At 72.8% G+C, this 56,392-nt stretch carries 53 protein-coding genes (2 of these 53 cut by a window edge); 30 read left to right on the top strand and 23 right to left on the bottom strand.

Annotated features, from left to right (window positions below; all coding sequences use genetic code 11):
* Positions 1-289, top strand: partial view of a GMC family oxidoreductase gene (locus DFJ67_RS31740; RefSeq protein WP_116071824.1) — the 3' end only. 1,130 nt of this gene lie to the left of the window's left edge; the window shows 289 of its 1,419 coding nt (coding positions 1,131-1,419); its start codon lies beyond the left edge, outside the window; it ends in the stop codon at positions 287-289.
* Positions 286-2,538: an FUSC family protein gene (locus DFJ67_RS31735; RefSeq protein ID WP_147315676.1), complete on the top strand. Its 2,253-nt coding sequence runs from the start codon at positions 286-288 to the stop codon at positions 2,536-2,538. The genes DFJ67_RS31740 and DFJ67_RS31735 overlap by 4 nt, the downstream gene beginning before the upstream one ends.
* 35 nt (positions 2,539-2,573) lie before the next feature.
* On the opposite strand, the gene DFJ67_RS31730 is transcribed toward DFJ67_RS31735, so the two are convergent.
* The 3 genes from DFJ67_RS31730 to DFJ67_RS31720 form a co-directional block, all read right to left on the bottom strand.
* Entirely contained in the window at positions 2,574-3,797 is a 1,224-nt protein-coding gene (locus tag DFJ67_RS31730; protein ID WP_116071820.1) for an FAD-binding protein, read from the bottom strand.
* Between the two features lie 18 nt (positions 3,798-3,815).
* Entirely contained in the window at positions 3,816-4,601 is a 786-nt protein-coding gene (locus DFJ67_RS31725; protein WP_308442576.1) for an MHYT domain-containing protein, read from the bottom strand.
* A 163-nt stretch (positions 4,602-4,764) separates the two neighbouring features.
* A complete protein-coding gene (locus tag DFJ67_RS31720) occupies positions 4,765-5,682 on the bottom strand; it encodes a GbsR/MarR family transcriptional regulator (RefSeq protein ID WP_116076872.1) in 918 nt (305 codons plus the stop codon).
* A 145-nt stretch (positions 5,683-5,827) separates the two neighbouring features.
* Here DFJ67_RS31720 and DFJ67_RS31715 point away from each other — a divergent pair, with 145 nt between their 5' ends.
* From DFJ67_RS31715 to DFJ67_RS31700, 4 genes are read left to right on the top strand one after another with little or no spacing between them, the layout of a single operon-like run.
* On the top strand, positions 5,828-6,670 hold the full coding sequence (locus DFJ67_RS31715; RefSeq protein ID WP_116071816.1) for an ABC transporter ATP-binding protein: 843 nt from the start codon (positions 5,828-5,830) through the stop codon (positions 6,668-6,670).
* On the top strand, positions 6,667-7,497 hold the full coding sequence (locus DFJ67_RS31710; protein WP_116071814.1) for an ABC transporter permease: 831 nt from the start codon (positions 6,667-6,669) through the stop codon (positions 7,495-7,497). Before DFJ67_RS31715 ends, DFJ67_RS31710 begins: the two co-directional genes overlap by 4 nt.
* Positions 7,498-7,543: 46 nt before the next feature.
* Positions 7,544-8,101 carry a GNAT family N-acetyltransferase gene (locus DFJ67_RS31705; protein WP_116071812.1) on the top strand — a complete coding sequence of 186 codons (558 nt, stop codon included), beginning with the start codon at positions 7,544-7,546 and terminating at the stop codon, positions 8,099-8,101.
* Positions 8,098-8,436 (top strand): DUF952 domain-containing protein, encoded by a 339-nt coding sequence (locus tag DFJ67_RS31700; protein ID WP_116071810.1) that lies wholly within the window; start codon positions 8,098-8,100, stop codon positions 8,434-8,436. The genes DFJ67_RS31705 and DFJ67_RS31700 overlap by 4 nt, the downstream gene beginning before the upstream one ends.
* A gap of 19 nt (positions 8,437-8,455) precedes the next feature.
* Here the strand turns inward: DFJ67_RS31700 and DFJ67_RS31695 are convergent, their stop codons facing one another.
* Both DFJ67_RS31695 and DFJ67_RS31690 read right to left on the bottom strand, forming a co-directional pair.
* Positions 8,456-11,395 (bottom strand): glycosyl hydrolase, encoded by a 2,940-nt coding sequence (locus DFJ67_RS31695; protein ID WP_116071808.1) that lies wholly within the window; start codon positions 11,393-11,395, stop codon positions 8,456-8,458.
* A gap of 97 nt (positions 11,396-11,492) precedes the next feature.
* The gene (locus DFJ67_RS31690; RefSeq protein WP_147315675.1) at positions 11,493-12,059 is read right to left on the bottom strand and encodes a TIGR03086 family metal-binding protein; all 567 of its coding nucleotides are present in this window, start codon (positions 12,057-12,059) and stop codon (positions 11,493-11,495) included.
* A 63-nt stretch (positions 12,060-12,122) separates the two neighbouring features.
* On the opposite strand from DFJ67_RS31690, the gene DFJ67_RS31685 reads away from it, so the two are divergent.
* Together DFJ67_RS31685 and DFJ67_RS31680 are read left to right on the top strand one after the other, a co-directional pair.
* The gene (locus tag DFJ67_RS31685) at positions 12,123-12,914 is read left to right on the top strand and encodes an AraC family transcriptional regulator (protein WP_116071804.1); all 792 of its coding nucleotides are present in this window, start codon (positions 12,123-12,125) and stop codon (positions 12,912-12,914) included.
* A 10-nt stretch (positions 12,915-12,924) separates the two neighbouring features.
* On the top strand, positions 12,925-13,572 hold the full coding sequence (locus DFJ67_RS31680; RefSeq protein ID WP_116071802.1) for an NAD(P)H-binding protein: 648 nt from the start codon (positions 12,925-12,927) through the stop codon (positions 13,570-13,572).
* On the opposite strand, the gene DFJ67_RS31675 is transcribed toward DFJ67_RS31680, so the two are convergent.
* Positions 13,569-14,951, bottom strand: a complete 1,383-nt coding sequence (locus tag DFJ67_RS31675; RefSeq protein ID WP_116071800.1) for an AI-2E family transporter — start codon at positions 14,949-14,951, stop codon at positions 13,569-13,571. The two genes, DFJ67_RS31680 and DFJ67_RS31675, sit on opposite strands and share 4 nt — an antisense overlap.
* Positions 14,952-14,997: 46 nt before the next feature.
* Positions 14,998-16,020: a non-homologous end joining protein Ku gene (ku, locus tag DFJ67_RS31670; RefSeq protein WP_116071798.1), complete on the bottom strand. Its 1,023-nt coding sequence runs from the start codon at positions 16,018-16,020 to the stop codon at positions 14,998-15,000.
* Between the two features lie 121 nt (positions 16,021-16,141).
* Here ku and DFJ67_RS31665 point away from each other — a divergent pair, with 121 nt between their 5' ends.
* From DFJ67_RS31665 to DFJ67_RS31645, 5 genes are all read left to right on the top strand, one after another.
* Positions 16,142-17,311 (top strand): FAD-dependent monooxygenase, encoded by a 1,170-nt coding sequence (locus DFJ67_RS31665; protein WP_116071796.1) that lies wholly within the window; start codon positions 16,142-16,144, stop codon positions 17,309-17,311.
* 63 nt (positions 17,312-17,374) lie between these two features.
* Positions 17,375-17,899, top strand: coding sequence for a type II toxin-antitoxin system HicB family antitoxin (locus tag DFJ67_RS31660; protein WP_116071794.1), 525 nt, complete (start codon positions 17,375-17,377; stop codon positions 17,897-17,899).
* Between the two features lie 26 nt (positions 17,900-17,925).
* Positions 17,926-18,768, top strand: coding sequence for a DUF4097 family beta strand repeat-containing protein (locus tag DFJ67_RS31655; protein ID WP_116071792.1), 843 nt, complete (start codon positions 17,926-17,928; stop codon positions 18,766-18,768).
* An 86-nt stretch (positions 18,769-18,854) separates the two neighbouring features.
* Complete coding sequence (locus tag DFJ67_RS31650; protein WP_170216074.1) at positions 18,855-19,808, top strand: ATP-binding cassette domain-containing protein; 954 nt, start codon at positions 18,855-18,857, stop codon at positions 19,806-19,808.
* Positions 19,805-20,578 (top strand): ABC transporter permease, encoded by a 774-nt coding sequence (locus DFJ67_RS31645; RefSeq protein ID WP_116071788.1) that lies wholly within the window; start codon positions 19,805-19,807, stop codon positions 20,576-20,578. Before DFJ67_RS31650 ends, DFJ67_RS31645 begins: the two co-directional genes overlap by 4 nt.
* Here DFJ67_RS31645 and DFJ67_RS31640 read toward each other — a convergent pair.
* On the bottom strand, positions 20,554-21,204 hold the full coding sequence (locus DFJ67_RS31640; RefSeq protein WP_116071786.1) for a TetR/AcrR family transcriptional regulator C-terminal domain-containing protein: 651 nt from the start codon (positions 21,202-21,204) through the stop codon (positions 20,554-20,556). The genes DFJ67_RS31645 and DFJ67_RS31640 overlap by 25 nt on opposite strands.
* A 29-nt stretch (positions 21,205-21,233) precedes the next feature.
* Here DFJ67_RS31640 and DFJ67_RS31635 point away from each other — a divergent pair, with 29 nt between their 5' ends.
* From DFJ67_RS31635 to DFJ67_RS31610, 6 genes are all read left to right on the top strand, one after another.
* Positions 21,234-22,475: a beta-ketoacyl-[acyl-carrier-protein] synthase family protein gene (locus tag DFJ67_RS31635; protein ID WP_116076871.1), complete on the top strand. Its 1,242-nt coding sequence runs from the start codon at positions 21,234-21,236 to the stop codon at positions 22,473-22,475.
* Between the two features lie 169 nt (positions 22,476-22,644).
* On the top strand, positions 22,645-23,109 hold the full coding sequence (locus tag DFJ67_RS31630; protein ID WP_116071784.1) for a hypothetical protein: 465 nt from the start codon (positions 22,645-22,647) through the stop codon (positions 23,107-23,109).
* Positions 23,110-23,158: 49 nt separating this feature from the next.
* Complete coding sequence (locus DFJ67_RS44780) at positions 23,159-23,527, top strand: UBP-type zinc finger domain-containing protein (RefSeq protein WP_409362967.1); 369 nt, start codon at positions 23,159-23,161, stop codon at positions 23,525-23,527.
* Positions 23,528-23,588: 61 nt separating this feature from the next.
* Positions 23,589-26,150, top strand: a complete 2,562-nt coding sequence (locus DFJ67_RS31620) for a DUF3376 domain-containing protein (RefSeq protein WP_116071782.1) — start codon at positions 23,589-23,591, stop codon at positions 26,148-26,150.
* Between the two features lie 82 nt (positions 26,151-26,232).
* Positions 26,233-27,252 (top strand): LacI family DNA-binding transcriptional regulator, encoded by a 1,020-nt coding sequence (locus tag DFJ67_RS31615; RefSeq protein WP_116071780.1) that lies wholly within the window; start codon positions 26,233-26,235, stop codon positions 27,250-27,252.
* Between the two features lie 30 nt (positions 27,253-27,282).
* Positions 27,283-29,256: an ABC1 kinase family protein gene (locus DFJ67_RS31610; protein WP_239097498.1), complete on the top strand. Its 1,974-nt coding sequence runs from the start codon at positions 27,283-27,285 to the stop codon at positions 29,254-29,256.
* A gap of 4 nt (positions 29,257-29,260) precedes the next feature.
* On the opposite strand, the gene DFJ67_RS31605 is transcribed toward DFJ67_RS31610, so the two are convergent.
* The 5 genes from DFJ67_RS31605 to hrpB form a co-directional block, all read right to left on the bottom strand.
* On the bottom strand, positions 29,261-29,815 hold the full coding sequence (locus DFJ67_RS31605) for a GNAT family N-acetyltransferase (protein ID WP_170216073.1): 555 nt from the start codon (positions 29,813-29,815) through the stop codon (positions 29,261-29,263).
* Positions 29,816-29,865: 50 nt separating this feature from the next.
* Complete coding sequence (locus DFJ67_RS31600) at positions 29,866-30,813, bottom strand: serine/threonine-protein kinase (RefSeq protein ID WP_239097499.1); 948 nt, start codon at positions 30,811-30,813, stop codon at positions 29,866-29,868.
* A 262-nt stretch (positions 30,814-31,075) separates the two neighbouring features.
* Positions 31,076-32,098, bottom strand: a complete 1,023-nt coding sequence (locus DFJ67_RS31595) for an NAD(P)H-dependent flavin oxidoreductase (protein ID WP_239097500.1) — start codon at positions 32,096-32,098, stop codon at positions 31,076-31,078.
* On the bottom strand, positions 32,095-33,492 hold the full coding sequence (locus DFJ67_RS31590) for a M1 family metallopeptidase (RefSeq protein ID WP_116071774.1): 1,398 nt from the start codon (positions 33,490-33,492) through the stop codon (positions 32,095-32,097). Before DFJ67_RS31590 ends, DFJ67_RS31595 begins: the two co-directional genes overlap by 4 nt.
* Positions 33,493-33,565: 73 nt before the next feature.
* Complete coding sequence (hrpB, locus tag DFJ67_RS31585; RefSeq protein WP_116071772.1) at positions 33,566-35,974, bottom strand: ATP-dependent helicase HrpB; 2,409 nt, start codon at positions 35,972-35,974, stop codon at positions 33,566-33,568.
* Between the two features lie 59 nt (positions 35,975-36,033).
* Here hrpB and DFJ67_RS31580 point away from each other — a divergent pair, with 59 nt between their 5' ends.
* Entirely contained in the window at positions 36,034-38,739 is a 2,706-nt protein-coding gene (locus DFJ67_RS31580; RefSeq protein WP_147315674.1) for a caspase family protein, read from the top strand.
* On the opposite strand, the gene DFJ67_RS31575 is transcribed toward DFJ67_RS31580, so the two are convergent.
* Complete coding sequence (locus DFJ67_RS31575; RefSeq protein WP_170216072.1) at positions 38,736-39,812, bottom strand: Kelch repeat-containing protein; 1,077 nt, start codon at positions 39,810-39,812, stop codon at positions 38,736-38,738. The genes DFJ67_RS31580 and DFJ67_RS31575 overlap by 4 nt on opposite strands.
* A gap of 86 nt (positions 39,813-39,898) precedes the next feature.
* Here DFJ67_RS31575 and DFJ67_RS31570 point away from each other — a divergent pair, with 86 nt between their 5' ends.
* The 4 genes from DFJ67_RS31570 to DFJ67_RS31555 all read left to right on the top strand — a co-directional run bounded on the left by DFJ67_RS31570 (position 39,899) and on the right by DFJ67_RS31555 (position 42,746).
* The gene (locus DFJ67_RS31570) at positions 39,899-40,279 is read left to right on the top strand and encodes a hypothetical protein (RefSeq protein ID WP_116071766.1); all 381 of its coding nucleotides are present in this window, start codon (positions 39,899-39,901) and stop codon (positions 40,277-40,279) included.
* A gap of 43 nt (positions 40,280-40,322) precedes the next feature.
* The gene (smpB, locus tag DFJ67_RS31565) at positions 40,323-40,811 is read left to right on the top strand and encodes an SsrA-binding protein SmpB (protein WP_116071764.1); all 489 of its coding nucleotides are present in this window, start codon (positions 40,323-40,325) and stop codon (positions 40,809-40,811) included.
* A gap of 364 nt (positions 40,812-41,175) precedes the next feature.
* A complete protein-coding gene (locus DFJ67_RS31560) occupies positions 41,176-42,141 on the top strand; it encodes an MFS transporter (protein ID WP_409362968.1) in 966 nt (321 codons plus the stop codon).
* 29 nt (positions 42,142-42,170) lie between these two features.
* Entirely contained in the window at positions 42,171-42,746 is a 576-nt protein-coding gene (locus tag DFJ67_RS31555) for a TetR/AcrR family transcriptional regulator (protein WP_116071761.1), read from the top strand.
* On the opposite strand, the gene DFJ67_RS31550 is transcribed toward DFJ67_RS31555, so the two are convergent.
* Positions 42,736-43,206, bottom strand: a complete 471-nt coding sequence (locus tag DFJ67_RS31550; RefSeq protein ID WP_116071759.1) for a GNAT family N-acetyltransferase — start codon at positions 43,204-43,206, stop codon at positions 42,736-42,738. The two genes, DFJ67_RS31555 and DFJ67_RS31550, sit on opposite strands and share 11 nt — an antisense overlap.
* 68 nt (positions 43,207-43,274) lie before the next feature.
* On the opposite strand from DFJ67_RS31550, the gene DFJ67_RS31545 reads away from it, so the two are divergent.
* Both DFJ67_RS31545 and DFJ67_RS31540 read left to right on the top strand, forming a co-directional pair.
* Entirely contained in the window at positions 43,275-43,622 is a 348-nt protein-coding gene (locus tag DFJ67_RS31545; protein WP_116071757.1) for a hypothetical protein, read from the top strand.
* A 32-nt stretch (positions 43,623-43,654) separates the two neighbouring features.
* A complete protein-coding gene (locus tag DFJ67_RS31540; RefSeq protein WP_116076863.1) occupies positions 43,655-44,083 on the top strand; it encodes a DUF1810 domain-containing protein in 429 nt (142 codons plus the stop codon).
* Between the two features lie 4 nt (positions 44,084-44,087).
* Here the strand turns inward: DFJ67_RS31540 and pgm are convergent, their stop codons facing one another.
* The 4 genes from pgm to DFJ67_RS31520 form a co-directional block, all read right to left on the bottom strand.
* Entirely contained in the window at positions 44,088-45,740 is a 1,653-nt protein-coding gene (gene pgm / locus DFJ67_RS31535) for a phosphoglucomutase (alpha-D-glucose-1,6-bisphosphate-dependent) (protein ID WP_116071755.1), read from the bottom strand.
* A 31-nt stretch (positions 45,741-45,771) separates the two neighbouring features.
* The gene (locus DFJ67_RS31530; RefSeq protein WP_203784159.1) at positions 45,772-46,305 is read right to left on the bottom strand and encodes a DinB family protein; all 534 of its coding nucleotides are present in this window, start codon (positions 46,303-46,305) and stop codon (positions 45,772-45,774) included.
* A gap of 178 nt (positions 46,306-46,483) precedes the next feature.
* Complete coding sequence (locus DFJ67_RS31525) at positions 46,484-47,836, bottom strand: ABC transporter permease (protein WP_116071751.1); 1,353 nt, start codon at positions 47,834-47,836, stop codon at positions 46,484-46,486.
* Between the two features lie 3 nt (positions 47,837-47,839).
* Positions 47,840-48,610, bottom strand: a complete 771-nt coding sequence (locus tag DFJ67_RS31520; protein ID WP_116071749.1) for an ABC transporter ATP-binding protein — start codon at positions 48,608-48,610, stop codon at positions 47,840-47,842.
* A 101-nt stretch (positions 48,611-48,711) separates the two neighbouring features.
* Between DFJ67_RS31520 and DFJ67_RS31515 the strand changes: the two genes are divergently transcribed.
* Complete coding sequence (locus DFJ67_RS31515; RefSeq protein ID WP_239097502.1) at positions 48,712-49,500, top strand: endonuclease/exonuclease/phosphatase family protein; 789 nt, start codon at positions 48,712-48,714, stop codon at positions 49,498-49,500.
* 1,400 nt (positions 49,501-50,900) lie between these two features.
* Here DFJ67_RS31515 and DFJ67_RS31505 read toward each other — a convergent pair.
* Entirely contained in the window at positions 50,901-51,350 is a 450-nt protein-coding gene (locus DFJ67_RS31505) for a MarR family winged helix-turn-helix transcriptional regulator (RefSeq protein ID WP_116071745.1), read from the bottom strand.
* An 85-nt stretch (positions 51,351-51,435) separates the two neighbouring features.
* Between DFJ67_RS31505 and DFJ67_RS31500 the strand changes: the two genes are divergently transcribed.
* Both DFJ67_RS31500 and DFJ67_RS42990 read left to right on the top strand, forming a co-directional pair.
* Complete coding sequence (locus DFJ67_RS31500) at positions 51,436-53,352, top strand: MFS transporter (RefSeq protein WP_244940445.1); 1,917 nt, start codon at positions 51,436-51,438, stop codon at positions 53,350-53,352.
* Between the two features lie 13 nt (positions 53,353-53,365).
* A complete protein-coding gene (locus DFJ67_RS42990; RefSeq protein WP_170216071.1) occupies positions 53,366-53,506 on the top strand; it encodes a hypothetical protein in 141 nt (46 codons plus the stop codon).
* A gap of 45 nt (positions 53,507-53,551) precedes the next feature.
* On the opposite strand, the gene DFJ67_RS31495 is transcribed toward DFJ67_RS42990, so the two are convergent.
* Positions 53,552-54,385, bottom strand: coding sequence for an NAD-dependent epimerase/dehydratase family protein (locus tag DFJ67_RS31495; protein ID WP_211333977.1), 834 nt, complete (start codon positions 54,383-54,385; stop codon positions 53,552-53,554).
* 89 nt (positions 54,386-54,474) lie between these two features.
* Between DFJ67_RS31495 and DFJ67_RS31490 the strand changes: the two genes are divergently transcribed.
* Complete coding sequence (locus DFJ67_RS31490) at positions 54,475-54,888, top strand: MarR family winged helix-turn-helix transcriptional regulator (protein WP_116071741.1); 414 nt, start codon at positions 54,475-54,477, stop codon at positions 54,886-54,888.
* Here the strand turns inward: DFJ67_RS31490 and DFJ67_RS31485 are convergent.
* Both DFJ67_RS31485 and DFJ67_RS31480 read right to left on the bottom strand, forming a co-directional pair.
* Positions 54,885-55,745, bottom strand: coding sequence for a fumarylacetoacetate hydrolase family protein (locus DFJ67_RS31485; protein ID WP_116071740.1), 861 nt, complete (start codon positions 55,743-55,745; stop codon positions 54,885-54,887). The two genes, DFJ67_RS31490 and DFJ67_RS31485, sit on opposite strands and share 4 nt — an antisense overlap.
* A 16-nt stretch (positions 55,746-55,761) precedes the next feature.
* Positions 55,762-56,392, bottom strand: partial view of an SDR family NAD(P)-dependent oxidoreductase gene (locus DFJ67_RS31480; protein ID WP_116071738.1) — the 3' portion only. Its footprint extends 254 nt past the window's final position; the window shows 631 of its 885 coding nt (coding positions 255-885); its start codon lies beyond the right edge, outside the window; its stop codon occupies positions 55,762-55,764.

The raw sequence follows: 56,392 nt of genomic DNA, 5'->3' as shown, positions 1-56,392 counted from the left end.
GGCCGGGGTTCGCGACGAGGAGGAGTTCCCCGGGGTGGGCGCGGCCAGCAGCACGGTGCTCGCGCAGTACGTGCGGGACACCGTCACGCCCTATTTCCACCCCGTCGGCACGTGCCGGATGGGCATCGACGGCGCCGCGGTGGTCGACCCGGAGCTACGGGTCCACGCGATCGCCGGGCTGCGGGTGGCCGACTCCTCGGTCATGCCGTCGATCGTCAGCGGCAACACCCACGCACCCACGGTGGCCATCGCCGAGCGGGCCGCGAGCCTGGTCAGCGGGTCCGGGTGAGGACGCGGGCCGCTACCCGGATCAAAGGCTTTGCCAAGGGGCTCCTGGTCGACGGTGCTGTCCGCCGCGGGGCGCGGGCCGGTGTCGTGTCGCCGGCCCTCTTCGCGATCGGGCTGCTGGTCATCGGGAACGTCGCGATCGGCACGTTCGCCGCCATCGGGGCCTTCTGCCTGCTGCTGCTCGTCGAGTTCGGCGGGACGATGCGGGAGCGGATCCAGGCCGAGCTGGGCCTGATCGGCGCGGGCGCCGTGCTGCTCGCGATCGGCACGCTGATCTCGCCACACGTCGCGGTGGCCGCCCCGGTCATCCTGGTGATCGCGTTCGCGATCCTGTTCTCCGGCGTGGTCAGTTCGGTGCTCGCCAGCGCCAGCATCTCGCTGCTGCTGGCGGTGATCCTGGCGGTCTCGTTACCGGCCGGCCCGGCGGCGGTCGGCCCGCGCCTGGCCGGCTGGGCCCTGGCCGCGGGCGGGTCGCTGCTGGCGATCCGGTTCCTCTGGCCGGCGCCGGTGACCGATCCCCTGCGCGCGCCGACGGTGGCCGCCTGCCGGGCGTTGGCCGCCGCGCTGCACGCCGGCGCGGCCCGGTGGCGGGGCGCGCCTGAAGACGTTGACGCCCTCGACGCCGCCGCTGAGAAGGCGGTCAGCGCGTTGCACCGGGCCTTTCTCAGCGCGCCGTCGCGGCCCACCGGCCTGACCACCGCGGCCCGCGCCCGGGTCCGCCTGATCGACGAGCTGGCCTGGATCCGCGACGTGCTGGAGCGGCCGGCCACCAAGGGCGCCGGCGGCGGGCCGGTCGACGCGGTCAAGGACGCGGCCGCCGACCTGCTCGACGAGGCCGCGACCCTGCTCGAACGCCCGGACACGCCGCCCGACGCCCTGCACGCGGCACAGGGCCGGCTCGACGCGGCGCTGGCGCGAATGGCGCGCGAGGCGACCGTCACGTTGCCGCTGGAGCTGACCGGAAACGGTCACGTCAACGAGTTCGTCGGGGCGCTGGCGCCGAGTTTCCGGGTCCAGGAACTGGCGTACGCCGTCCGCCTGGTCGCGGGCAATGTCGAGCTGAGCGTGGCGGCCGAGCGGCGCACCTGGGGACAGCGCCTGCTCGGCCAGCAGCCGGGTGGCCTGGCCGGGCCGTGGCGGACGGCCCGCGAGCGCGCCATGGCCCACCTCGAGCCACACTCCACCTGGCTGCACAACAGCCTGCGCGGCGCGCTCGGGATCGCCGCCGCGGTGGTGGTCGTGCACTACACCGGCGTGCAGCACTCCTTCTGGGTGATCTTCGGGACGCTCGCCGTCCTGCGTTCGAACGCCCTCGCCACCGGGCAGAACGCGATCCGGGCGATCCTCGGCACGGTGGTCGGCTTCGTGATCGGTGCGGTGATCCTGATCGGCGTCGGCACCGACATCAACGTGCTGTGGGCGCTGCTCCCCGTGGCCGTGCTGATGGCCGGCATCGCGCCCGCGCGGATCTCGTTCGCGGCCGGCCAGGCCGCGTTCACCGTGGCGCTGCTGATCCTCTTCAACATCATCCAGCCCGCGGGCTGGCAGCTCGGCCTGATCCGGGTCGAAGACGTGGCGATCGGCGTCGGGATCAGCATCCTGGTCGGGCTGCTGCTCTGGCCGCGCGGGGCGCGCAAGGAACTGCGCCGGGCGTTGGCCGACTCCTACGCCGACAGCGCGCACTACCTGCACGCCGCGGTCGCGTACGCGGCGCACTGCTGCGACGACGGGGGTCGGCCCCAGGCACCGACGGCCGAGGCGCAGCGGGCCGCGGCGTCGGCCCGCCGGCTCGACGACACCTTCCGCACCTACCTCAACGAGCGGGGCGCCAAGCCGATGCCGCTCGCCGAGATCACCAGCCTGGTCAACGGCGTGGCCGCGCTGCGGATCACCGCCGACGCGGTGCTCGACCTGTGGCAGCGGGACAACCCGGCGGCGGGCGACCGGGCCGCCGCCCGCACGCTGCTGTTGAGCAGCAGCGAGGACGTCGAGCGCTGGTACACCGAACTGGCCGCGACCCTCGCCGGCGACGGCGCGGCGCCGACACCCGCGCCCGACCCACCCGATCTGACCGCCGGCGACCGGCTGATCGCGGCTGTCCGCCGGGATCTGGACAGCGGCGACAGCAACGCGACGTCGGCCGCGGTTCGGGTGATCTGGACGGCCGACCACCTCGACGCCGCCCGCCGGCTGGAGGTGACACTGACCGGGCCGGCCCGGGTGGCCGAGACACACCCGGTGACCGGTTAGGCCGTGCCCGGCCGCCACGCAGGGCCGGACCCGGCCTAGCCCAGGAGCGTGTCGACCAGGTCGTTGCCGAACTTGCCGGTCGGGTCGACCCGGGCCCGCAGGGCACGGAAGTCGGCCATCCGCGGATAGCTGGCGGCCACCTCGGTGGCGGCGAAGCACTTGCCCCAGTGGGGCCGGGCACCGAGCGGCAGCAGCGCCGCCTCGATGTCGGGCAGCAGCGCGAACACCCGCTCGATGTCCTTGACCCAGGTGAAGTGCACGCCGACCACGTCGGTGCCGTAGGCGGGGCTGAGCCACAGGTCGTCGGCCGCGACCGTGCGGATCTCGGAGATCTGGAGCACCGACGCGATCCGCGGCGCGAGCGGGCGGAGCGCGGCGAACGCCTCGTGCACGGCCGCGCGCGGCAGCAGGTATTCGCTCTGGAGTTCCTCGCCGCGGCTCGGCGTGAACGCCAGCTTGAAGTGCGGCAGCCGCTCGTGCCAGGGGCCGGAGACGCCCTGCTGGCCCGTCACCGCGGCGGTCGGCGCGCCGGCCAGCATGTGCACCGGCTCGTCGGCGGCCACGACGCCGAAGAGGTCGGCCGGCAGGTCGGTGCGGCTCTTCAGCCAGACCTGCGCGATCCGGTCACCGGCCCAATCGACGAACAGGCTCACGCTGTAGGCCGCGCCGGTGAGAGCGTCGAAGTCGGTGTCGACCAGCGACCAGGGCAGGTCGCGGTAGACCGCCTGGCGCACCACATAGGACGGTTCGGTGTCTAAGGTGACCCGGGTCACCACGCCGAGCGTGCCGAGGGCGACCACGCTGCCGGCGAAGTCGGGTTCGCCCCGGCGCACCGTGCGCAGCGTGCCGTCGGGACCGATCACCTCGACCGCGCGTACGCCGGCCGCCAGTGACCCGGTGCGGTCGCCCGAGCCGTGCGTGCCGGTCGCCACCGCGCCCGCGACCGAGATGTGCGGCAGCGACGCCATGGTCGCCAGCGCCCGGCCGTGGCCGTCGAGGGCCACCGCCACATCGCCGTAGCGGGCGCCGCCGCCGACCGTGACGCTGCCGTCTGCCTCGTCGACGGCGAGGTCGACCGGCAGGTCAGCGGTGGACAGCAGCAGGCCCGGCGTGTCGGCGATGCCGCTGAACGAGTGCCGGGTGCCCAGCGCCCGCACCCGGTCGGCGGACGCGACCAGGTCCTGCGCCTCGCCGACCGAGGTCGGCCGGGCCACTCGTGCGGCGGCGTAGCGGTGGTTGCCTGCCCAGTTCCATTCCATGGGCGCAACCGTATTGCGTCAGCGCCGGCTCTGGAACCGGGCCGCCAGGCCGTGCGGGTCGGGTGCCGGCGCGGCCGGGGCGGGCGGGTTGTCCTCCCGGTCGGCGATCCGGTTCTGGAGGTAGGCCATGCCGGCGCGGTCGTCGGCGTTGGGTGCGGCCAGCACCGCGTAGACCAGGCCGATGACCACCAGGATCACCGCGAGGACGATCGGCACCAGCAGGTTGGACGCGGTCGCACCGGCCAGCGCCCCGCGCTCCTCGTGCAGCGTCGCCGACATCGAGTACATGCCGGTGAAATGCATGCCGTTGACCGCGACACCCATGATCAGGGCCGAACCGAACACCGCGAGCGTGCCCTTGACGTTGAGCGCGAGCCACAGCGCGACCGCCGAGGCGACGACCGCGATGGCGATCGACAGGCCGACCCGGGTGCTGTCGTAGTGGATTTCGGCGTTGACCCGCATGGCGGCCATGCCGGTGTAGTGCATCGCCGCGACCCCGGCTCCGGCGATCACGCCGCCGATGATCACCTTGATCAGCAGTGGCCGGCCCAGGCCGGCGATGAACAGCCCGACGCCGACCATCACGATCGCGATGAGCGCGCTGGCCGCGGTGAGCCCGATGTCGTAGCGGATCGGCGCCCCGGTGACCGAGAAGCCGAGCATCGCCATGAAGTGCATGCTCCAGATCGCGGTGCCGCCGATCGCCCACGCGGCCAGCATCAGCCACCAGGCGCGTTGTGCGGTGGCGGTGGCCTCACGGGCCCGTTGGGCGCAGAGCAGTCCGAGGACCGAACCCAACACCGATAGCGCGTAGCTCAACGCCGGAGTAATCCAGCCATACCCGAATTGGTCTATGTGCGCCATGATTCGCTTTCGTCGTCAGACCGTCTGGTTGCGAGATCAACAATGTCCTACCAATGGGACGATCACCATGCAACGTTCGGTCATAAGTCGCTGGGTAGCCTCACGATGACCGCACGACGGTCGTCAATTTGGCACGTTGTGCCTCGGAAAGTTTCGGGATGGCGGCGTAACCACCGCCGCGCCGTCGATGCACTGACACCGGCCCCGTCAGGTCTGACCTGCGTGCGGCGTCGTGCAGCGCGGCGTCGACCCGGGCGCCCGCCCAACCGAGCGCCGTCGCCAGCACGGCGGGCCGCACCGGCGCGCCGACCTGCACCAGCGCGGCGGTGACCGTCAACACGTCGGCGACGGCGGCGTCGGATGGTCCGCCGGACATGTCGTCGCCGAGCCGGCCGAAGAAGCCGGCCATCTCGGCCAGCCGGCCGCCGGCCCGGGTGTCGCGGCCGAAGACGGCGACACCTCGCTCGGCGGCCTCGGCCCACACGAGGTGGGTGCGCGCGTTGCCGGCCCAGGCCCGCAGCCAGACGTCGTCGTCGACGACGTAGCGCTCCCGCCGGCCCACCCGCTCGCGGCGCAGCAGGTCGATCCCGGCGAGGTAGCCGACCGCCTTGGACACCGAGGCCGGGCTGACCCGCAGCCGCTCGACCAGGTCGCCGGCGGTCAGGCTGCCGGCCTCGGTGGTATAGAGGCAGGACAGCACCCGGGCCACCATCCGCGGTATCCCGGCCGCGGTCAACATCGTCGCGAACTCCTCGACGAACGCCCGCCGGGCCTCCTCGTCGGCGGCCGACCCGGCATCCGGCGGGCCGAGCGGCGGCCGGCGCGCGGCGCGGCGAGCGGTCGCTCGGTGCGCCCGGTCGGCCGCGTAGCCGCGGGCCCCGCCGTTGCGGGCCACCTCGCGGGTCACGGTCGAGGTCGGCCGGCCGAGGTCGCGGGCGATCTCGGCGAAGCCGAAGCCCTCGGTGAGCCCGGACGCGATGCGCACCCGCTCGTCGTGCGTCAGCCTGCCACCGGGCATCGCGACCTCCGTTGCGTTCACCGACAGCCCATTGCAACGAGCGTTGCGTTCCCCGCCATCGCCATTGCAATGATTGCCGGATTCCGTTGTCGGTAAAGGATTCTAGCGTTGACGGTCGCGGAAACGAAAACTACCGTCCGACGGCATGACAACCGCCATTGACATCGACGGTGTACGGATGCGCTACGGCGCCACCGAGGTGCTGTACGACGTGACGTTCGGGGTCAGCGCCGGCGAGACGGTGGCGCTGCTGGGCCCCAACGGCGCCGGCAAGACCACGACGATCGAGATCCTGGAGGGGTTCCGGCAGCGCCACGCCGGCCGGGTCGAGGTGCTCGGCACCGACCCTGCCCGCGGCGGCGACGCCTGGCGCGCCCGGGTCGGGATCGTCCTCCAGTCGTGGCGCGACCACGCCAAGTGGCGAGTCCGCGAGCTGCTCGGCCACCTCGCCGGCTACTACCCGCGGCCGTGGCCGGTCGACCGGCTGCTCACCGCCGTGGGTCTCACCGAGCAGGCGGGCCAGAAGATCCGCACCCTCTCCGGCGGCCAACGGCGCCGGCTCGACGTCGCGATCGGCGTGGTCGGCCGCCCCGACGTGCTGTTCCTCGACGAGCCGACCGCCGGCTTCGACCCGGTCGCCCGGCACGAGTTCCACGACCTGCTCGCCGGCCTGGAGACCACGGTGCTGCTGACCACGCACGACCTGGCCGAGGCCGAGCGGCTGGCCGACCGGATCGTCATCCTCGACCGGGGCCGGGTCGTCGCCGACGGAACGCCGGCCGAGCTGGCAAAGGAGATCGTCGGTGCCGACGAGGTCCGGTGGCGCCGCGGCGACCAGCGGTTCACCCGGTCGACGCCCGATTCCACGGCGTTCGTCCGCGAGCTGTTCGCCACCCACGGCACCGAGGTCGCCGAGCTCGAGGTGCACCGGGCGTCGTTGGAGCAGACCTACCTCGCGCTGGTCCAGCAGGCCGAGGTGGCCCGGTGACCGCCCTGCGGCTGGGCTGGCGCCGCGGCGTGATCCTGCTGCGCCAGTCGTTCAGCAACGGCTCTGAGCTGTTCTCACACGTCTTCTGGCCGCTGCTGATGGTCGGCGCCGTGGTGTTCCTGCGCGACCGCGAGTTCGGCGCCTTCTCGCTCGGCGCGCTGGCCGTGCCGAGCATCCTGGGCATGAACGCCGCCTTCGGCATGGTCTCGCTGAGCCAGCAGCTCACCGCCGACCGGGAAGACGGCACCCTGCTGCGGGCCAAGGCGACCCCGCACGGCGTCCCGGCCTACCTGGTCGGCACGCTGATCCTGGTCGGCGGCGGGCTGTTGGCCGACCTGGCCGTCTTCCTGGTGCCGGCCGCGCTGCTGGTGCCCGGCCTGGTCACCGGCGGTGCCGGGACCTGGCTCGCGGTCGCCGGCCTGCTCGCGCTGGCCCTGGCCGCGACGTTGCCGCTGGGCATCGTGCTCGGCGCGGTCTTCGGCAGCCCGCGCGCACAGGGGCTGCTCACCCTGCCGATCCTCGGCGTGGTCGCGATCTCCGGCATCTTCTACCCGATCGCCGCGCTGCCCGGCTGGTTGCAGGCGGTCGGGCAGGCGTTCCCGTTCTACTGGCTCGGCCTCGGCATGCGCGCGGCACTGCTGCCGGACGCCGCGGTGAGCGTCGAGCTGGGCGACTCGTGGCGGCACCTGGAGACGGTCGGCGTGCTGTCGCTGTGGGCGGTGGCCGGGCTGCTGCTCGCTCCGTTGGTGCTGCGCCGGATGGCCAGGAGGGAATCCGGTTCGCGGATGTCCGCGCGCCGCGAGCGGGCCCTGCAACGGGTCGGGTGACGCAAATCCCGGTGCGCGCCGGGCGCGATCCACGATAGGAAGGAGCGTGCCCGAACTGCTGCCACCCACCGTCGCCGTGCACCGCTCCTTCCTCGCCGGGATGACCGAGTTCCAGGCCGAGGGGCGCGGTGCGGCCGACGACCAGTCGATGATCGGCGCCGAGATCCGCGCCTACCGCGATTCTTGGCACAACCCCGAGGTGTTCGCCGAATACACCGCGTGGCTGCGGGCCCAGGCGCTGGAGGAGTCGCCGCGCCCGCCGACGCATGTCCCGTCGACGACGCTCTGGTGGGTCGACGGCGACGCCTACCTCGGTCGGCTGGCGATCCGGCACCGACTCAACGACAGCCTGCGCGAGCTCGGCGGCCACATCGGCTACGACGTGCGGCCGAGCGCCCGGCTGCGGGGCCACGCCACCGCGATGTTGGCCGCGGCGTTGCCGATCGCCGAGGCCCTGGGCATCGACTCGGTGCTGGTCACCTGCGACGTCGACAACGTCGGGTCACGCAGGGTGATCGAGAGCAACGGCGGCGTCTTCGACGACGAGCGGTCCGGCAAGCTCCGCTTCTGGGTGCCGACCGCGCCGGTAGGCTCGGCCCGATGATCTACAAGCTGCTGACCACCGCGGAGTGGCGGGCCGCCGAGGCGGCCGGGGTCTACGAGGGCTCCGACTTCGACCGCGGCGACGGGTTCATCCACTTCTCGGCCGCCGACCAGGTGGTCGAGACCGCGGCCCGGGTGTTCGCCGGCCAGACCGGGCTGACCATGCTGACCGTCGATCCCGACGTGCTCGGCGCCGGGCTGCGCTGGGAGGTCTCCCGCGGCGGCGCGCTGTTCCCGCACCTCTACGGGCCGATGCCGCTGCACGCGGTGGTCGCGGTGGTGCTGCTGCGCGACGACATCCCGGTCGACGAGGCGGTGGCCGCGGCGCTCGGGTGAGCGCCGCGGCCACCCCCGGTCACGACAGCGTGAACGGCACCGTGACGGTCGACTGCCTCCCCTCGGAAGCGGTGGCATCCACCCGCACGGTGGTCGGCGCGTTGCCGATCGCGTTCCACAGCTCCAGCCGCACGCAACCGCCGGTCATCGTCGCGAGCGTGCCGGTCGACGCCCGCAACCCGGCCGCCTGGGTGTAGACCTCGGTGCCGACCACCGGGTCGGTGGCGAAATAGTTGTAGGTCTCGGTCCGCCCGAACGTGCCGGAGCCGCTCGCGTCGTAGGAGACCCGGGCCTGGATGCCCTGACCGACCGCGCCGGCGGCGTCGACCTGGAGGCTGAACGCGGTCGCACCGCTGACCGGGCCGCGCAACCCGCACAAGGCGAACGTGGCCGGGTTGTGCGGAGTGCCGTCCCAGTTGCCGTTGGCGGCCGGGAGCGTGACGGTCGCCGCTGCCCCACCGGCTGAAGTGGACAGTGCACCGCCGGACCGGACGAACAGCTTGTTGGACACCACCGGCGGGTTGCTGGTCGGCGGGTTACTCGTCGGTGGGTTGCTGGTCGGCGGGTTGCTCGGCTCACCGGTCGGCGGGTTCGCCACCCCACCCCCACCGCTCCAGGTGAACGCGCCGGTGGTCGCCGTGCGCCCGGCCGGCACGGTCAGCGTCCGGCCGTCGGAGAAGCGCACGGTCAGCGGGCTGGCGGTGACGTTGGTCGCCACATAGGTGCGGGCGCCGTTCTTGGTGAACACGGCGTACAACGGGGTGTCGGCGGTAATGGTCGGGTCGACCGTGCCCAGCGCGGCGACGTTGCGCACCCAGTGGAAGGTGTGCGCCCGGGTCTCACCGTCTTCGGGTGCATAGCCCGGGTTGGCCCGCAACGCGGCCAGCGCGGCATCACCGGAACCCGAACCCAGCGCGCGGAACGACCACCACACGTCCTGCCACGCGGTCGGCTGGCCGCCGTTGTTGCGGACCATCTCATCCCAGTTCGTGTTCACATAGGACGGCCGGTAGCCCAGGTAGAGCGAACCGCCGGTGATCGGCAGCAGGTTGATGCCCTGGATCATCTCGGGCTCGCCGCTGAACCAGGTCGCGTAGGCACCGCCGTCGCCCCAGACCATGCCGACCGCGCTGTGCCCGAACGCCGCCGGGTAGTTGGTGTCGCTGGAGTCGAACCAGTATTCCTGGATCGCCTGTGCCTGGGTGGTGTAGATGAACAGGCCGGCGTCGCGCACCGCGGTGTTGCCGGTCGCGATGCCCCACTGGATCAGGGCGTTGGCGAAGTTCATCCCCTCCGACGACGACTCCTGGTTGTTGCCGGCGCCGAACGCGGCGTGCCCGGACGCCCAGTCGTGGCCGGCGTAGATGTCGAAGTCGCGCAGGAACGGGAACATCGGGTCGGCCCGGTTCCAGCTGTTGGCGTCGCGGATCAGCAGGTTGACCATCGCACCGTATTGCGACTGGGCCGCCCACTGCGGGTCGAACCGGGCCAGCGTGGCCGCCGCGGCGATGAAATAGCCGTAGTGGAAGTGGTGGTCGTTGAGTTCCGTGTCCGAGCCGTAGGAGGCGGGGAAACCGACCAGCGTGCCCCAGGCGGCGTCGTACGCGAAAACGCGTTGGGTCTTGCCCGTCGAGGCGGTGAACCAGTCGGTGAGCCGGGTGCGGATCGCGGCCAGCATCCGGTCGCGCTGTGCCGTGCGGCCGAGTTGGTCGGCGATCTCGGCGAGGCGCGCGGCCCGGCCGAGGCCCTTCCCGGTCCAGTAGGTGTCGTTGCCGACGCCCGCCATCGGGTCGCCGTTGGCCACCTGGTCGAGCAGCCCGCCCAGGGTGGTCAGGTCGGCGCCGGTCGACGTGGCGACGGCCGGCACCTCGGGCAGCACCCCGTTGAACCGCATGGCGGTGGTGAACGAGGAGACGCCGACCAGCGCCTTCATCGGCCCGCGGGCCGACACGTAGGTCGGCGCGATCGGCGTGCCGCCGGCCAGGCTCTTCCACTGGTGCGGGTAGAGCGCGAGCACGGTGCCGCTGCCGCTGCCCTCGCGGGCCGTGGTGGTCACCGAGTAGGTCGCGTTGACGGTGCTGGTCGCCTGGTTGAACGACCAGCTCACCGCGGTGCCGGTGACGTGCCGGTGCGCGTAGGTCGCGTAGCTGTCGGCCAGCGCGGTGCGCTCGGCGGCCGGCGTCGACGTCGTGCTCGGCAGCAGCGCCACCGACAGATAGCCGCGACCGGCCAGAGTGGACCGGATCGTGGTGCCGCTGACCGTCCACGTCGCACCGGTCGGCGCGAACGCGACGTAGTCGTGGCCCCGCATGGTGAAGCCGACCCGGTTGCCGCTGTTGACCCAGACCGCGGGCGCGCTGGGGAACGACAGCACCGCGTCGCCGCCGGTCACCTGCGCGTAGACGAACGGCAGGCCGTGCCCGATGGTGGTGCGCAGGGTGCGCCCGGCACCGGACCAGTAGGGCGAGACGGTCCAGTCGCTCCACCCGTCGACCTTCACGTCGGGCGAGGCGAGCCCGTCGACACCGAGGGTGAACTCGCGGCTGTAGGGGTAGTGATACTCCCCCACCGTGGTCGGCGTGCCGGAGACCGTGGCGGTGGTCGTGTAGGAGACGCCGAGGCCGTCGGCGGCCGGCTGGAACGACATCGGGTGGGCGTGCAGCGGCGCCGAGAACTGGCAGCCGACGTTGTCGCGCTTGTAGAGCAGCGACGACCACCAGTCGTTGGTAGGCACGGGCCCGGACGGCGCGTTGGCGGTGACGTAGAGGCGCGGGTTGGCCGAGATGCCGGCGCAGGCGACCGGCGCGGCGGCCCCGGCGGGCCGGCTGGTGGCATAGCTGCCGGCGCCCAGTGGTGCGGCGCCGGCCGGGTCGAGCATGGTGAACGAGAGCACGGTGGTCACGAGCGCGACGGCCAGCACTGCCGCAGACGCGCGCCATCGACGGGAAAGCGTTTTCATGATGCCTCCGGGGACGGGCGGGGGCGTTCTGTTGCAGTGCAGGCCATCAAACCCAACGGCAGATGTCAATGCCTTCTCAGTACGCGAGAGAGCGCTCTCACGCCGGAAGCCACCCCGGATCGCGCCCGCTGACCGCCAGCACCGCCGCGAACGGGCCGGCTGCGGCATCGACCGGAACCGGTGCCGCGAAGATGCCCATCGCGCGGCCCTGCTCGGCCATCTCGGTCATGAAGCGCGCCGTCAGGTCGACCGCCGCCGGGTCCGGTTCGTAGTGCTGACCGGTCGCGCGGGCCAGGTCCCAGCCGTGGATCGTCAGGTCGGTCGTCAGCATCGACGCGACGGCCGCCGGCGGCATCTCGTAGGCGCCGAGCGTGATCGGTGCGGCCGGCTCGATCGCCCAACCGGCGATCGCGCGTTCCCGGTCGGCGTCGAAGCGCGCCGCGAAGTCGTCGTCCAGCAGTTCCTGGCTCCACAGCTCCGCCGGCACCGGACCGCCCCGGCCGGCCAGCGCCAGCGCGCTGCCCACCTGGAGCACGTGGTTGACCAGCGTGCGCACGTCCCAGTCGGCACACGGGGTGGGCGCGTCGAGGTGGGCCGGCCGCACGCCGCGAAGGACCTGGCCGGTGTGGTTGGCGGCGTCGGAGATGACGGTGTCGAGGTGCATACCGGACACGCTAGGTGTGCGCCCGGCCGGCGGGCTTGAACAAACGCGACATAGCCTTGCCGGATGCCGGGGATCCTGCACGCCGACACGGCGCACCGGCGGTTCCGGTTCACCACCCACCCGCCGGCCGCGCGGCTCGCGCCGTTCGTCACGCACTACTGGGTCATTCACTGGGACCTGCGCGGGCAGCCGCCGCACGCGCAGCACGTGCTGCCCTACCCGGCGGTCAACCTGACCTTCGTGCCAGGCCGCTGCCGGGTCACCGGCGTGCCGCGCGGCCGGTTCACCGAGGTGCTGACCGGCACCGGCCGGGTGGTCGGCGCGCGCTTCCGGCCGGCCGGCTTCCGCCCGTTCCTCGGCGCGCCCGTGTCGACGCTCACCGACCGCTTCCGCCCGGTGGAGGCGGTGTTCGGCGCCGAGGGCAGCGCGCTGGCCGAGGCGGTGCTGGCCGCCGACGAGGCGGGCGCCGTCGGGCTGCTCGACCGGTTTCTCGCCGACCGGGCGCCGGACCGGCCCGACGCCGCGGCGGAGACGGTCGAGGCGATCGTCGCCCGGGCGGCCGGCGACACCGCGATCACCCGGGTCGACCAACTCGTCGCGGCGTCCGGCCTCGGCGCCCGCACCATGCAGCGGCTCTTCGCCGAGCACGTCGGCGTCGGGCCGAAGTGGGTGATCCGGCGTTACCGGCTGCACGAGGCCGCGGCCGCCGCCGAGACGGCCGGCTGCGGGCTCGACGTGGCCACGCTGGCCGCCACCCTGGGCTACGCCGACCAGGCCCACCTGACCCGCGACTTCACCGCCCTGGTCGGCGAGCCACCGGCCCGCTATGCGCGCGCCCAGCCGGGTCCGGCGTAGCGTCGCGGGTATGAGGATCGTCATCGCCGGTGGCCACGGCCAGGTCGCCCGGCTGCTCAACCGGCAGCTCGCCGACGCCGGGCACACCCCCGTGGCGCTGTTCCGCAAGGCCAGCCAGACCGACGAGGTCGTCGCGACCGGCGCCGAGCCGCTCGTGCTCGACCTGGAGAAGGCGACCCGCGACGAGGTCGCCGCCGCGCTCGCGGGTGCCGACGCGGCCGTCTTCGCGGCCGGCGCCGGCCCGGGCAGCGGCCCGGCCCGCAAGAAGACGGTCGACCGCGACGCCGCCATCCTGTTCGCCGACGGTGCGGTCGCGGCCGGTTGCCGCCGGTTCGTGCTGCTCTCCGCGATCGGCGCCGATGACTTCGACCCGTCGCTCGACGACGACTTCGAGATCTATCTCGAGGCCAAGAGCGCAGCCGACGGCGCCGTGCGCGACATGGACCTCGACTGGACGATCCTGCGGCCCGACGGGTTCACCGACAAGCCCGGCACCGGCAAGGTCAATGTCGGCGAAACCGTCACCCGCGCCAGCATCCCGCGCGCCGACGTGGCCGCCGTGATCGCCGCCTTGGTGACGGGCGGTCTCGCCGTGCACCGTCAGTTCGAGGTGACCACCGGCGACACCCCGATCGCCGAGACGCTCGCGGCGCTCTAGTCGGTGGCCGGCCGGGGCCGGGGCGCCGGGTCGGTGTCCACTGAGGATTCGACACTCGGCACGGCGGCCGGCTCCGCCGGCGAAGCGTCGGCGGCGTGCCTGTCGGCGGCGTGCTTGTCGGCTTCGTCCTGGTCGGCGTCGTCCTCGTCGGTCGGCTCCGTGCCAGGCGGTTCCCGGTCGGGGGTCGGCTCGCCCGTCGGATGGTCGGCCAGATAGCGCACCGCCGTGTTGACGACCGCGAGGATCGGCACCGCGACCAGGCCGCCGACGATGCCGCCGACGACGATTCCGCTGGCGATGGCCAGGATGACCGCGAGCGGGTGCAGCGCGACCGCCCGGCCCATGATCAGCGGTTGGAGCACGTGGCCTTCGAGCTGCTGCACGCCGATCACGATGCCGAGCACGATCAGGGCGCTGATCGGCCCGTGCGTGACCAACGCGACCAGCACCGCGACGGCGCCGGTGACGGTGGCACCGACGACCGGCACGAACGCGCCGAGGAACACCAGGGCGGCCAGCGGCAGCGCGAGCGGGATCCGCAGGATCGCCAGGCCGATCCCGATGCCGGCCGCGTCGACCAGGGCGACCAGGACCGTGGCCCGCACGTAGGAGACCAGCGTGTGCCACGAGTAGTGCCCGGCCCGGGCCACCGGCACCCGGGCGCCGCGGGGCAGCAGCCGGCACAGGAACGTCCAGATCTGCTCGCCGTCGCGCAGGTAGAAGAACAGCGTGAACAGCGCGAGCAGCATGCCCGTGACGACCTCGCCGATCGTCGTCGCCGTGTTCAGGGCGCCGGTGGTCAGGCCGCCCCGGTTGGCCATGAACTGCTTCTGGGTCTGCTCGATCGCGTCGCTGATCTGGTTCTGCGAGACGTGCAGCGGGCTCTGCGCGAGCCATTTCTGAATCTCGTCGATGCCCTCGCTGACCTGCGCCGAGAGGCTGTCGAACTGGGAGATGAAGGTCTGCACGATCAGGCTGAGCCCGCCGGCCACCACGATCAGGCCGCCGACCAGCACCAACGCGGCGGCCAGCGACTTGTTGACCCCGCGCCGGCGCAGCGCGGCCGCGATCGGCTCCAGCAGGGCCGCGAGCAGGATGGCGACCACCACGGGGATGAGCACCACCCGCAGAACACCGATCACCCGCAACAGGAGGTACGCCGCCGCGACCAGCAGCACGATGCGCCAGGCCCAGGCGCCGGCCAGCCGCACGCCCCGGGGCACGCCGGAGTCGACGGAGGTGCCCTGGTCGACCAGCACGACCGGCGTGGCGCTCGGCGCCAGCCGCTGGTTGGGCGTGAAGGGCGGCGGGTCGCCGCGGCGCCCGGCGGTGCGCAAAGTGGTGCGGGCGCGCTCGCGCACCGTGTCGACCCAGGTCATGCCGGACTTCGTTGCCCAGCCGCAAGGGTCCGGAAACCCGGCACGGCTAGGCGGCGCGCCGGGCGGACTTCTTCGCCGTCGTCTTCTTGGCCGTGCCGGTCTTCTTCGCCGCCGCGGTCTTCGTCGACTTGGCCGTCTTGGCCGTCTTGGCCGTCTTGGCCGTTTTGGTGGCCTTCGTGGCCTTCTTGGCGGGCGCCTTCTTCGCTGACGCGGTCTTGTTGGCCGGCGCCTTCTTGGCGGCGGTCTTCTTCGCGGGCGCCTTCTTGGCTGCCGTCTTCTTGCCACCGCGGCGCGAGCTGGCCTCCTCGACGCTGCGGCGGAGCACCTCCATCAGGTCGCTGACCCCGGTCGCGGCCGGCGCGGCCGGCGTCTCGGTCAGCTCGGCGCCGGACTTCTTCGCCTCGATCAGCTCGTTGACCCGGTCGGTGTAGGTGTCGCGGTATTCGGCGGGCTTCCACGGCCCGGTCATCGAGTCGAGCAACTGCGCCGCCATGCTCAGCTCGGCCGGCTTGAGCTTGACCTTGCCGGGGATGTCGGCGATGTCACCGGCGTCGCGCACCTCGTCGGCGAAATACATGGTCAGCAGCACCAGCACGTCGCCGTCGCCGCGGATCGCGGTCAGGTATTCCTTGCCGCGCATCACCAGCGTGCCGATCGCGGCCCGGCCGGCGTCGGCCATCGCGTCGCGCAGCAGCGCGTAGGTGCGGCTCGACTCCTCGCCGCCGGGGCCGAGGTAGTAGGCCTTCTGGTAGTAGATCGGGTCGATCTCGTCGAGGTCGACGAAGGCGTGGATCTCCAGGCTCTTGGACCGGCCGGGCGCGACCGCGTCGAGCTCGTCCTGGTCGAGGATCACGTGCTCGCCACCGCCGACGTCGGCACCGCGCACGATGTCGGCGTAGTCGACCTCTTTGCCGGTGCGCTCGTTGACCCGCTGGTAGCGGATCCGGTCGCTGGTGCCCTTCTCGAACTGGTGGAAGGAGACCTCGTGGTCGCGGGTCGCCGAGTACATCCGCACCGGCACCGCCACCAGTCCGAAGCTGATCACGCCGGTCCAGATCGGGCGTGCCATCGCCACCACCTCCGTGTGCGAATTTCGCCGGTATTACCTGCGAGCCTCGCACGCAACCCGGTCAGCCGCTGACAAACATCCGTCTTGCACAGTTGTCTAAGACATGCGTACCATCGTACGCATGACACGCATCGAGCACGCGAAGGTCCTCGTTTCGGGCGCCGGCATCGCCGGCATGGCGCTGGCCTGGTGGCTCACCGAGCACGGCGCCGAGGTGACCGTCGTCGAGCGCGCCGCGGCGGTGCGCGACGGCGGCTACAAGGTCGACATCCGGGGCGCGGCGCTCACCGTGATCGAGCGGATGGGCCTGCTCGAGCGGGTCCGCGCGGCCCGCACCGGCGTGCGCACCGGCTCGGTCGTCGACGCGACCGGCAAGCGGGTGGCCAGCATGGACGCCGATACGTTCGGCGGCCGGGTGCACGACGACGCCGAGTTGCTCCGCGGCGACCTCGCCACGATGCTGCACGAGTTGACCGCCGACCGGGTGACCTACCGGTTCGGCGACGCCATCGCCGCGCTCGGCCCGGAGGTCGTCTTCGAGAGCGGCCACCGGGCGGCCTACGACCTGGTGGTCGGCGCCGACGGGCTGCGCTCGCGCACCCGCGCGCTGGCCTTCGGCGACACCGGGGTGCACGACCTCGACCACTACATCGCGATCTGCTCGGTGCCCAACCACCTCGGCCTCGACCGCGAAGAGCTGACCTACGTCGGGGCCGGGCGCACCGCGCTGGTCTACAGCACCGCCGGCCAGGCCGACGCCAAGGCGATGTTCCTGTTCGCCGACCCGGGCGGCGAGCGGCCGCGCGGCACCGAAGCGCAGCGCGCGTTTCTGACCGCCGCCTACGCCGGCGAGGGCTGGGAGGTGCCGAAGCTGCTCGACGCGGTGGCCGGCGCCGGCGACCTCTACTTCGACACGATCAGCCAGGTGCGGCTCGACGGCTGGTCACGCGGGCGGGTGGCACTGGTCGGCGACGCCGCCTACTGCGCCTCCCCGGCCTCGGGCCAGGGCACCAGCCTGGCGCTGGTCGGTGCCTACGTGCTGGCCGGCGAGCTGGCCGCGGCCGGTCTCGACGAGGGCCCGCGGCGCTACGAGGAGCGGATGCGCCCGTTCGTCGCCGCCAACCAGCACCTCGGTCCGGCCAACATCAAGCGGATGGTGCTGCGCAGCCGCCGCCAGGTGCGGATGTCGATGCGGATGCTCGCGGTGGTCAACCGGCTGCCGGGCAAGGAACGCCTGCTGGCGAAGGTGGTCGAGCCGATCAACAAGGCCGCGAACGCGATCACCCTCTGAGGCTCGAACACGATGGCACCACGCAGCTTGCGCGTGGTGCCATCGTGGTGTCATAGTAATGCCATGGACCTGACGCCCTACGTCGACAAGCTCCGCGACGAGCTGGCCGTCGCCGCCGAAGCCGGCGGCGACGAGGCACGCGCCCTCGCCGAGCGGCTCACCGCCCCGCTGGAGTCGGCCATCCGGCTGGCTCTGCTGGAGGCCCTCTCGGCCGCGGCCGACGAGATCACCCGCGAGCTCGCGCCCGGCTCGGTCGACCTGCGGCTGCGCGGCCGCGACCCGCAGTTCGTGGTGTCGGTGATGCCAGGTGGCACCACGACGGCACCATCGGCGCCAACCGCGCAACCGGCCGCCGCGCCGGTCGACGACGCCCTCACCGCGGGCGCCGCCTCCGCGCGGATCAACCTGCGTCTGCCCGACGACCTCAAGGCGCGCGTCGAGGCCGCCGCCGGCCGCGGTCACGTGTCCGTCAACACCTGGCTCGTCCGCGCGGCCGCCGCCGCGCTCGACGGCGAGCAGCACCAGCGCACCGCCGCCACGCAGGTCGCCGCCGACGGCGGCCAGCGGTTCACCGGCTGGGTCCGCTGACACCCACCACCCTGGAGGAGACCACCATGCCCACGTTCAACACTCCCGGCCCGATCGACGTCAACCTCAGCCTGCTGGTCGGCCACGTGCGGATCACCGCGACCGACCGCGACACCACCGAGGTCGAGGTCCGCGCGGGCAGCTCGTCGGCCAGCTCGGCCAAGATGGTCGCCGAGACCCAGGTCGACTACGCCGACGGCCAGCTCCGGGTGCGCACGCCCAAGACCATCGGCCGGTTACTGGGCGGCAAGAGCGCCCGCATCGAGGTCGAGATCGCCGTCCCGGCGGGCTCCCGGCTCGACGGCGACAACGGCGCCGGCGACCTGCACGCCGAGGGCGTGTTCGGCGACACCCGCTACAAGACCGGGTTCGGCACGATCCGGCTGGGCCAGACCGGCCGGGCGCGGCTCAACACCGGCGCCGGCGACATCTCGGTCGAGCGGGTGACCGGCGACGCCGAGATCACCACCGGCACCGGCCGGCTGCACATCGGCGCGGTCGAGGGCACCGCGACGGTCAAGAACTCCAGTGGTGAGACCTGGATCGGCGAGGCCGGCGGCGCGCTGCGGGCCAACTCGGCCAACGGCGACATCGCGGTCGACCAGGCCCGTGCCGGTGCCACCCTGAAGACCGCGCACGGCAGCCTGCGGGTGCTGGAAGCGGTGCGCGGCCAGGTCTCGCTCGAAACCGCCGCCGGCTCGCTCGAGGTGGGCATCCCGGCCGGCACCGCCGCCTGGCTCGACCTCGACGTCAAGAACGGCAACGTGCGCAACACCCTCGAGGGGTCGTCCGGCCCGGTCGAAGGCGACGAGAAGGTCGAGGTGCGCGGCCGCACCTACTTCGGCGACATCGTGATCCACCGGGCCTGACGCCCGCCCCTCCCCCGCTCCACCCGCCCCGAGCCGCGGCAGCACTGCTGCCATGGCTACCAGTGCTGCCCTTGGAAGGATTGATCATGAGTGCGATCGAGGTGTCCGGCCTGCGCAAGGCGTACGGCAAGCACACCGTGCTCGACGGCATCGACCTGCACGTCGCCGAGGGGACCGTGTTCTCCCTGCTCGGTCCCAACGGCGCGGGCAAGACCACGACCGTCGAGATCCTCACCACCCTCCAGGCCCCGGACGCGGGCCAGGTCAGCGTCTCCGGGCACGACCTGGCCCGGGACCCCGACGGCGTACGCCATTCGATCGGGGTGACCGGCCAGTTCTCCGCCGTCGACAACATGCTCACCGGCGCCGAGAACCTGCAGCTCATGGCCGACCTGCTGCACCTGGGCAAGGTCGCCGGCCGCCGCCGGGTCGCCGAACTGCTCGACCGGTTCGACCTGGTCGACGCGGCCAAGCGGATGGCGGTCACCTACTCCGGTGGCATGCGCCGCCGCCTCGACCTGGCGATGACGCTGGTCGGCCAGCCGAAGGTGATCTTCCTGGACGAGCCGACCACCGGCCTCGACCCGCGCAGCCGGCACACCATGTGGCAGAGCATCCGCGACCTGGTCGCCGGCGGCACCACGATCTTCCTGACCACCCAGACCCTCGACGAGGCCGACCAGCTCGCTGACCGGATCGCGCTGCTCAACGGCGGCGTGCTGGTCGCCGAGGGCACGCCGACCGAGCTCAAGCGGCTGGTGCCGGGCGGCCACGTGCGGCTCCAGTTCAGTGATCCCGGCCGGCTCGACCACGCGGCCGCCCGGTTGGCCGACGGCACCCGCGACGACGACGCGTTGACCCTCGACGTGCCCGGCGACGGCGGGGTGGCGACCCTGCGCACCCTGCTCGACCGCCTCACCCGCGAAGAGGTCGAGCCGGACGGCCTCTCCGTGCACACCCCCGACCTCGACGACGTGTTCCTGGCCCTGACCGCCAACACCCCCGCCCGCGCGGAACTCACCAAGGACGGTGCCCGATGACCACCACGATGATCGACTCGGTGACGATGTTCCGCCGGGACCTCAAGCACGCCCTGCGCTTCCCGATGATGACGATCAGCGGCATCGGCACGGCGGTGGTCTTCCTGCTGCTGTTCGTGGGCGTCTTCGGCAGCGCGCTCGGCGCCGACTTCCTGCCGGGTGGCGGCCGCTACATCGACTACGTGACGCCGGGCATCATCCTGATGGCCGCCGGCACCGGCACGGCGGCGACCTCGATCAAGATCAACCAGGACATGCAGGAAGGCATCATCGCCCGGTTGCGCACGATGTCGATCGCCCGCATGTCGGTGCTGACCGGCCAGGTGATCGGCAGCCTGATCCGTACCCTCATCAGTGTCGTCCTGGTCGTGCTCGTCGCTCTGGCCCTGGGTTTCCGCCCGTCGGCGACCCCGGTGGAATACCTGGCGGCGTTCGGCGTCTTCGCCCTGCTGACGTTCGCGCTGACCTGGCTCGCGGTCGCGTTCGGCCTGGCCACCAAGACCGTCGCCGGCGCCAACAGCCTGACCCTGATCCTGCAGTTCCTGCCGCTGATCTCCAGCGCGTTCCTGCCCACCGACTCGATGCCCGCCGGGGTGGCCTGGTTCGCCGAGCACCAGCCCTACACGCCGATCATCGAAACCCTCCGCGGCCTGCTGATGGGCTCGGGCATCGGCGACGCCGCCTGGTGGTCGGTCGGCTGGTGCGTGGTGCTCGCGGCCGGCGGCTTCTTCTGGGCCCGCGCCCTCTACGACCGCCCTCGCAGGGCCTGACGTTCGTTCTCCGGACCCGGTGCGGCACTCTCGCCGCGCCGGGTCCGTCCCTCGTGGATGGTCAGCACGCCGGCCACGTCGACGTCGGCGGACGTGCCCGGATAGCCGGACTCGGCGATCAGCCGGGCACCGAGGACCGCGCTCCAGAACGTGCGGGTCTCGACCTCGGCCGGCCGGTCGATGGCCCAGCCGCGCCGCTCCAGGATCGCGGTCAGATAGTGCTCGGCCTGGCGGAACAGCACGGTGAGGTTCTGCTCGGCCAGCGGCCGCAACTCCGGCCGGCGCCGGGTGATCGACATCGCCTCGACCACCGCCGGCACCGACGGCAGCGCCAGCGCGGTGCGCGACAGCGCGGCCCGGAACGCGGCGGGCGTCCGTTGCCGCCGGCCGATCGGCTCCAGCCGCGCCGCGTCCCGGAGCAACATCAGAAACGCCGCGTGTACGAACAGCGCGTCCTTCGACCCGAAGTAGTAGGTCACCTGGTTGGGGTGGGCCTTCGCGGCGGCGGCGATATCGGCCACGTTGACGCCGTCGAACCCGCGCGCGGCGAACAGGTCGACGGCGGCGTCGAGGAGCAGCGCCCGGGTGCGCCGCCCGCGGAGCCTGGGCGGCTGTGCGGTGGACATCTCTAAGTTGTATGCGATACAACTATGGCATGTCCACCACCCCAGCCGAAGTCGTCATCACCGGCCTCGGCGCCACCACCCCACTCGGCGGCGACGTCGATGCCCTGTGGCAGGGCATGCTCGCCGGCCGTTCGGGCGTCCGCCGCATCGACGACCTCGTCGCCGCCTACGCCTTCGCCGACGACCTGCCCACCAAGATCGCCGCACCGATGGCGGTCTCCCCCGCCGACGCCCTGACCCGGGTGCAGGCCCGCCGGATGGACCGCGCCGAGCAGGCCGCGTTCGTCGCCGCGCGCGAGGCCTGGACAGCGGCCGGCACCCCCGAGGTCGAGCCCGAGCGCTTCGCGGTGGCGATGGGCACCGGCATCGGCGGCGTCAACACCCTGCTCGACCAGGACGACGTGATCGAGGAGCGCGGCCCCGGCAAGGTCTCCCCGCTGACCGTGCCGATGCTGATGCCCAACGGCCCGGCCGCCTGGGTCAGCATCGAATACGGCGCCCGCGCCGGCGTCTTCACCCCGGTCTCCGCGTGCGCGTCGGGCGCCGAGGCGCTGGCCATGGGCGCCCGGCTGATCCGCGACGGCGAGGCCGACGTGGTGATCGCCGGCGGCACCGAGGCCGCGATCAACCCGCTGACCATCGCGGGCTTCGCGCAGGCCCGCACGCTGAGCCGCCGCAACGACGACCCGGAGGCGGCCTCCCGCCCGTTCGACTCGGCCCGCGACGGCTTCGTGCTGGGCGAGGGCTCGGCCGCGATGGTCCTCGAACGCGCCGACTTCGCCGCCGCCCGCGGCGCCCGGGTGCTGGGCCGGCTGGCCGGCTACGGCATCACCTCGGACGCCTACCACATCACCGGCCCCGACCCGACCGGCGCCGGCCAGATCCGGGCGATCCGCAAGGCCCTGCGCGACGCGGGCCTGTCCGCGGCCGACATCATCCACGTCAACTGCCACGCCACGTCCACGGTGGTCGGCGACATCGGCGAGACGGCGGCCATCGCCGAGGCCCTCGGCCCCGACGCCGTGCTGACCGCGCCGAAGTCCAACATCGGCCACCTGGTCGGCGCCGCCGGCGCGGTGGAAGGCGTCGTCGCGCTGCTGTCGGCGGTGGAGGGCGTGATCCCCCGCACGCTCAACCTGGAGTCGAAGGACAAGGAGGTCACCCTCGACGTGGTCGCGGGCGAAACCCGCAGGACCCGCCCGGGCCCGGTGCTGAGCAACTCGTTCGGTTTCGGCGGCCAGAACGTCACCCTGATCTTCACACCGGCCTGACGCCGCGGGCGGCCTGGCGCCAAGGGTGGCCACCGCGGACCTGGCAGCGAAGCGGTCCCTCGCGGGAGGAGCGGTCCGGACGACCGCGGACCCGAGCAGAGAAGGTGAAATCGCTTTCGGCGACCCGCCGGTGAGGCCCGGGGTGATCACGGGCCGGTACTGTCCTCGCGTGGGTCGGTGGAGCGAGGTTCCGGCGGTGGCGCGGCCGATCGCCGATGCCGCGGCCGACGCGGTCGAAGCGGCGGCCGAGCGCGACCGGGTGGCGTTCGACACCGCGGTCGGGCGCTTGGCCGGGTTCGACGTGGCGCAGGTCGGGTTGCTGCTCGGCACCGTCGTGCGGCACGCGCTCGAAGAGGGCCATCCCGACGGGCTCGACTCCGACGACGTGCGCGACACGCTGACCGCCGTCGTGCGCCAAGCGATCGAGTGGGTGGACGCGGTCGACCCGCAGATCGTGCTGCTGCTGCTCGCCGGCGCGCTCGGTGTGCTCGAGACCGACCCCGACGAGCGGCCGATCAAGGCCGACGTCTCCGCCCGGCACGCGGTGCTGCTGGTGGCCCACCTGGTCGACCCCGGTGGGTTCCCGCGACGGCTCGAACGCGCGGCGCGCGAGTTGGCCCAGAACGCCGAGTAGCGCGCCACCGCACGTCGGCGAGGTACGTTGACCTTGTGGGAGCGACACCGTGTTGAGGCGTCATCGTGGCGGGTCCGACGAGCCGGCCGACGAACGGCACGACAAGCCGTTACGGCTGTTCCGGCAGCTCGTCCGGTCCGGGCAGTTGCCGATCTACGAGCCCGAGCTGTGCGAGCACCTCGGTGCCGCGCCGGCGCGCGACATCGGGCGGCCGACCGCCTGTGCAGACCACCTGCCGACCGACGAGCCCGTCGTGCACCTGCGCACCTGCTTGACCTGCGGGCATGTCGCCTGCTGCGACTCGTCACAGCCCCGGCACGCCACCAAGCACGCGCACAAGACGGGGCATCCAGTGATCCAGTCGGCCGAGGTCGGCGAGACCTGGCGCTGGTGCTATCCCGACGAGCTGCTCGGCTGACCCGTACACTTCTGCGAGGAATGCCCGAATAGTCCATTGGGCACACTCAGCAGGAGCGGCAATGTCGACCACGACCCACCCCACCGAGCTGCGCCTCGCGCTCGTCTTCAACGGCGGCGTCAGCCTGGCCGTCTGGATGGCGGGGGTCACCCACGAGCTCGACCGGCTGCGCCGCAAAGAGGGTCCGTGGCGTGACCTCTGCGCCGACGCCAACGCGACGGTCATGGTCGACATCATCGCGGGTACGAGCGCCGGCGGCCTCAACGGCGCCCTGCTCGCCTCGTCGGTGGCCGCCGGCAAGCCGCTGCCCGACGGGTTGCGCTCGCTCTGGCTCGACGACGCCGCGCTGACCACCGGCAAGCTGCTCAACGAGACCGACGACAACCCGCTCAGCCTGCTCGACGGTCGCTACTTCACCGAGACCGTCAGCGACGCGATCGCGCCGATCGCCGGCGCGGACCCGCGGCCGGCCGCACCGGTCACGCTCTTCGTCACCGCGACCGCGACCGGCGGCGAGCAGCCGCGCGGCACCGACTCGCTCGGCCAGCGGTTCGACTACGAGGACCACCGCCGGCTCTACCGGTTCGTCGCCGACGCCGCCCGGCAGGTGCACCACCGCGAGAGCGGTCCGCGCGCGGAGTGCCGCAACGACTTCCGCGAGACGCGGGCACTGGTCACCGCCGCGCGCGCGTCCGCCGGCTTCCCCGGCGCCTTCGCGCCGGAATACGAGAAACCCCTTCTGGACGCAGGGGTACGCGTGCAGCCGGCACCCCACGACGCCGACCACCCGACGTTCCTGATCGACGGCGGCGTGCTCGATAACGCCCCGTTCGGCCCGGTGGTCGAGGAGATGGCACACCGCCCGGTCACCGGGCCCTACCGCCGCATCCTGGCCTACGTGGTGCCCAGTTCCGGCCAGCGGGCCGCCGGCGGCGGGGTGCCGGCCACCGACGTCGCCCGGCTCAGCCCGCCGCTGCACGCGGTGATCTCCGGGTCGCTCAGCCTGCCCCGCGAGGTCGACTTCCGCAGCGACGTCGACGAACTCGACGAGCGGCTGTCGGTGGCCGCGGAGTCGCCCGCCGCCCGGCTCTTCGAACGGCTGCGCGGCGACGACGGCGGCCGGCTGCGGGCGACGGCGGCCGAACTGGTCCCGGAATACCGGCGGGCCCGCGCGGTCGACGGCGTCTGGCGGGTCCGCCGGGTGCTGCGCCGCCAGCCGCTCGCCACTGACCTGGGCGGGCAGTCCCGGATCGACGTGGGCCGGCTGCTGGAGTCCGACAACCTCTGGGTGCCGCCGGCCGGCACCGGGTTGCGCAACGCGCTGGACGGTCCGCTGTGGACCTGGGGCATCTCGGCGGCACAGCAGGTCGTCACCGCGATGCTGCGGGAGGTGCGCGACCAGCTCAACGGCGTGCCCGACGCGCCGCACTTCGCCAACCCGACGAACGTGGCGGTCGGCCTGAGCACGGCGCTCAACCGGATTCTCGCGATCGAAGAGGCCGTGTCCGGCGCCATCGTCGAGCGCGCCCACGCCGCACGGCTCTCCGCCGCGGCCCCCGACGAGGACCTCGCGGCGCTGCTCAACGAGATCTTCATCGATCTGCGGGTACGCGAGCACCTGCTGGTCATCGTCCGCACCGCGGCGGAGAGCTATGGCGACGCGGCGGCCGTCGTCGAGCGCGCGCTGGCGGCGGAGGTGCTGGCCCGGGCGTTCGCGGCACCGTCGGTGCGGGTGCACACGCCGCCGTTCGACTTCGTGCGGATCGGGCCCGACGTCGACAGCCCGCTGCGCGAACTCGGCCAGTACGCCGGCGCCGGCGACCGGAAGCTCTTCGGCACCAAGGTCGGCCACTTCGGCGCGTTCGCCGCCGAGGGCGCCCGGCAGCACGACTGGCTCTGGGGCCGGCTGGACGCCGCCGCTCACCTCACCCGGCTGGTGCTGGGCGACCGGCCCGATGTCGCGCGCCAGGTCGAGTCGGTGCAGCGGGCGATCCTCGCCGACGAGGCCGACCGGTTCTACCAGGGGCTGGGCGGCGCGGCGCTGCTGACCCGGCTGGCCGCCGCGCACCAGCGGGTGGCCGGCGACGACCGCGAACTGGTGCGCTCCTTCCTGCGCTCGGACCTCGGCCGGACCACCGCCGTGCAACTGGCGACCGTGGTCACCAAGCTGCTCACCCACGGTCGCCTCGACGCCTGCGATCCCGCGGCGCCGTCGCCCCGGATGCGGTCCGGTGCGCAGCGGACGCTGGAGGCGATGGTCGCCGTCGCGGAGCCGGAAGGGCTCACGCTCGGCAACCGGACCGCCCGCTGGCTCACCGGCCCGTTGCGGGGCGCGTTCTGGCGTGGCCTGAGCAAGGACCCGACGACGCTGGCCAGGCGGCTGCGTACCCGATTGATCATGATGTTGGTCTTCGCGGCGTTCCTGGTCGTCGCCGTCGGCTGCCTCGGTGTCGCGGTGGTCGCCCTGTTCGCCAGCAGCGGCGAGGTCGCGCACTGGACGGTCTTCGGCGTCGCCCTCGCGGTGATCGCCGCGATCCTGGCCGTCGCGGCCCGCAAGTCGACCTTCCGCGGCCCGGTCCCGCGCACCGAACCGGAGCCCACGCCGGCCGCCGCCGGGCCCTGAGTTTCGAGAGCAGTTTCGGTCTGCCCACAAGGGGTGTACGGTGCCGGACACAGCCCCCTTGTATCGAAGGTTTTCGAAACTCATGGCAGCCACCGGGCGACCGACCATGGCGGAGATCGCCAAGGAAGCCAACGTCGCGATCTCCACAGTGTCCAAGGTGCTCAATGGACACACCGACGTGTCGGCCGCGACCCGCAGCCGGGTCGAACGGCTGCTGGCCGAGCGCGGCTACCGCCGCCCGCGCGCGGTGCGCCGGGCCGGCCGCGGCAGCGACCTGGTCGACCTGGTGATCAACGACCTCGACAGCGTCTGGGGCCTGGAGATCCTCTCCGGCGTCGAGGAGGTGCTGGAGGCCGCCGGCCACGCGTTGGTCGTCTCCACCGTCCACAATCGCCAGTCGCTGACCCGCCGCTGGGTCGACTCGGCGCTGGCCCGCGGCTCGCAGGGCGCGATCCTGGTGCTGTCGGAGCTGACCGAGCGGCAGCGGGCCGACCTCGACCGGCGCGGCCTGCCGATCGTGGTCGTCGACGGGGTCGACCAGCCACCGCCGGACGTGGCGTCGATCGGCGCGACCAACTTCGCGGGCGGCTACGTGGCGGCCGAGCACCTAATCTCGCTCGGTCACCGCCGGATCGGGGCGATCGGCGGCCCGGAGCGGTTGCAGTGCACCCGGGCCCGGATCGCCGGCTACCGGGCCGCGCTGGAGTCGGCCGGCCTGCCGACCGACCGGCAACTCATCCGCTACGGCAACTTCATGCACGAGGGCGGCCTGCGCGGCGCCCAGCTGCTATTGGCTCTGCCGTCGCCGCCGACGGCCATCTTCGCCGGCAGTGACCAGCAGGCGACCGGCGTCTACGAGGCGGTCCGCAGGGCGGGCCTGACCATCCCGGGCGACGTCAGCGTGGTCGGCTTCGACGACCTCAACTTCGCCGAGTGGACCGCGCCGCCGATGACGACGGTGCGGCAGCCGTTGCACGAGATGGGGGTGGCCGCGGCCCGCACCCTGCTGCGCATCGTCAACGGCGAGCGGTTGGAGTCGACCCGGATCGAGCTGGCCACCCACCTGGTCGTGCGCGGCAGCACCGCGGCACCGGACAGCTAGATCGGCGCGGCGCGGTTATCGTCGCTCATCGTGGAGACCACGGTCGCTGTCCTGCTGTTCGTGCCCACGATGGTCGTGACGGTGCTGCTGTTCGCCGCGGTCATCCGGCGCCTGCTCGGCGTCCGGGTCGGTCCCGTGCGCACGCTGCTGGCCGCCCTGCTCGCCGTGTTGGTCGCCACCCCGATCCTGGGCGCGCTCGCGCCGCCCGACCCGAGCACCGTCAGCGGCGGCGAGGTGGTGCTCCTGGGCATCCTGTCGATCGTCGTGTCGGCCCTGCTGGCGATGGCGGCGCTGGTGATCCTCGAAGTACTGCTGCCGACGGGTTCGCTGCCCGGCCCGTTCGAGCTGTGGCGCGGCACCCGCCGGCGGATCGGCCGCAGCCGGCGCTACGCGACGATCGTGCGGATCGTGCTGCGGCACGGCCTCGGCCGGTTCCTGCGCGGCCGCCCGGCGCCCGGCCCCTCGTCGGCCGCCGCGCGCCGGCGGCTCGGCCGCTCGTTGCGGGCGGCGCTCGACGAGGGCGGCGTGACGTTCGTGAAGCTGGGCCAGTTGCTCTCGGCCCGGCGCGACCTGCTGCCCGCCGAGATCGCCGACGAGCTGACCGTCCTGCAGGACCGAGCCACGCCGGTGCCGTGGGACGAGGTCGCCGCCGTGCTCTCGGCCGAGCTGGGGCGACCGGTGCAGGACGCGTTCGCCGCCTTCGACCAGGAGCCGCTCGCCGCCGCGTCGGTGGCGCAGGTGCACGCCGCCCGGCTGGCCGACGGCACCGAGGTCGTGGTCAAGGTCCGCCGCCCCGGCATCGCGGCGGTGGTCGAGCGCGACGTCGACATCCTGCTCCGGTTGGCCGGCACGCTCGAGGAACGCACGTCGTGGGGCCGCCCGCTGGGCCTGCGCGCGCTGGCCGACGGCTTCGCCGCGGCGCTGCGCGAGGAACTCGACTTCACGGTGGAACGCGACAACCTCCAGGCGATGGCGGCGGCGCTGGCCAGCTCGCCCAACCGGGGCGTCGGCGTGCCGGCACCGCACCCCGAGCTCAGCTCCGAACGGGTGCTGGTGATGGACCGGATGAGCGGCACACCGCTGGGCGCCGCCACCGCGGCGCTCGACCGGCTCGGCGACGAGCGTCGGGCCGAGATCGCGGCCGGCCTGGTCGACACGATGCTCGACCAGGTGCTCGTACACGGGATCTTCCACGTCGACCTGCACCCGGGCAACGTGCTGGTCACCGACGAGGGCTCGCTCAGCGTGCTCGACCTCGGCTCGGTCGGCCGGCTCGACGCGGCGACCCGGGCCGGCATCGGCCAGCTACTCGGCGCCCTGGGCCGCGGCGACTCGGTCGCCGCAAGCGACGCCCTGCTCCAGGTCGTCGACCGGCCGGAGGAGATCGACGAGCGCGAGCTGCAACGGGCGATCGGCGCGCTGCTCGTCCGCTACGCCGGCCCCGGCAGCACCGCGGGCGCGGCGGCCGTGCCGGCGCTGCTGCGCACCTTCACCTCATACGGCCTGCGGGTGCCACCGGCCGTCGCCGCCGTGTTCCGCGCATTCGCGACGCTAGAGGGCACGCTCGGCCTGGTCCGCCCCGGCTTCGACCTCGTGGCGCACGCGCGCGCGGCCGGCAGCCGGCGGATCGCCGAGGCGCTCGGCCCGGAGCGGCTGCGCGGTTCGCTGGAAGACGAACTGGCGGAACTGCTGCCGGTGCTGCGCCGGTTGCCACGCCGGATCGACCGGATCGGCGACGCACTCGAACACGGGCGCCTGCGGGTCAACGTGCGGCTCTTCGCCGACGACCAGGACCGCCGGCTGGTCACGGGGCTCGTACACCAGGCGCTGCTGACGATCATCGGTGCGGCGGCCGGCGTGATCGCGGTGGTGCTGCTCAGCGCCGGCGACGGACCGCGGGTCGGCAGCACGGTCGGGCTCTTCCCGCTGCTCGGCTACGGCCTGCTCATCGTCGCCGTGGTCCTGGTGCTCCGGGTGCTGGTCGTGGTTTTCCGGCGGGAGTGAGCCGTCATCCGGCGAGCACGCGCGTCGTCTCCGCGGACAGCGGCCGATCGCTGAAGATCAGCCTCACCGCGCCGGGGTCGGGGTTGCCTTCGTCGGGGCCGCGCCACACCAGGTCGAGCCCGAGGCGCTCGACGCTCCGCCGGGACCGCTCGTTGTTCTCCACCACGTAGGCCGTCAGCGGCAGGTCCGGCCGCCGCTCGCGGGCCGCGGCCAGCGCCGCCACGGAGACCTCCTGTGCGTAGCCCTGCCCCCAGAACGTCGGCACCAGGCGGAAGCCGAGGTTCCACGCGACGCCGTGCCGGACCGCGCAGCCACCGATCCCGACGAACGTGCCGTCGGAGAGGTGACAGATCCACATGCCGAGCCCGTCGCGCTCCCAGCCCGCCAGCCAGTTGCCGAGCAGGGCCTCGGTCTGCGCGACGGTGTCGTGGCGGCTCACCGGGTCGGGACCCCAGACCACCGGGTCGGAGTAGAGCGCGAACAGGTCCGGCAGGTCATCCGAGGTCGGCTTGCTCAGCAGCAGCCGAGCAGTGGCGACGGCACCCCCGAGATCTGACACCAGCCCATCCTGAGCCACCTGAGCGGCGCTTCCAAGCCATATGCGGTCGGTCACGCCCGGTGCCGACCGACCACATCGGAGGTTGCCACGCCGGTCGCGGCCTCGGCCGCCGCTCGGGTCCAGGGCGAAACCTCTTCCTCGGGTACGTCGATCGCCGGCGGCGGTGAGACCGGCGGTAGCTGCACCCGGGCGTCGACGACCTCGGCCAGCAACGCCGCCGCCGCGAAGCTGCTGGGGCGGGCGTCCGGGTCGGGGTCGAGGCAGGCCAGGTAGACGTCGGCGACCTCGTGCGGGAGGTCTTTGATCGGTGGCAGGCGGGCCGGTTCCGTCTCGGGCGCGGCGATGCGGTGGTCGCCCAGCGATCGTGGTGCGAAGGGCAGGTTGCCGGTGAGGCAGAGGTAGAGGAGGACGCCGAGGGCGTACATGTCGCTGGCCGGGGCGGCGGGGAGGCCGTGGAAGCGTTCCGGAGGCATGAAGGCCGGCGTGCCGAGGATCGTGCCGTCTGGCAGGCGGTCGTGGCTGCCTGCCATGATGGAGATGCCGAAGTCAAGAACCTTGGCGCCGTAGGGCGTCAGCACCACATTGGCCGGCTTGATGTCGCGGTGGACCAGGCCGGTCAGGTGGGCGGCGGCAAGCGCCGCACTGACCTCGGCGCAGACCCGGGTCGCGATCCGCCAGTCGAGCGGCCCGGCGCGCAGGTGGTGGGCGAGGGTCTCGCCCTCGGCGTACTCCATCACGATGTAACGCAGCGTCTGGCCCGACGGCGTCCGCCAGACACCGATGTCGAACACTTCGGCGATGTTGGGGTGAGCCAGCGCGGCGCCCGAGCGTGCCTCGCTCACCACGTCGTCCGGCGATCCCGAAACGATCATCTTGACCGCGACCGGGCGGCCAAGCGTCTCGTCGTGGCCGCGCCACACCTCGGAGACCCCACCGACAGCGATCCGCTGCTCCAGCCGATAGCGGTCGTTGAGCAGCCGCATGCCATCGCTATCCATCGCCGCATAGCTACCCACCTGCGCGAACGCGGAAACCCCAGCCCCGCCGCCAGGCCCTTCGAGGAGCCACGCGCCGGCGCCAAGCCGCCCACGGCCCGCGCACCCGGCGCGGCGCCGAAAGCACCCTGAGACACCGGCGGCAAGCCAGGCAGACACCTACGGCCCGCAGCCCCGGCGGGCGCTGAAAGAACCCTCAAGTGCCAGCGCCGCAGCCCGGCAGGACGCCTACAGCCCGCAGCGCCGCGCGGCGGGGTCGGAGCCCTCAGGCTCCGGCGCTCAGCCGGGTGAGGATCGCGGCCGCAGGGTCGTCCGTGGCGTGCCGGTAGCCGGTGCCGGCCCACAGGTGCAAGGGCTCCGGGTCGCCGGCGGCTGCCGCTGCCCGGCGGATCGGGCGCGTCAGGTGGTGCAGCGCCGGGTAGCCGAGCGGCGCCGCCTCGCTGTAGCGGTCGGTGAAGGTATTGCGCAGCCCGCGCGCCGGGCGACCCGTGAAAGCGCGGGTAACCACAGTCTGCGTCCGCCGCGGGTCAACCAGCGCAGCGCGGTGTGGCGCAGCGGTGCCGGCCTCTCTAGCCCGCAGCAATGCCGTCCCGACCGCGACCAGCGACGCACCCGCACCAAGCGCCGCGGTGACATCCGCGGCCGTGCCGACCCCGCCGGCCGCGAGCACCGGCAGGGAGACCGCCGCCGAGACGGCCGCCACGAGCGACGGCAGCGCTACCTCGGGCACGGGCACCTCAGGAGTGAACGTCCCCGAATGACCGCCGGCGCCAGACGCCTGGACAACCAGCACGTCCATGCCGGCCGAGGCCGCCGCGCGGGCCTCGGCCACCGACGTCACCGTCTGCGCCAGCAGCGCGCCGGTCGACCGCAACAGAGCCACGTCGGCGGTCGGTGGCAGGCCGAACGTGAAGCTGATCAGCGGCACCTGGTGGGCGCGCAGCACGTCGACCTTCGCCGACCAGTCGTCGTCGTCTTCGACCGGGGTGGCCGGCAGCGGCACGCCGAAACGGGTCGCCTCGGCGTCGAGCAGCAGCGCGTAGTCGCGGTAGGCGGTGGGGTCGACCGCGACCGGGTTGGGCGCGAACAGGTTGACGCCGAACGGCACCCCCGCCGCGGCGACCGTCGCGAGGTCGGCCGCGAACGCCGCCGCCGGCTGGTAGCCGGCCGCCACGAAGCCGAAGGAGCCCGCCCGGCCGGCGGCGATCGCCAGGTCGGGTGTGCCGGCGCCGCCGGCCATCGGCGCCGCGATCACCGGGAGCGCGGCGCCGAGGAGCGGCGGGCTCACCAGGTGGTCGGTTTGACGGGCTGGTAGAGCCAGGTGTCGAAGAAAGCGTCCAACTGCTGGCCGCCGCGCTTCTCGGCCAGCTTCACGAAGTCGGCGGTGGTGACGTTGCCGTTGCGGTTCTTGGCATACCAGTCGCGGAGCAGACCGAAGAACGCCCGGTCGCCGATCTTGACCCGCAGGGCCTGCAGCGTCATCGCGCCGCGGTCGTAGACCGCGCTGCCGAACATGAACTCCGGGCCGCCGACGTTGGCCGGCGGGCGGCGCCAGAAGCTGCTCGTGGCCGAGCGGGCGAACGAGGCGTCGAACGCCTGCTGCGCGGTCTCGCCGCCGTGCTTCTCCGCGTAGATCCACTCGGAGAACGCCGCGAAGCCCTCGTTGAGCCAGATGTCCTGCCAGGAGGTCAGGCTGATGCTGTCGCCGAACCACTGGTGGGAGATCTCGTGGACCACGGTGGACGCGTCGGGGGTCTGGTCGTATTGCGACTTGGTCTGCGACTCGAGCGCGTAGCCCACCTCGGGCGCGTTGTCGACGACGCCGCCGCCGCTGCTGAACGGGTAGGGACCGTAGAGGCCGGAGAAGAAGGTGATCACCTCGGCCTCGGCGCCGAGGAGGTCGAACGCGCCCTTCGGCACCTCGGCCGGGTCGACCGCGTGGTAGAGCGGGATCTTGCCGACCTTGCTGACCCGCAGCTCGAACACGCCGTTGGTCGCGGTCGCGAGGTAGGTCGCCATCGGCGAGTCTTCCCGCCACCGCCAGGTGGTCTTGCCCTTGTGGTCGCGCTTGGAGACCAGCCTGCCGTTGCCGATCGCGGTGATCCCCTTGGGCACGGTGATCGCGATGTCGTAGGTCGCCTTGTCGCGCGGGTTGTCGTTGGCCGGGAACCAGCCCGGCGAACCCTGCGGCTCGTTGACCACGAACGCGCCGTCTCCGGTGGTCACCCAGCCCTCGCTGCTGCCGTCGGGGTCGATCACCTCGGTCGGCTCGCCCGCGTAGTCGACCCGCACGGTGAACGACCGACCGGCGCGCAGCGTGTGCTTGGGCGTGATGACCAGCTCCTGGCCGTCACGGGTGAACCGGGCCGGGGCCCCGTCGACCCGCAGCGAGCTGATGGCGAAGCCGCGCAGGTCGAGGTCGAACCGGCTCAAATTCTGGGTGGCCCGCGCGGTGATCACGGCGCTGCCGCCGAGGTGGTTGTCGGCGCGCGTGTAGTCGAGGTCGAGCGAGTAGTGCTTGACGTCGTAGCCCCCGTTGCCGGCGAGCGGGAAGTAAGGGTCGCCCAGGCCGGGCGAACCGACCGTCGAGCCGCCGGTGGCGGCGGCCGGCGTGGCGATCGCGAGCGTCGTCAGCGCGGCTAGCACGCCGGTCGCGGCGCGTCGTGACAGGACAGACGGCACGGGCGGCCTCCTCGTGAGAACGACAAGCACGGCGATCCTCGCACCGCCCACCGACAAATTCCAGCGTGGAAGATCAACCGGTCGGGTCGGCCGGCCACGCGTGCCGTGGATACCGGCCCCGCAGCTCGGCCCTGACCTGCGGATAGCCGGTGCGCCAGAAGGACGCGAGGTCACGGGTCACCGCCACCGGCCGTCCGGCCGGCGAAAGCAGATGCAGCAGCACGGGTACGCGGCCCCCGGCCACCGTCGGCGTGTCCCGCCAGCCGAACGCCTCCTGCACCTTCAACGCCACCACCGGCGCCTCGGGATCGCTGTAGTCGACCCGCAACCGCCGCTCCCCCGGCCCCTCGACCCGCTCCGGCGCCACCTGCTCCAGCCGCCCCGCGATCTGCCACGGCAACAAGCGGCGCAGCGCGCCGGTGACGTCGATCCGGGCCAGGTCGGCGCGCCGCCGCGCGGCGGCCAGGTCCGGCCCGAGCCAGGTCGCGGCGTTGTCGAGCAGCGCAGCGTCACTGACGTCTGGCCACGGCTCACCGAGCGCCTGCCGGCAGAACGCGAGCCGTTCCCGCAACGCCACCGCACCCCGACCCCAGCGCAGCAGGCCGAGGCCCTCCCGGCGCAGCCCGTCGAGCAGCGCGGCAGCGACCAGCGCCGGCGACGGTGTTGACAGTGGACGTTCGACCAGCGGCACGGCGCCCAGCCGCTCCACCCGGCGGGCCACCACGTCACCGCCGGACCAGGCGACCTCCTCCTCGGTGGTAAGCAGCGCGGCGCCGGCCTCCCGCGCGGTCGCCTCGTCGATGATCACGGCGGCGCGGACCCGGGCGGAGGCGCGCCCCGGCGGCCGGTCCGCGGACGCCACGGCCAGCCACTCGGCCCCCGCCAGCGCCGAACCCGGCGCGAGCTCCGCCGCGGTCCCACCACTCATCAGGTACGCCGTAGCGCCGGCACCCCGCGCCCGCGCCAACCGCTCGGGGTAGGCCAGCCCGACCACCAGCCCCGCGGCGAGGTCGTCGGTCAGCCGTGGCCCCCGCGAAGCGCGCACGCTGCCGAGGTCGGCGCGCAGGCGGCGTACCCCCTGTTGAAAGGAACTGTCACCGCGGACCCGCCGCCAACCGGCGACCAGGTCGTCGGAAAGGCTCTCCTGGTCGAGCAGGGCGACCACCTCCGCGGCCCGGTCAGCGCCGACCACCGCCGCGCCGTCGAGCAGCGCCCGGGCCAGTCGCGGGTGGGTGCCCACCCCGGCGATCCGCCGCCCACGCTCGGTGACCCGGCCCGCGTCGTCGACCGCGCCCAGCGCCCGCAGTGTCTCGGTCGCGACCGTCATCGGGCCGGCCGGTGGCGGATCCGGCAGGGCCAGGCCCTGGCCGCCCGGCGCACCCCACATCGCGAGGTCGAGCGCGAAGCCGGTCAAGTCGGCGGCGGCGATCTCCGGCTCGGGGCGGGCCGGCAGCCGGTCCTGCGCGGCCTGCGACCAGCAACGGTAGACGGTGCCGGGCGCCTCCCGGCCGGCCCGGCCGGCGCGCTGCTCGGCGGCGGCCTTCGAGACCGGCACGGTGACCAGCGCACCGAGCCCGCGGGCGTAGTCGGTGCGGGGCACCCGGGCCAGCCCGGCGTCGACCACGACCCGCACGCCGGGCACGGTGAGGCTGCTCTCCGCGACCGCCGTGGCCAGCACCACCCGCCGCGCGGCCGACGACCGGAGCACGGCGTCCTGCTCGGCCGCGTCCTGCCGGCCCAGCAGCGGGTGCACCGGCAGGTCGCGGAGCCGCTCGGCGACCCGGTTGATCTCCCCGGCGCCGGGCAGGAAGACCAGGATGTCGCCGTCCCGCTCGCGGAACGCCCGGCGCGTCGTCGCGGCGACGTGGTCGAGCAGTCGCGGGTCGACCCGCAACCCGTGCGGCGGGTCGACCTTCGGCGGCGGCGCCCAGATCACCTCGACCGGGTGCAGCGCGTCGTCGGCGGTGACGGTCGGGCCGAGCAGCGCACCCAGCCGGGCCGTGTCGGCGGTCGCCGAGGTGGCCAGCAACCGCAGGTCGGGCCGCAGGTTGGCGCGCACGTCGACGCAGAACGCCAGGGCCAGGTCGGAGTCGAGGTGCCGCTCGTGGCACTCGTCGAGGATCACCGTGTCGACGCCGTCGAGCGCCGGGTCGTGCTGCATGCGGCGGACCAGCAACCCGGTGGTGACGACCTCGACCCGGGTCAGCGGGCCGGTGCGGCGCTCGCCCCGAACGGCGTAACCGACCCGCTCGCCCACCCGCTCCCCGACCAGCGCGGCCATCCGCCGCGCCGCCGCCCGGGTGGCCAAGCGGCGCGGCTCGGCGACGAGCACGCGCCCGTGCCCGGCCAGGTCGAGCGGCACCAGCGTGGTCTTGCCGGTGCCGGGCGGGGCCACCAGCAGTGCGCTGCCGTGCCCGTCCAGCGCCGCGCGCACCTGGGGCAGCACGCGGCGGATCGGCAGGTCGGGTTCGTCAGGCAGCACCGCACCATGATGTCGGGCAGCCGACGGTGATCGCGCGGTGACCCGCTACTCTGCCGACTGTGGACGGTCGACGACTAGCGCTGGTGGTCGCGACCAGCGACTACCAGGACACCGAGCTGCGCCGGCTGCGGGCGCCGGCCCAGGACGCGGCTGAGCTGGTCGAGGTGCTCGGCGACGCCACGATCGGCGGGTTCACCGTCACCCCGGTGCTCGACGGCACCAAGCGCGACGTGGAGATCGCGCTCGAGACGTTCCTCACCGCCTGCCGCCCCGACGACTTCGCCCTGGTCTACCTGTCCTGTCACGGGCTGCTCGACGCGCGCGGGCAGCTCTGGTTCGCCGCCGGCGACACGTTCAAGAACCTCCTCGGCGCCACCGCGGTCGAGGCGCAATGGCTCCAGAAGCGGCTGGAGAACTGTCGGGCCACCCGCCAGATCGTGCTGCTCGACTGCTGTTTCAGCGGCGCCTACGTGAAGGGTGGCAAGGGCGCGGCCGACGTCGGCGTGGAGACGCTGCACGGCGGCGGGCGCGGGCATGTGGTGCTGACCGCGTCACGGGCCACCGAATACTCCTACGAGGGCGAGCCGGTCGACGGTGGCGCGCTGGCCGGGTCAGTGTTCACCACGGCGCTCGTGCACGGGCTGCGCACCGGCGAGGCCGACCTCGACAACGACGGCGTGATCACCACGGACGAGGCCTACGACTACGTCAACGGCTACCTGCGGGCGGTCGGCGCGAACCAGACGCCGACCCACACCGTCGTCGGCGGCGTGGGCAGGATCCAGTTGGCCCGCAGCCCGGTCGGGGTGCGGCCGGTGGTCGTGCCGGCCCAGTCCACCGTCCAGGTCGTCGCCGAGGCCGCCGAGATCATGGCCGTGGCACCCGCGCCGGTCGCGGCGTCGGGACCGGCCCCGGTGATACCGGTCGACGGCCCGGCCGGTGAACTGGCCACCCTCCGCGCTATCCGCCGGGTTCTCGACGACCCGGCCGCGCTGGAGACCGTGCTCCGTGAGCGCCCGGTCGCCGACGTGGTCAAGGTCATCGCCGCCGTCCGTGCCACCGGCCTCGCCGGCCGGGCCGCCGATGTGCTGCGGGTCGCGGCGGCCGTCCGGCCGGTCGACGACATCGGCGCGCTCGTCGGCGCGACCCGCGGCGGCTCACACCCGGCCGACGCCGACGTGCTCCTGGCCGCCATAGGCACCAGCCGCCAGCTCACCGACGTGGTCCGGCTGTGCAGCGACCCCGAGCGGCTCGACGTCGGTGCCGACATCGTGCTCGGCCTGGCCGCCCGCACCCGTCCGGTCACCGAGGTCCGCCCGCTGGCCCGGCTGCTCCCGCTGGAGCGCGGCCAATACGTGCTCCACGAGTTCGGCAAGGTCCGCAGCGGCGCCGAGATCGCCGAGCTGTTCGCCGGCGCGTCGAGCGCGGCCGTGTTGTCGGTGCTCGACGGCGTCCGCCGCCGGCCCGCGGCCGAGTTCGGGGTCGTGGTCAAGGCGCTGCGCGACGCCGGCGACGACGTGACCGCCGACCGGGTGCTCGGCTGGGTCGACGCGCTCCCGGTCGGTGAGATCGTCGAGCTGGTCGACGGGTTGCGCGCGGCCGGCGCCGGCGACGACGCCGACACTGTGTTGCAGTGGGCCGGCTGGCGGCTGCGGCCGCCGCTGGTAGCGGCCCTGATCGCGGCGCTGCACGCCGCCGGTCACACCGAGTCGGTCGGCGCGGTGGTGCGAGCGGCGGAGTCGCGGCCGCTCGACGACCTCTACGAGATGCTCCGCGCGGCGGTGTCGACCCACGCCGACCACTCCGGCCCGGTGCTCGAGCTGGCCGCGCGCCGATCGCCCGACGAGCTGGCCACGCTGCTCAAGCGCCTCGAGCCGACCGGGTCCCGGGGGTTCGTCGAAGCCCGGACCCGCACCGCCAACGCCCTCGTCGCCACGGTGGCCCAGCCCAACGAGATCGAACGACTGCTCGCGCTGATGCAGGCGGCCGGTTCGGCGCCGGTCGTCGCGCGGCTCGCCACCACGGTCGCGGCCGCGCCGGTCGAGACCGTCAACCGGTTCGTGCGCGGGCTCGTCGACGCGGGCCACACCGACGCGGCCACGGGAATGATCCGCGAGGCCGCCGACCGTCCGTGGGGCGAGATCGCCAACCTGGTCGCCGCGCTGGCCACCGATCCTCCGGAGGCGCTGGTGGAGGTGCTCGTCACGGCCACCGCCAGGTTTCCCCAGGACAAGCTGTCGGCGGTGCTCGCCGGCCTCTACCGGGTGAACGCGATGACCATCGTGGACCATTTCCTGCACGCGGTGCCGGTGGTGCGCTGGCACCAGGTCGCACCCGTCGCCGGGCAGACACCGGGATACGCGATCCGGATGCACGAGTTGCGGAACCGGGCCGCCGCCGCATGGCGATCGGGAAGGCGAAAGGCTTTCCTGCGCTGGGTCGCGGTCGGCACGGGCATCGTGGCGCTGGCCGCCGCGACGCTGTTCCTGGCCGCCTCCGTGACGCGGGTGTTCGGCGACACGCGGTTCGGCGCGGGCGACTGGGCCGCGTGGGGAATCACCACCCTGATCGCGGGCCTGTTCATCTGGGGGATCGTCGCCATCATCGTCAACGTCACCGAGGGCTCCGACGGCGAGGTGATCGGCGTCGTCACGGTGTGGGTGACTCTCGCCGCGGCAGTGGCCGGTGTCGTCCTTGGCCGGCTCGCGCCGCCGATCGCCGCCGCCGCCACCCACGTACGCGACTGGTTGGCCTGGAACTTCTAGTCGAGCGTGACCCGCAGGACGGTCGCGGTGACCCGGGTGCGGTCGTCGTAGCCGCCGGTGACCAGGACCGACCCGTCCGGCAACGGCGCCACGGCCGGATACTGCCGCTCCACCTCGCCACGGGCCACCGATCGGAAGCGGCCCGCGGCATACACCTCGACCCCGAAACCGCCCGCGACCGCGACCCGGCCGTCCGGCAGGGTGAGCACCGCGTCGGAGATCTTGTAGCGCGGCTCCGCCATCGGCGCGTCGCCGGTGAACCGGCCGGTGCGCGGGTCGAACAGCAGCGTCGTGGCCAGCCGAGCGTCCGGATCGTCGGCGGTCTGGCCACCGACCACCAGAGCCCGCCCGTCCGGCAAGGGCGCCACCGCGAGCTTGTAGGCGGGCTCCGGCAACCGGCCCGGCACCCGATCCCAGGCGTCCCGGACCGGGTCGTAGAGCAGCGCGGTGTCCAGCAGGGCCACGCCGTGCGCGGTGCCGGCCTGGCCACCGACGACCAGCACCCGGCCGTCGGCGAGCAGCGCGGCGCCGTGCCGCGACCGCGCACCCGGCATCGGTGCGACCGCGGTGAAACCCACCCCGTCGAACACCTCCGCCGACGCCAGCGCCGCCCGTCCGGAGACCCCGCCGACGAGCAGCACGCGGCCGTCGCGGAGCCGGGTCGCGGTGTGGTTGCCGCGCCGCGTCGTCATCGGGGGCACCGGCTCGAACCGCTCGCCGGTGAAGACCTCCGCGGTCGCGCTCGGCGGCGCCGCCTCGTCCGGGAACCCGCCGGCCACCAGCACCCGCCCGTCGCCGAGCGCGGTGGCCGTGTGGTTGAACCGGGGCCCGGACAGCGCCGGACCAGCGACGAAACGGCCGCCGACGAAGAGCTCGGACGGCACCGCGAGCCGCGTACCCCCGCATCCGTCCAAAGCGCACCCACCGACCACCAGCACCCGCCCGTCGGGCAGCGCCGTCGCGGTGTGCGCGGCCCGCGCGACCCGCATCACCGTGGCGGCAACCGGCGGCGGTGTGACTGGCCCGGCGCAGCCGGCCAGAAGCAGGAAGACCCCGAGCGTGACACGCCTCATGCGGGGTACGAGTCCCCAGCGTGTTCCCAGGTTCATACCGGGCGGTGCACAGCCGATTCCCACCGTGGCGCGCTACCTTGCACGTCATGGACGAGAACCGCGCCCGCCGGGTGGTCGACGCGTTGCGTGACCGTGGTGTCCCGGCTCACCTGGCACAGGCCAACGTCGGCCGGTCCGAGACCGGCGTCCGGGTGGTCCTCCCCGGAGACCGCGAGGCATTCTGGGACACCGACGGCACCGCCGGGCTCGAAGCGCAGGTGATGCGCGACGGCATGCTGGTCGGTTTCGTGCCGGCGATCCCGGGCTCCGAAGACTTCACCGAGGCCCAGGTGATCGACACGATCGCGAACACCGACTACGAGCAGCCGGTGGCCCGCCGGGCGACCCGACCGGTGGCGGCCGCACCGGCGCTGCCCCGCGAGGGCGGCTTCTTCCGGCGGATGCGCGACGGGTTCCGCGAGCGCTGATATTCGCAGCCGTGGCAGAAAGCACCTGGCAGACTGGTCCGTCATGAGCCGGGAGACGCCGCGGAAACTGATCGCTTCCAACAAGCGGGCCCGGCACGAATACGAGATCCTCAAGACCTACGAGGCCGGGCTCGTGCTGCTCGGCACCGAGGTCAAGTCGCTCAGGCTCGGGCACGCCTCGCTGGTCGACGCGTTCGCCCAGGAGCGCGACGGTGAGCTGCATCTCTACGGCCTGCACATCGCCGAATACGGGATCCACGGCTTCTCGCCGCACGGCCCCCGGCGGATCCGCAAGCTGCTGCTGCACCGGGCCGAGATCGACCGGATCCTCGACAGGATCCGCGAGCCGGGCCTGAGCCTGATCCCGCTGGCGCTCTACTTCGACAACGGCTGGGCCAAGGTCGAGCTCGGGATCGGCCGGGGCCTGCGGTCCTACGACAAGCGCCAGGTGCTCGCGCAACGCGACGCCGACCGGGAGATCGCCCGCGCGTTCGGCCGCCACCTGAAGGGCCGCCGCACCGCCGGTAGGTGACCCGGCTCTCGTTGCTTGAACAGACAGGTCTGTCTAACGTTGGCTACGCACTAGACAGACAGGTCTATTCAGGGAGTTGTCGTGAGTACCCTCACCGTCGACGATCGGCCGGCAACACCCTCCGGCACCGTCAGGCGCTTCCGCCTCGGCCGCACCGGCTCGCTGGTGCTGCTCGCCTCGATCGTCGTGTCGCTGCTGGCCGCGTCCAGCGCGCCGACCCCGCTCTACGCGACCTACCAGGCCGAGTGGGGCTTCTCCCCGATGACCACGACGGTCGTCTTCGGCGTGTACGCGGTCGCGGTGCTGGTTGCTGGTCGCCCTGCTGATCTTCGGCCGCCTCTCCGACCACCTCGGCCGCCGCCCGGTGCTCCTGGTGGCCCTGCTCGTCCAGGCCGCCGCCCTGGTCGGCTTCGTGTTCGCCGGCGGCGTGCCCGAACTGCTCGCCGCCCGCGTCGTCCAGGGCCTGGCCACCGGCGCCGCACTGTCCGCCCTCGGCGCCGGCATGCTCGACGTCGACCGGACCCGCGGCACCACCGCCAACGCGGTCGCGCCCGGCATCGGCACCGGCGGCGGCGCCCTGCTCTCCGCCCTGGTCGTGCAATTCCTCCCGGCACCGACCCACCTGATCTACCTCGTGCTGCTGGTCGTGCTCGGCATCCAGGCCGTCGGCGTCGCGCTGATGCCCGAGACGGTCTCCCGCGCACCCGGCGCCCGGCACTCGCTGATCCCGGAGATCCGGCTACCCCGCCACGTCCGCGGTCCGGTCATGATCGCGGCGCCGGTGCTGTTCGCGGTCTGGGCGCTGGCCGGCTTCTACGCCTCACTCGGCCCGGCGCTGCTCCGCGGCCTGGCCGGATCCAGCTCCGCGGTCTACGGCGGCCTCGGCCTGTTCGTGCTCGCCGCCGTCGCCGCCCTGTCCGTGCTGGCCGTCGACAAGCGACCGGCGCACACCGCGCTCGCCGTCGGCATCGTCGGCCTGATCGTCGGCGTGGCCGGCACCCTGGTCGCCATCTCCGCCGGCTCGGCCGTGGCGTTCCTGATCGCGACCGGCGTCGCCGGCATCGGTTTCGGCAGCGGCTTCCAGGGCGCGATCCGGCTCGTCGTGCCGCTGGTCGCCGCGCACGAACGGGCCGGCGTGCTGGCCCTGCTCTACGTGGTCTGCTACCTCGGCCTCGGCCTGCCCGCGGTGGTCGCCGGCTTCCTGGTCGTGCACGCCGGCGGCCTGACCGACACCGCCCGCGAGTACGGCGTGGCCGTGATCGTGCTCGCCGCACTCGCCGGCGCCGGCCTGCTCCGGCGCCGCACGCCCCGGCTCGCGAACGTACGATGACGCAACCCGGCGGAAGGGCGGTGGGTTAGATGGCGACGCGAGCGTCAGCACGTGAGCGGCTGCTGTCCGCGGCCGACGAACTGTTCTACCGCGACGGCGTGCACGTGGTCGGCATCGACCGGGTGATCGAGCACGCCGGCGTCGCGAAGGCCTCGCTCTACAACACCTTCGGCAGCAAAGACGAGCTGATCCGGGCCTACCTAGAGGGCCGGCACGCGGCGATCGAGAAGCGGGTGACCGAGGGCCTGGTGGCCTACCCGACGCCGCGCGAGAAGATCCTCGGCGTCTTCGACATCCAGGGCGCCCGCTTCGCCGCGCCCGACTACCGCGGCTGCCCGTTCATGTCCGCCACCGCCGAGGCCCCGGCCGGCACGGCGGCGGTCGCCGCGGCCGACGCCTACCGCGCCTGGGTCCGTGCGCTGTTCACCGACCTGGCCGCACAGGCCGGCGCCGCCGACCCGGTCACGCTGGGCCAGCAGCTACAGATGATCTACGACGGCGTCGCCATCTCCGTCCGGATGGACCGCACGCCGATCGCGGCCCTGGCCACCGGCCGCACGACGGCGACCGCCCTGCTCGACGCGGTGCTCGGCCCTAACCGGTAAAACGCAGCCAGGTGTACGGGCGGGGCTGCGGCGCGTTCCACTCGTCCTGCAACTCCTGGGCGACGTCGGCGAACCCCGCGGCGCGGTAGGCCGCGAGCGCCACGACGTTGTCGGGCCGCACGCGCAGGAACACGTCGTCGAACCCGGCCCGCCCGGCCAGCGCCGCGGCCAGGGCCTTACCTACGCCGCGCCCCCGCTCCCCCGGCGCGACGAGCAGCCTGGCCAGCTCGGCCTCGTCTTCCTCGTCGTCGGCCCAGACCTCGCCGTAGCCGACCGGCCGGCCTCCGTCGAGCAGCAGGTAGGCGGCGACATCGTCCTGCGTGGACCAGCCGGCGACCACGTCGGGCGGGAACGGATGCTCGGCGCGCGAGCACCACCGGTCGGCCTCGTCGGCCGACAGCACCCACCCGGCGACCAGGGCGGCCCGGTCGACGGTGAACGGCACCAACGTGAACGACATGATGCCGTCGAGTGTGACAAAGTTCCGCCGCTCTCGGCCAGCCGGCCGCGACGGCGTACAACCGGGTCATGGAGCTTGTCGACATCGTGCTCGCGGACCCCGACGATGCGGGTGCCCGGGCCGAACTGGCCCGCGATCCCGTCGCGGTCGCGGCACATCTCGGGCGGCTGCTCGACGCCGGCGTGCTGGAGCCGCCGACTCTCTACCGGCACGCGAGCGACGAGATCCGCCGCCGGCTGGTCGCCGCCGTCGACCTGGGTGCGCCGGACCGGCCGCTGCGCTCCTACCTGGACGCGCTGGCCTGTGCCGGCGGGCCGATCGCGGAGGCAGCCTTCCGGCGCTGGCGCGACGAGACACCGCCCCACGTCGGTGACGGCTACGACTTCGCGATCGACCGGCACGGAGCGGCGGCTTGACCGGTGTGGCGCCGACTCGTGAGGCTGGCCTGGTGACTGACGACGATCCTTACCGGCTGGGCCGCTTCGTGGAGGCGCAGACCGGCGTCTACGACCGCGCGCTGGCCGAACTGCGTGCCGGACTCAAGCGCAGCCACTGGATGTGGTTCGTCTTCCCACAGATCGCCGGGCTGGGGCGCAGTTCGATGGCGCAGGCGTACGCGATCTCCGGGCTCGACGAGGCCCGCGCCTACCTCGACCACCCGGTGCTCGGCCCGCGCCTGCTGGAGTGCGCCACCGCCCTGGTCGAGGGCGACGAGGCCGACGAAGAGCGGATCTTCGGCCCGGTCGACGCGATGAAGCTGCGCTCGTCGATGACGCTGTTCACCCATGCGGCGCCGGCCGAGTTGGCGTTCCGCGCGGTCCTCGGCCGGTTCTACGGTGGCGTCGAGGACGACGCCACCTTGGCCCGGCTCAGCTAGGGTTTCAGGCGGACAGCGCCGCACCGACCACGCCGCGGGCCTCCTCCTGGATGCGGGCCAGGTGCTCGGGCCCGCGGAAGGACTCGGCGTAGATCTTGTAGACGTCTTCGGTGCCGGACGGGCGCGCGGCGAACCAGCCGTTCTCGGTGCTCACCTTGAGGCCGCCGATCGCCGCGCCGTTGCCGGGCGCCGCGGTCAGGATCTCGGTGATCGGCTCGCCGGCCAGCGACGTCGCGGTCACCTGCGACGGCGACAGCTTGCCGAGCACCGCCTTCTGCTCGCGGGTGGCCGGCGCGTCGACCCGCGCGTAGGCCGGGTCGCCGAACCGCGCCACCAGGTCGGCGTGGTGCTGCGACGGGGTACGCCCGGTCTTGGCGATGATCTCCGACGCCAGCAGGTTGAGGATGATGCCGTCCTTGTCGGTCGTCCACACACCACCGTCACGGCGCAGGAACGAGGCGCCGGCGCTCTCTTCGCCGCCGAAGCCGACCGAGCCGTCGAGCAGGCCGGGCACGAACCACTTGAAGCCGACCGGCACCTCGAGCAGCCGGCGGCCGAGGTCGGCGGCGACCCGGTCGATCAGCGACGACGAGACCAGCGTCTTGCCGATCGCGGCGTCGGCGGGCCAGCCCTCCCGGTTGCGGAAGAGGTAGTCGATCGCGACCGCGAGGTAGTGGTTGGGGTTCATCAGGCCGGCGTCGGGCGTGACCACACCGTGGCGGTCGGCGTCGGCGTCGTTGCCGCTCGCGACCTGATACTGATCCCGCTTCGCGATCAAGGACGCCATCGCGTACGGGGATGAGCAGTCCATCCGGATCTTGCCGTCCCAGTCGAGCGTCATGAACGCGAATCGCGGGTCGACGGCCGGGTTGACCACGGTCAGGTCGAGCCCGTGCTTCTCGGCGATCTCGGCCCAGTAGCCGACGCTCGCACCGCCCAGCGGGTCGGCGCCGATCCGCACACCGGCGTCGCGGATCGCCACGATGTCGACGACCGACGGCAAGTCGTCTACATAGGACGCGGTGAAGTCGAACTCCTGCGTCGTCTCCGCCGCGCGGGCCCGGCCGTATGGCATCCGGCGTACACCCGAAAGCTTCTCGCGGAGCAACTCGTTGGCCCGGTCCTGGATCCAGGTCGTGGCGTCGGTGTCGGCCGGCCCACCGTGCGGCGGGTTGTATTTGAAGCCACCGTCGTCGGGCGGGTTGTGCGAGGGCGTCACCACGACCCCGTCGGCGCGGGCCGCCGGGCCGCGCTTGTTGTAGCTGAGGATCGCGTGCGAGACCGACGGCGTCGGGGTGAACCCGTCGCGGTTGTCGATCAGGACGGTGACCCCGTTGGCGGCGAACACCTCGAGCGCGGTCTGGGTCGCCGGCTCGGAGAGCGCGTGCGTGTCACGGCCGAGGAACAGCGGCCCGTTGGTGCCCTGCGCGGCGCGGTATTCGACGATCGCCTGGCTGGTCGCCGCGATGTGGTCGTCGTTGAACGCCTTCTTCAGGCTCGCACCACGATGGCCCGAGGTGCCGAACGCGACCCGCTCGGACGCGACCGACGGATCCGGGTGCAGGTCGTGGTAGGCGGCGAGGACGGCGTTGACATCGATCAGGTCGCCGGGCTCAGCCGGCTGCCCGGCGCGGGGGTTGTTGGACACGCCCCGCATCGTAACGCCGGCCCGGGCACCCGGCTTGGATCTACTGCCCGACCCGGCCGTCGATGCGCTCACGCAGGAAGTCGGCGTGACCCATGTGCCGCGCGTACTCCTCGATCATGTGGATCAGCACGCTGCGCAGGTTGCCGCCGTCCTTGCCGACGATCTCCAGGTTCGGAGCATCCGCGACGTAACGCTCCGCGAACGCGACCTGCTCGCGCCACGTGCGCCAGGCCTCGTCGACCATCGCCGGGTCGGGTTCGACGTCCCATTCGGTGTGGCCGTCGGAACGGAACAGTCTGGGTTGGTCTTCGCGGGCGAAGAAGACGCGGAACCAGTAGTGCTCTACGCCGGCCAGGTGCCGGATCAGCCCGAGCAGCGACATGTCGGACGGTGGGACGGAGCGGGTGGCGAGCTGCTCGGCGTGGAGGCCGGCACATTTCAGCTCGAGCGTCAGGCGGTAGTCGCTCAGGTAGCCGACGAGGTTCTCACGCTCGCTGACCAGCAGCTTGTCGGAGCGAGGGTCTTCGTCAGGGCTGACGAACATGTTGCTCCACCCGAACCGACGCTCTGCCATGCCGGGCAGACTAGCCGCCCGGCATGGCAGGGTTCGCGGGCGGTGAGGCCCGCCCGGCCGGTGCTGTCAGGCCCGTCCGGCCCGTCAGCCTGTCAGGCCCGTCAGGCCCGTCAGGCCGCCACGCCCGTCAGGCCGCCACGCCCGTCAGGCAGCCACGCCCGTCAGGCCGCCACGCCCGTCAGGCCGTTAGGCCGACCGCCTCCGTCGCTGGCGTGCGCAACGCCCGGCGGGCCGTGCCGATGCTGGCGGTCATCGTCAGCACGACGGCGACCACGGCGATCGCCGGCCAGATCAGGGCCGGCGCGTCCGGGACCAGCCGGTCGGTGCGGGCGATCGTGAACGGCAGGATGGTCGCCAGCGACGCGAGCGAGCCGAACAGCACGCCGGTGAAGGCCAGCACCGCGCTCTCCGCACCGACCATCCGGCGCACCTGGCCGGGCGTGGCACCGGTCAGCCGCTGCTGGCCGAACTCGCGCCGCCGGTAGGTGGTCGCCGCGACCAGCGTGTTGACCAGCATGATGGCCGCGAACAGCGCGAGCATGCCGACGACGACCAGGTTGAGCGTCTCGATGTTGCGTTCCATCGACGCCGGGATCGTGCCGCCGTCGTCGGTGGCCCGGTTCTCCACGCTCTGCATCACCAGCGTGCCCAGCGAGATGCCGGTGAACAGGATGATCGGCATCAGCGCGCCGGCCATCTGCTGCGAGCGCCGTCGCAGGTTGGCGACGGTCAGGTAGCCGCTCGCGCCGCCGAAGCGGGTCAGCGGGACGGCCAGCACCGCGGTCACGCCCCGGATCAGCACCGGCGACAGCAGCGCCAGCCCGGCCGACACCCAGATCGAGGCCTGACCGGCGGTCTGCATCGCGTCGGAACCCGCGCCGGAGAAGAGCAGCACGGTCAGCAGGCCGCAGTTCACCCCCGCGGCGACGAGCAGCCAGCCGAACGTGACCCGCTTCCAGCCCATCCGCCGGGGCTCGTCGGCGACGAGCTGCTGCGCGGCCGGCCGGGCGATCCGCCGGGTGGTGACCAGCGTGGCGAGCAGCGCACCCACGACGGTCACCCCGACGCCGATGCCGACTGCGATGACGCCGAACCGGTAGGCCACCCCCGCGGCGACCTGTTCGGTCTCGACGAGGAGGCGGAACAGCAGCCGACCGAGGCCGTAGCCGGCCGGAATCGCCACCACCGCCGCGACGAACGCGACCACCGCGGCCTCGACCACGATCATCCGGCCGACCTGGGCCGGTGTCGCGCCGATGCTGCGCAGCAGCGCCATCTCCCGGTCACGCTGGCGGGCGGCGAGGGTCAGCGTCGAGGCGACCGCGAACGCCACGATCACCAGGCACCAGCCGCCGGCCACGCTCGCCATCAGGGTCAGCGTCTCCCGCGTCGCCGGGTCGACGCCGGCCGCCGCCGTGTCGAGCAGCGACGCGAACGCCATCAGGATCGTGGCACCGAGGAACGTGGCGGCGAAGGTGGCCAGGAAGCCGCCGGTGCGGTGCCGCAGCGTGCGCAGCGCGAGCGTGACCATCGCTCACACCCCCACCAGCGCTCGCCGGGCGGCCTCATCGGCGAGGTGGGTCATCCGCTCGGCGACGGCGTCCGCGGTGGGTCGCGCCAGTTCGCCGACGACCCGGCCATCGGCCAGGAAGATCACCGAGTCGGCGTACGCGGCCGCCGCTGGATCGTGGGTGACCATGACGACGGTCTGACCCTGCTGCCGCACGGCGGACGCCAGCAGCGCCAGCACCTCCCGGGCGGAGCGGGTGTCGAGGGCGCCGGTCGGCTCGTCGGCGAAGATCAGCGCAGGCGAACTGGCCAGCGCCCGGGCGATCGCGACCCGCTGCTGCTGCCCACCGGAGAGCTGCGCGGGCCGGTGCTGCATGCGGTCGCCGAGCCCGACCTGGGCGAGCAGCGCGGCGCACCGCTTCTTGTCAATCTTGCGGCCGGCGAGGCGCAGCGGCAGCGTGACGTTCTCGAGGGCGGTCAGCGTGGGCAGCAGGTTGAACTGCTGGAAGACGAAGCCGATCCGGTCGCGCCGGAACCGGGTGACAGCGGCCTCGCTGCCCTTCGGAATCGGTTGGCCGGCGATCGCCACGGTGCCCTCGGTGGGCCGGTCGAGGCCGGCGGCGCACTGCAACAGTGTGCTCTTGCCGGAACCGGACGGACCCATGATCGCGGTGAAGGTGCTCGTCAGCAGGCGCAGCGACACGCCGTCGAGTGCGGTGACCGGGTTGTCGGCAGTCCCGTAGACCTTGCGAACAGAGTCGAGGCGAAGCGCCTCGCGGGCATCGATCGAGTTCATGTGGATGACGCTAGGGATCCGCGCGGCGGCACTGAATCCCAAAGACCCCCGAAGCCGGGGTGGGGCCAGCACTACCGGTTACGGTGATCGTCGTGCGGGTGATGACGTGGAACCTCTGGTGGCGGTTCGGCGAGCCGGAACGCCGACGGCCGGCAATCCTGGCGGTGCTGCGCGAGCAACAGCCCGACGTGGTCTGCCTCCAGGAGGTATGGGCCGACGCCGACGAGAACCTGGCCGGCTGGCTGGCCGGCGAACTCGGCCTGCACTGGGCGTTCGGCGCGGCCAGCGACCAGGAGACCTGGCGCGTCCGCGTCGACGGCGGCCAGGACCTACGCAACGGCGTCGCGGTCCTGAGCCGCTGGCCGATCCGCGCCGACAAGACCTACGACCTACCCGGCGACAGCAGCCGGGCAGCGTTGAGCGTCCTGGTCGACGCTCCACACGCGACAATCGCGGTGGTGACCGCACACCTGAGCGTCCTGTCCGGCTCGGCCGGCCGCTCGGCCCAGCTGGACTGGCTGGCCCGGCACATAGCAGGCCTACCGGCTGACGAGCACCCACCGCTGGCGATCGGCGACTTCAACGCACTGCCCGACTCAGACGAAATGCGCCGCTTCGCCGGCGCACTGACCGTGCCATCAGTGCCAGGCCAGGTAATGCTTGACGCCTGGCTATATGCCAACCCGTCCGACCCAGGCTTCACCTGGGACAGAGCCAACCCCCACGCGGCAGCGTGGGTAGCACCAAGCGGCCGCATCGACTACATCCACGTGCTCCAAAGCCCCCACCGCGCCGGCCGAGTCCTCAACGTCCACCGCGCCGGCACAGCCCCAATCGACGGCATCTGGCCCACCGACCACGCCGCCGTGGTGGCCGACCTCAGCGACTAGGCAACAGGTCCTCGCTCGCGTGAGCCGGACACCCGGCGGTCCTCGCTCGCGTGAGCCGGACACCCGGCGGTTCGCGGTTCGCGGTTCGCGGTTCGCGGTTCGCGGTTCGCGGTTCGCGGTTCGCGGTTCGCGGTTCGCGGTTCGCGGTTCGCGGTTCGCGGTTCGCGGTTCGCGGTTCGCGGTTCGCGGTTCGCGGTTCGCGGTTCGCGGTTCGCGGTTCGCGGTTCGCGGTTCGCGGTTCGCGGTTCGCGGTTCGCGGTTCGCGGTTCCAATACCTGGGCAAGACCGGCGCAAGCTGCAGGATATTGCGGCGGTCGCTTCTGGCCCGGTCTCAACCGCATCTGCGCGGACCGCGCAGATGCGGCGGACCGCGGGGATGCGGAGCGCGGAGGGCGAAGGCGCGCGAAGCGCGAAGGCGCGCGAAGCGCGGAGGGCCGCGGAGGGCGGAGGGCGCGCGAAGCGCGGAGGCGCGCGGAGGGCGGAGGGCGCGCGAAGCGCGGGCGCGCTGAGCGCGGCGCGCCAGACGCCGGACGCCGGACGCCGGACGCCGGAGGCCGATCTGATTGGGGATCTCCGTGGATCGTTGCTGGCAATGACGACGCATTCTTCGCTCGGCGCGAGGGTCCATCTTGGTGGGCCTGATCGATGCCTTCGCAGCCGGCCGCGAAACTCCCTTTGCCGGCCGTCCGAATTGGTCGGCCGCGGCCTTACTCGGAACTTCGGCGTGTTTCACGCCATCCGCTAAAGCACATCTCACGCCCATGCGATCGACGCCCCCACGGCCGACTGCGAGGACACCGTTTCCTGCGGGCCGAATTAGTCGGTCGCGGCCGCCAATCCGGCCTTCGGTCAATTTCCCGCCGGCCGCCACAGCACACCTCACGCCCGCGCGATCGACACCCTCACGGCCAACTGCGAGGACACACTTGCCTGCGGCCCGGGTTGGTAGGTCGTGTTCTCTGTGCTGCGCGAGCGCTGATGATGTCCGACTACGTCTGGGCTCGCGGTCAGGCTCAACGGCCCGGATGGGCGGCGGCGATAGCGAGACGACAGGCGGAGAAGAAGGCACCGGATGGTATTCGGTGGCGGTCGGTGTGCGGAGGTCGCAATCAGCGCCGCGGATGCGGCGGAGGCGCTCCGCGTGGCGGCGGGTCAAGCCCCACGCGCGATGGCGCTGATGCTTGCGACGGAACTCCTCACCCGCGGGCGAGTAATTGCGGGAGGCGGTGCGGTCGCGCATGGCGGCGAGCTCTGTCGTGCTGAAGAATTGGAGCTGCCGCATGCATCAATTGTCTCCGATCCCAGGCGGGAAATCTGCCCCGCGCGGGGCATTCGATTATGCAAAGTCAGACAAAGAAAGCCGCTCGCGGCGCGGGCCGCGAGCAAGCAAGACTGAAGAACTAAGCGAGCCGCGCTGCCAAATCGAGGAATTGGCGGCGCTGTGCCGCGGTCAATGGCGCAAGGAACTCGTCCTGGACGCCGGCGATGACCTTGTCGAGGTCGACCAGCAGAGCGAGACCAGCGGCGGTGATCGTGACGATGTTGCGGCGCTTGTGGTCGGGATCCACTGAGCGCTCGACCAGCTCGCGCGACTCGAGTTCGGTCAAGGCCGCCGTTACGTCGCTGCGGTCGATTCCTGTCGAACGGCCCAGGTCGGCCTGGCTTGCCGGGCCCCACTCCTCCAGCGCGGCCAGCAGTCGGTAGTGATAGCTGCGCAGCCCAGCCCCATGGGTCTCGAACGCCGCGGCCAGCAAGCCGGATGACCGCGCGTAGGCGCGGCTGACCAGCCAGGTCGCCCGGCCCTGGAGTCGCGTGGGCGTGCGGCCCGGGTCGTGTGGAGGCGTCGGCACCCGGCAAGCCTAACAGTTGTTGGTCGCCCCAACACTTGCTATGTTGGCAGGGCCAACATTGGTGAGACCAACACTGGAGTTCACCGTGACAACTGTTCCCCAACCATTGACGCTGCGGGCCTGGCGCGGCCGGCGGGTCCTCGCGCTGCTCTGCGCCGTGGCGTTCCTCGACTTCGTCGACGCGTCGATCACCAACGTGGCGCTGCCGCACATCATGAGCGACCTGGGTTTCTCGGTGCAGAGCCTGCAGTGGGTGCCGTCGGCCTACCTGCTGACCTACGGCGGGTTCATGCTGCTGGGTGGTCGGCTCGCCGACCTGCTCGGCCGGCGTGACGTGCTGCTCGCCGGCACCGTGCTGCTCGGGCTCTCCTCGCTCGCCGGCGGCCTCGCCACGAACACCGGGCTGTTCGTCGCCGCCCGGCTCGTGCAAGGGCTCGGTGCCGCGCTGATGTTGCCTGCCGCACTGTCCACCCTGACCACCAGTTTCACCACCTCGAAGGACCGGCACTCGGCGCTCGGCGTCTGGGCCGCCGTGGCCGGGCTCGCCTCCGCCGTCGGGATCCTGCTCGGCGGCGTGCTCACCGAAGGGCTGGGCTGGCGGTGGGTCATGTTCGTCAACCCGATCGCCTGCGTACTCGTCATCCCGGCGGTCCTGGCGCTCCTGCCGCGCGACCTGCCCGCCGCCCGAACGGCACGCTTCGACCTGCTCGGCAGCGTCGTGGTCACCGGCGGCACGCTGCTGCTGGTCTACGCCCTCATCAAGGCACCCGACCAGGGGTGGGGCGCGACCCGCACCTGGCTCGAACTGGCCGGTGCCGCGGTGCTGCTCGGTTCCTTCGTTCTCATCGAACGCTCAGCACGGGACCCGATCCTGCCCCTGAACATCTTCCGGGTCCCAGGACTGGCGGCGGCCAACCTGACTGGGCTGATCGGGTTCGCCGGCATGCTCTCGATGTTCTACTTCCTGACCCTCTACATGCAGACCGTCCTGGGCTACTCCGCCATCGCCGCGGGCGCCGCCTACCTGCCGCTCACCGTGGGTGTCGGCATCGGCGCGGGGATCGGCGCCAAGCTGCTGACCAAGGTTGGCAGCCGCGCGGTGATCTGCACCGGCGCCCTCGTCGCGGCGGCCGGCCTGTTCCTGCTGAGCCAGGTCCCGGTCGACGGTGGCTATCTCGGCCACATCCTGCCCGGCCTGCTCCTGGTGGCCTTCGGCGTCGGGCCCGTGTTCGTCGGCGTGACCAGCGCCGCGAACGCCGGCGTGGGCCCGAGCCGGGCCGGACTCGCCGCCGCGATCCTCAACTCGTCGCAGCAGATCGGCGGGGCACTGGGGCTCGCGATCTTCTCCGCCGTCGGTGCGGCCCGCACCCACCACCTGCTCGCGACGGGCGGCAGCGCGTCCATCGCCACCACGTCCGGGCTGGGCTACGCCCTCGGCGCCGGTGCTGCCGTCACCGTCGCCGCCGCTCTCGTCGCGCTCGCGACCGTCAACACCCGTGAAGGAGAGTCACCCATGAACAAGCCCGAACGCGTCCTCATCGTCGGCCGTAGCCCCAGCGTGCTCGTCGACGCCGTCGACATCCTGCGCGCCGACGGCTACACCGCCAACGCGACCAACCAGTTCGACCGGGTCCTCGACGACTACGACGTCACGGATCTCGACGTGCTCGTCTTCGGCGGCCATGGTCCCCGCCGACATCAAGGAACAACTCCGCGCCAAAGTCGACGCACTCAATCCCCAGGTGACCTTCGTGCAGGGCCTCGGCGGCATCGCCGGCCTCATCGCCGCCCAGGTGCGCGCCGCCACATCGCAGGAAACACAGGACGGCGTCAGCTACGACGAGGAGAAGCGCGAGGTGCGCCTCACGCTCGACACGCCCGCCACCGTCACGGTCGAGGCCTGGTGGGGCACGTCGTTCACGCCGCCGGAGCCGAAGAGCGCGTCGATGCGGGTCTTCGACGGGCAGCTCGACGCGGGATCGCACGCAGTCCCGCTCCCTGAGGAGGTGCCGGCGGTGGCGTCGTTCGTAGCGGTCACCGTGGACTCGGCCACCCAAGTGTTCACGGTCGGGGCGATGCCCACCGCCGTCACCCAGCTGGCGCCGGCCTCAGCGAACGACAACCGGCTGCCCGAGGTCGGCCAGGTCACCACCTAACGTTCGTGGCCGCGTAACCAGGCCGCGTAGTCACCGACGGCCGCGTCAAGAGTGAAGCGCGGCCGGAACCCGGTGTCGGCGCGCAGCCGACCAACGTCTAGCGCCGCGGCGTGAACTGGCCGGTCGCCCGAAGCCAGTTCGGCCGCGGCGCCGGGCACGACGCGCGCGATCGCCGCCGCGACCTCGCGGTTGGTGGTGAGAATGCCACTGCCCACATTGTACGTTCGATGCCGCAGCCCCGCCCCCGTCGCCAGCAAGGCCAATGCGCGACCGGCGTCCTTCGCGTAGAGCATGTCGACCGCGTCGTCGGCGCACAGGCCTACCGGCGCAGGTCCACTTCGGACCGCCGCGTGCATCAGTTGCGGTGCACCGAAGAACGGCGACGGTGTCCGGCCCAGCGGCCCCCCAGATCGCGCCGATCCGCGCGCAGACCAGCGGTAGCCCGTCGAGCGCACCGGCGACCACCTCGGTCACCTTCTTCGCGGCCGGGATCGCGTGCGGGCTCGCCAGCGGCAGCGGCAGGTCCTCGCGAAACACACCATCGGGCACGCCTGCGTAGACCCCGATCGTGCTGGCCAGCACGACCCGCTGCACGTCCCACTCCTGCGCCACCCGCAGCACATTGAACAGTGACAGCGTGTCGGCCCACAACTTGTCGAGCACCGGACCGGCATCGAGCCCAGCGGCGGCGAGGTGGACGATGCCCGTCACCTGGTGGCGCGCACCCACGGCGCGCAGGCTGTCGAGATCGGTGCAGTCGACCCGGACTGCCAAAGGCCCCGCCCGGCGCTGCCCGAGCAGCACGTCGGCGCCGAGGTCGCGCAGCGCCGCGGCCGTATGTGAACCGATGAACCCGAGACCACCGGTAAGCAGAATCATCGTGAGCTCCAGAGCAGATGTCGTTAGCCAGCTAACGACCACCATAGCCGCCAGGTCATTAGCCGGCAAACGACCGATAAGCTGGGGCCGTGACCGACGTGATCCGGCTGCTCACCCGCGCGCAGAAGCTGCTGAGCGCGGCCACCGACGACGCGATGCGCCCGCACGGCGTGCGGATCGGCCAGAACCTGCTGCTCGAGGCGCTCTGGCAGGACGACGGCCTCACCCCCGGCGACCTGGCGGCGAGAATGGGCGTCACGACGCCGACGGTGGTCAACACGGCCGCCCGGATGGAGGCGGCCGGCCTGCTCGACCGCCGCCCCGACCCGCACGACGGCCGCCTCGTCCGCCTCTACCTGACGCCCTTGGCCCGCGCGGCCCAGCAACCGATCGAGGACGCCCGCCGCCGCATCGCCGACCACGCGCTGGCGACCCTCACCCCGACCGAGCTACACCGCCTCACCAGAGCGCTGGAAAAGATCGTCAAACAGATGAGCCCCTAGGGACGCAGGAACTCGAAGTGTTCGCGGCCGACGACCACCGGGTTGGTCAGCTCGCCCACCTCGTCGATCGTGATGGTGACGACGTCGCCCTCGCGCAGGGTGAAGTCGAGCGCCGGGGCCAGGCCCGTGCCGGTCGAGAGGACCGCGCCGGCCGGGAAGTTGTCGGCCTTGAACAGGTAGTCGACCAGGTCCGCGAACGGGCGCTTGAGGCGGGCCGTCGACGTCGTGCCGGTCCACACGGCGACGCCGTCGCGGGTGACCCGCACCGCGACCGGCAGGTCGGATCCGTCGACCTCCCACGCCGGGCGGATGCCGGCCGACAGGGCGCACGCGCCGGCGTACACCTTGGCCTGAGGTAGGTAGAGGGGGTTTTCGCCCTCGATCGAGCGCGAGCTCATGTCATTGGAGACCAGGTAGCCCGCGATCTCGCCGAACCGGTTGACGACCAGGGCCAGCTCCGGCTCGGGCACGTCGAGCCCGGAGTCGGCGCGGATCGCGACCGGCTCGCCGTCGACCACGACCCGCCAGGCGGCCGACTTGAAGAACAGCTCGGGGCGGGCGGCGTCGTACACCCGGCCGTAGATGTCGGCCTCGCTGCTCTCCTCCATCCGCGCCTCGCGCGAGCGCAGATAGGTGACCCCGGCGGCCCACACCTCGGTGGCGCCGTCGACAGGTGCCAGCAGCCGGGCGTCGTCGACGACGTCGCCCGGCTCCGACGTCAGCGCTTGAATGTCGGCCAGGCGTGCGCCGAGCAGCGCCGCGACGGAGGCCACCGGCAGTGATCGGACCACCCCGTCGGTGCGGACGCCCACGCGAGGGGTGGCGTCGTCGGCCCGGCGATAACGAACAATGTGCATGACCGCGAGGGTACGGCTAGCCGGCGTCGACCGCCTCGGCGGAGATCTCCCACAGCCGGGCCGCGTTGGCCGGATCGATCGCGTAGGGCGCGACGCCGCCGGTGCCGCCCGGCTGGTGCAGGCCGGCCTCGTGGCAGTCTTCGAAGTAGCGGCCCGACACGCCGGCGAGTGATGGTGCGGTCGCCACGTAGACCGACGTCGCCGCACCCTGCTCGGGACTCTTCCAGCCGTTGCCCGCCCGGGCGCGCTCGTCGAGCGCGGCGAGTTCCTCCGCCGACAGGTTGCGCTGGAGGTTGCCGCGCACGCCGCCGGGGTTGACCGCGTCGGCGGTGACGCCGTCGTGCGCCCAGCGCCGCGCCGCCTCGACCACGAACAGGATGTTGGCCGTCTTGGACTGGTCGTAGGCGGCCTGCGGGTCGTACCCCCGCTGCTCGAAGTTGAGGTCGTCGAAGTCGACCTCGGCCCGCAGGTGTGCCGCGGAGGTGACCTCGACGACCCGCGCCCCGTCGGCCGCGACCATCGCCGGTTGCAGCGCGGTGGCCAGCGCGAAGTGGCCGAGGTGGTTGGTGCCGAACTGGAGCTCCCAGCCCTGCGCCGTGCGCGACTCCGGCGGCCGCATCACCGCGGCGTTGTTGACCAGGATGTGC

Source organism: Asanoa ferruginea, from assembly GCF_003387075.1.
GTDB classification, from domain to species: Bacteria; Actinomycetota; Actinomycetes; order Mycobacteriales; family Micromonosporaceae; genus Asanoa; species Asanoa ferruginea.
The sequence above is the reverse complement of the archived record's forward strand: the minus strand, read 5'-3'. Positions and strand labels throughout refer to the sequence as shown.

What these genes read in the sequence shown, in the direction of transcription:
- DFJ67_RS31730 (WP_116071820.1), bottom strand. Translation starts at nt 3,797, where the DNA reads ATGGAATGGAACTGGGCAGGCAACCACCGCTACGCCGCCGCACGAGTG.
- DFJ67_RS31720 (WP_116076872.1), bottom strand. Translation starts at nt 5,682, where the DNA reads ATGCCCGGTGGCAGGCTGACGCACGACGAGCGGGTGCGCATCGCGTCC.
- DFJ67_RS31715 (WP_116071816.1), top strand. Translation starts at nt 5,828, where the DNA reads ATGACAACCGCCATTGACATCGACGGTGTACGGATGCGCTACGGCGCC.
- DFJ67_RS31700 (WP_116071810.1), top strand. Translation starts at nt 8,098, where the DNA reads ATGATCTACAAGCTGCTGACCACCGCGGAGTGGCGGGCCGCCGAGGCG.
- DFJ67_RS31695 (WP_116071808.1), bottom strand. Translation starts at nt 11,395, where the DNA reads ATGAAAACGCTTTCCCGTCGATGGCGCGCGTCTGCGGCAGTGCTGGCC.
- DFJ67_RS31690 (WP_147315675.1), bottom strand. Translation starts at nt 12,059, where the DNA reads ATGCACCTCGACACCGTCATCTCCGACGCCGCCAACCACACCGGCCAG.
- DFJ67_RS31685 (WP_116071804.1), top strand. Translation starts at nt 12,123, where the DNA reads ATGCCGGGGATCCTGCACGCCGACACGGCGCACCGGCGGTTCCGGTTC.
- DFJ67_RS31680 (WP_116071802.1), top strand. Translation starts at nt 12,925, where the DNA reads ATGAGGATCGTCATCGCCGGTGGCCACGGCCAGGTCGCCCGGCTGCTC.
- DFJ67_RS31675 (WP_116071800.1), bottom strand. Translation starts at nt 14,951, where the DNA reads ATGACCTGGGTCGACACGGTGCGCGAGCGCGCCCGCACCACTTTGCGC.
- ku (WP_116071798.1), bottom strand. Translation starts at nt 16,020, where the DNA reads ATGGCACGCCCGATCTGGACCGGCGTGATCAGCTTCGGACTGGTGGCG.
- DFJ67_RS31665 (WP_116071796.1), top strand. Translation starts at nt 16,142, where the DNA reads ATGACACGCATCGAGCACGCGAAGGTCCTCGTTTCGGGCGCCGGCATC.
- DFJ67_RS31660 (WP_116071794.1), top strand. Translation starts at nt 17,375, where the DNA reads ATGGACCTGACGCCCTACGTCGACAAGCTCCGCGACGAGCTGGCCGTC.
- DFJ67_RS31655 (WP_116071792.1), top strand. Translation starts at nt 17,926, where the DNA reads ATGCCCACGTTCAACACTCCCGGCCCGATCGACGTCAACCTCAGCCTG.
- DFJ67_RS31650 (WP_170216074.1), top strand. Translation starts at nt 18,855, where the DNA reads ATGAGTGCGATCGAGGTGTCCGGCCTGCGCAAGGCGTACGGCAAGCAC.
- DFJ67_RS31645 (WP_116071788.1), top strand. Translation starts at nt 19,805, where the DNA reads ATGACCACCACGATGATCGACTCGGTGACGATGTTCCGCCGGGACCTC.
- DFJ67_RS31640 (WP_116071786.1), bottom strand. Translation starts at nt 21,204, where the DNA reads ATGTCCACCGCACAGCCGCCCAGGCTCCGCGGGCGGCGCACCCGGGCG.
- DFJ67_RS31635 (WP_116076871.1), top strand. Translation starts at nt 21,234, where the DNA reads ATGTCCACCACCCCAGCCGAAGTCGTCATCACCGGCCTCGGCGCCACC.
- DFJ67_RS31620 (WP_116071782.1), top strand. Translation starts at nt 23,589, where the DNA reads ATGTCGACCACGACCCACCCCACCGAGCTGCGCCTCGCGCTCGTCTTC.
- DFJ67_RS31615 (WP_116071780.1), top strand. Translation starts at nt 26,233, where the DNA reads ATGGCAGCCACCGGGCGACCGACCATGGCGGAGATCGCCAAGGAAGCC.
- DFJ67_RS31600 (WP_239097499.1), bottom strand. Translation starts at nt 30,813, where the DNA reads ATGGATAGCGATGGCATGCGGCTGCTCAACGACCGCTATCGGCTGGAG.
- DFJ67_RS31575 (WP_170216072.1), bottom strand. Translation starts at nt 39,812, where the DNA reads ATGAGGCGTGTCACGCTCGGGGTCTTCCTGCTTCTGGCCGGCTGCGCC.
- DFJ67_RS31570 (WP_116071766.1), top strand. Translation starts at nt 39,899, where the DNA reads ATGGACGAGAACCGCGCCCGCCGGGTGGTCGACGCGTTGCGTGACCGT.
- smpB (WP_116071764.1), top strand. Translation starts at nt 40,323, where the DNA reads ATGAGCCGGGAGACGCCGCGGAAACTGATCGCTTCCAACAAGCGGGCC.
- DFJ67_RS31555 (WP_116071761.1), top strand. Translation starts at nt 42,171, where the DNA reads ATGGCGACGCGAGCGTCAGCACGTGAGCGGCTGCTGTCCGCGGCCGAC.
- DFJ67_RS31550 (WP_116071759.1), bottom strand. Translation starts at nt 43,206, where the DNA reads ATGTCGTTCACGTTGGTGCCGTTCACCGTCGACCGGGCCGCCCTGGTC.
- DFJ67_RS31545 (WP_116071757.1), top strand. Translation starts at nt 43,275, where the DNA reads ATGGAGCTTGTCGACATCGTGCTCGCGGACCCCGACGATGCGGGTGCC.
- pgm (WP_116071755.1), bottom strand. Translation starts at nt 45,740, where the DNA reads ATGCGGGGCGTGTCCAACAACCCCCGCGCCGGGCAGCCGGCTGAGCCC.
- DFJ67_RS31530 (WP_203784159.1), bottom strand. Translation starts at nt 46,305, where the DNA reads ATGGCAGAGCGTCGGTTCGGGTGGAGCAACATGTTCGTCAGCCCTGAC.
- DFJ67_RS31525 (WP_116071751.1), bottom strand. Translation starts at nt 47,836, where the DNA reads ATGGTCACGCTCGCGCTGCGCACGCTGCGGCACCGCACCGGCGGCTTC.
- DFJ67_RS31520 (WP_116071749.1), bottom strand. Translation starts at nt 48,610, where the DNA reads ATGAACTCGATCGATGCCCGCGAGGCGCTTCGCCTCGACTCTGTTCGC.
- DFJ67_RS31515 (WP_239097502.1), top strand. Translation starts at nt 48,712, where the DNA reads ATGACGTGGAACCTCTGGTGGCGGTTCGGCGAGCCGGAACGCCGACGG.
- DFJ67_RS31495 (WP_211333977.1), bottom strand. Translation starts at nt 54,385, where the DNA reads ATGATTCTGCTTACCGGTGGTCTCGGGTTCATCGGTTCACATACGGCC.
- DFJ67_RS31485 (WP_116071740.1), bottom strand. Translation starts at nt 55,745, where the DNA reads ATGCACATTGTTCGTTATCGCCGGGCCGACGACGCCACCCCTCGCGTG.